Origin of the sequence: Akkermansia sp. N21169, from assembly GCF_029854675.1 — a bacterium.
Classification (GTDB): Bacteria; Verrucomicrobiota; Verrucomicrobiia; order Verrucomicrobiales; family Akkermansiaceae; genus Akkermansia.
The window spans coordinates 1-57,671 of sequence record NZ_JARWNC010000033.1 but is presented as its reverse complement, the minus strand read 5'-3'; the positions used below and the strand labels follow the sequence as shown (position 1 = coordinate 57,671).

General features: G+C 54.9%; 46 protein-coding genes. 16 read left to right on the top strand and 30 right to left on the bottom strand.

Features of this window, described 5'->3' with window-relative positions; genetic code table 11:
• Positions 1–292: 292 nt before the first annotated feature.
• On the bottom strand, positions 293–415 hold the full coding sequence (locus tag QET40_RS04205; RefSeq protein WP_280125920.1) for a hypothetical protein: 123 nt from the start codon (positions 413–415) through the stop codon (positions 293–295).
• A gap of 105 nt (positions 416–520) precedes the next feature.
• Between QET40_RS04205 and QET40_RS04200 the strand changes: the two genes are divergently transcribed.
• From QET40_RS04200 to QET40_RS04190, 3 genes are all read left to right on the top strand, one after another.
• A complete protein-coding gene (locus QET40_RS04200) occupies positions 521–2,806 on the top strand; it encodes an ankyrin repeat domain-containing protein (protein WP_280125919.1) in 2,286 nt (761 codons plus the stop codon).
• A gap of 6 nt (positions 2,807–2,812) precedes the next feature.
• Entirely contained in the window at positions 2,813–3,922 is a 1,110-nt protein-coding gene (locus tag QET40_RS04195) for a macro domain-containing protein (protein WP_280125918.1), read from the top strand.
• A 237-nt stretch (positions 3,923–4,159) separates the two neighbouring features.
• Positions 4,160–5,941 carry a hypothetical protein gene (locus tag QET40_RS04190; RefSeq protein ID WP_280125917.1) on the top strand — a complete coding sequence of 594 codons (1,782 nt, stop codon included), beginning with the start codon at positions 4,160–4,162 and terminating at the stop codon, positions 5,939–5,941.
• Positions 5,942–6,068: 127 nt separating this feature from the next.
• Here QET40_RS04190 and QET40_RS04185 read toward each other — a convergent pair whose 3' ends face one another.
• From QET40_RS04185 to QET40_RS04075, 23 genes are all read right to left on the bottom strand, one after another.
• Positions 6,069–6,872, bottom strand: coding sequence for a hypothetical protein (locus tag QET40_RS04185; protein ID WP_280125916.1), 804 nt, complete (start codon positions 6,870–6,872; stop codon positions 6,069–6,071).
• Positions 6,873–6,909: 37 nt separating this feature from the next.
• Complete coding sequence (locus QET40_RS04180; protein ID WP_280125915.1) at positions 6,910–7,485, bottom strand: DNA N-6-adenine-methyltransferase; 576 nt, start codon at positions 7,483–7,485, stop codon at positions 6,910–6,912.
• On the bottom strand, positions 7,472–7,771 hold the full coding sequence (locus QET40_RS04175) for a hypothetical protein (protein ID WP_280125914.1): 300 nt from the start codon (positions 7,769–7,771) through the stop codon (positions 7,472–7,474). Before QET40_RS04175 ends, QET40_RS04180 begins: the two co-directional genes overlap by 14 nt.
• 35 nt (positions 7,772–7,806) lie before the next feature.
• Positions 7,807–9,474 carry a portal protein gene (locus QET40_RS04170; protein ID WP_280125913.1) on the bottom strand — a complete coding sequence of 556 codons (1,668 nt, stop codon included), beginning with the start codon at positions 9,472–9,474 and terminating at the stop codon, positions 7,807–7,809.
• Positions 9,475–9,502: 28 nt separating this feature from the next.
• A complete protein-coding gene (locus QET40_RS04165) occupies positions 9,503–9,679 on the bottom strand; it encodes a hypothetical protein (protein WP_280125912.1) in 177 nt (58 codons plus the stop codon).
• A 136-nt stretch (positions 9,680–9,815) separates the two neighbouring features.
• Positions 9,816–10,400, bottom strand: coding sequence for a putative peptidoglycan-binding domain-containing protein (locus QET40_RS04160; RefSeq protein WP_280125911.1), 585 nt, complete (start codon positions 10,398–10,400; stop codon positions 9,816–9,818).
• 2 nt (positions 10,401–10,402) lie between these two features.
• Positions 10,403–10,636, bottom strand: coding sequence for a hypothetical protein (locus QET40_RS04155; protein WP_102727209.1), 234 nt, complete (start codon positions 10,634–10,636; stop codon positions 10,403–10,405).
• Between the two features lie 30 nt (positions 10,637–10,666).
• Entirely contained in the window at positions 10,667–11,137 is a 471-nt protein-coding gene (locus QET40_RS04150) for a hypothetical protein (protein ID WP_102729304.1), read from the bottom strand.
• 48 nt (positions 11,138–11,185) lie between these two features.
• The gene (locus QET40_RS04145) at positions 11,186–11,638 is read right to left on the bottom strand and encodes a hypothetical protein (protein ID WP_102727207.1); all 453 of its coding nucleotides are present in this window, start codon (positions 11,636–11,638) and stop codon (positions 11,186–11,188) included.
• A 24-nt stretch (positions 11,639–11,662) separates the two neighbouring features.
• The gene (locus tag QET40_RS04140; RefSeq protein WP_280125910.1) at positions 11,663–12,445 is read right to left on the bottom strand and encodes a hypothetical protein; all 783 of its coding nucleotides are present in this window, start codon (positions 12,443–12,445) and stop codon (positions 11,663–11,665) included.
• On the bottom strand, positions 12,442–13,449 hold the full coding sequence (locus QET40_RS04135) for a hypothetical protein (RefSeq protein ID WP_280125909.1): 1,008 nt from the start codon (positions 13,447–13,449) through the stop codon (positions 12,442–12,444). Before QET40_RS04135 ends, QET40_RS04140 begins: the two co-directional genes overlap by 4 nt.
• A gap of 23 nt (positions 13,450–13,472) precedes the next feature.
• Positions 13,473–14,102 carry a hypothetical protein gene (locus tag QET40_RS04130; RefSeq protein WP_280125908.1) on the bottom strand — a complete coding sequence of 210 codons (630 nt, stop codon included), beginning with the start codon at positions 14,100–14,102 and terminating at the stop codon, positions 13,473–13,475.
• A 25-nt stretch (positions 14,103–14,127) separates the two neighbouring features.
• Entirely contained in the window at positions 14,128–14,973 is an 846-nt protein-coding gene (locus tag QET40_RS04125) for a hypothetical protein (protein WP_280125907.1), read from the bottom strand.
• A gap of 54 nt (positions 14,974–15,027) precedes the next feature.
• Positions 15,028–15,801 (bottom strand): hypothetical protein, encoded by a 774-nt coding sequence (locus QET40_RS04120; protein ID WP_280125906.1) that lies wholly within the window; start codon positions 15,799–15,801, stop codon positions 15,028–15,030.
• 6 nt (positions 15,802–15,807) lie between these two features.
• Positions 15,808–17,907 carry a hypothetical protein gene (locus QET40_RS04115; RefSeq protein WP_280125905.1) on the bottom strand — a complete coding sequence of 700 codons (2,100 nt, stop codon included), beginning with the start codon at positions 17,905–17,907 and terminating at the stop codon, positions 15,808–15,810.
• 160 nt (positions 17,908–18,067) lie between these two features.
• Positions 18,068–18,631 (bottom strand): hypothetical protein, encoded by a 564-nt coding sequence (locus QET40_RS04110; RefSeq protein WP_280125904.1) that lies wholly within the window; start codon positions 18,629–18,631, stop codon positions 18,068–18,070.
• Positions 18,632–18,820: 189 nt separating this feature from the next.
• Positions 18,821–19,384, bottom strand: a complete 564-nt coding sequence (locus QET40_RS04105) for a hypothetical protein (protein ID WP_102727199.1) — start codon at positions 19,382–19,384, stop codon at positions 18,821–18,823.
• A gap of 88 nt (positions 19,385–19,472) precedes the next feature.
• Entirely contained in the window at positions 19,473–20,444 is a 972-nt protein-coding gene (locus QET40_RS04100) for a PA14 domain-containing protein (RefSeq protein WP_280125903.1), read from the bottom strand.
• 225 nt (positions 20,445–20,669) lie between these two features.
• The gene (locus tag QET40_RS04095; protein ID WP_280125902.1) at positions 20,670–21,371 is read right to left on the bottom strand and encodes an HD domain-containing protein; all 702 of its coding nucleotides are present in this window, start codon (positions 21,369–21,371) and stop codon (positions 20,670–20,672) included.
• 140 nt (positions 21,372–21,511) lie between these two features.
• Positions 21,512–22,231, bottom strand: a complete 720-nt coding sequence (locus QET40_RS04090; RefSeq protein ID WP_280125901.1) for an N-6 DNA methylase — start codon at positions 22,229–22,231, stop codon at positions 21,512–21,514.
• The gene (locus QET40_RS04085) at positions 22,228–23,013 is read right to left on the bottom strand and encodes a hypothetical protein (RefSeq protein WP_102729290.1); all 786 of its coding nucleotides are present in this window, start codon (positions 23,011–23,013) and stop codon (positions 22,228–22,230) included. Before QET40_RS04085 ends, QET40_RS04090 begins: the two co-directional genes overlap by 4 nt.
• Positions 23,014–23,026: 13 nt before the next feature.
• On the bottom strand, positions 23,027–23,689 hold the full coding sequence (locus tag QET40_RS04080) for a hypothetical protein (RefSeq protein WP_280125900.1): 663 nt from the start codon (positions 23,687–23,689) through the stop codon (positions 23,027–23,029).
• Between the two features lie 269 nt (positions 23,690–23,958).
• Positions 23,959–24,216: a terminase small subunit gene (locus QET40_RS04075; protein ID WP_280125899.1), complete on the bottom strand. Its 258-nt coding sequence runs from the start codon at positions 24,214–24,216 to the stop codon at positions 23,959–23,961.
• A 294-nt stretch (positions 24,217–24,510) separates the two neighbouring features.
• Between QET40_RS04075 and QET40_RS04070 the strand changes: the two genes are divergently transcribed.
• Entirely contained in the window at positions 24,511–25,380 is an 870-nt protein-coding gene (locus tag QET40_RS04070) for a hypothetical protein (protein WP_280125898.1), read from the top strand.
• 217 nt (positions 25,381–25,597) lie between these two features.
• Here the strand turns inward: QET40_RS04070 and QET40_RS04065 are convergent, their stop codons facing one another.
• Genes QET40_RS04065 through QET40_RS04045 form a run of 5 tightly spaced genes read right to left on the bottom strand, consistent with a single transcriptional unit; the run spans position 25,598 to position 28,504 of the window.
• Entirely contained in the window at positions 25,598–26,086 is a 489-nt protein-coding gene (locus QET40_RS04065) for a terminase small subunit (protein WP_280125897.1), read from the bottom strand.
• A 7-nt stretch (positions 26,087–26,093) separates the two neighbouring features.
• Positions 26,094–26,495, bottom strand: coding sequence for a helix-turn-helix domain-containing protein (locus tag QET40_RS04060; RefSeq protein ID WP_102729283.1), 402 nt, complete (start codon positions 26,493–26,495; stop codon positions 26,094–26,096).
• On the bottom strand, positions 26,492–27,574 hold the full coding sequence (locus tag QET40_RS04055) for a hypothetical protein (RefSeq protein ID WP_102729282.1): 1,083 nt from the start codon (positions 27,572–27,574) through the stop codon (positions 26,492–26,494). Before QET40_RS04055 ends, QET40_RS04060 begins: the two co-directional genes overlap by 4 nt.
• Positions 27,575–27,594: 20 nt before the next feature.
• Complete coding sequence (locus tag QET40_RS04050) at positions 27,595–28,050, bottom strand: hypothetical protein (RefSeq protein ID WP_102729281.1); 456 nt, start codon at positions 28,048–28,050, stop codon at positions 27,595–27,597.
• Entirely contained in the window at positions 28,043–28,504 is a 462-nt protein-coding gene (locus QET40_RS04045) for a hypothetical protein (protein ID WP_280125896.1), read from the bottom strand. Before QET40_RS04045 ends, QET40_RS04050 begins: the two co-directional genes overlap by 8 nt.
• A 114-nt stretch (positions 28,505–28,618) precedes the next feature.
• Between QET40_RS04045 and QET40_RS04040 the strand changes: the two genes are divergently transcribed.
• From QET40_RS04040 to hxsC, 12 genes are all read left to right on the top strand, one after another.
• Positions 28,619–29,005, top strand: coding sequence for a hypothetical protein (locus QET40_RS04040; RefSeq protein ID WP_280125895.1), 387 nt, complete (start codon positions 28,619–28,621; stop codon positions 29,003–29,005).
• Positions 29,006–29,073: 68 nt separating this feature from the next.
• Positions 29,074–29,634, top strand: a complete 561-nt coding sequence (locus QET40_RS04035) for a hypothetical protein (protein ID WP_102729279.1) — start codon at positions 29,074–29,076, stop codon at positions 29,632–29,634.
• 20 nt (positions 29,635–29,654) lie between these two features.
• Complete coding sequence (locus QET40_RS04030) at positions 29,655–30,458, top strand: hypothetical protein (RefSeq protein ID WP_280125894.1); 804 nt, start codon at positions 29,655–29,657, stop codon at positions 30,456–30,458.
• Complete coding sequence (locus QET40_RS04025; RefSeq protein ID WP_102727183.1) at positions 30,455–30,793, top strand: hypothetical protein; 339 nt, start codon at positions 30,455–30,457, stop codon at positions 30,791–30,793. Before QET40_RS04030 ends, QET40_RS04025 begins: the two co-directional genes overlap by 4 nt.
• Before the next feature lie 32 nt (positions 30,794–30,825).
• On the top strand, positions 30,826–32,880 hold the full coding sequence (locus QET40_RS04020; RefSeq protein WP_280125893.1) for a hypothetical protein: 2,055 nt from the start codon (positions 30,826–30,828) through the stop codon (positions 32,878–32,880).
• Between the two features lie 19 nt (positions 32,881–32,899).
• Positions 32,900–42,085, top strand: coding sequence for a hypothetical protein (locus QET40_RS04015; protein ID WP_280125892.1), 9,186 nt, complete (start codon positions 32,900–32,902; stop codon positions 42,083–42,085).
• Positions 42,019–49,797, top strand: coding sequence for a hypothetical protein (locus tag QET40_RS04010; RefSeq protein ID WP_280125981.1), 7,779 nt, complete (start codon positions 42,019–42,021; stop codon positions 49,795–49,797). Before QET40_RS04015 ends, QET40_RS04010 begins: the two co-directional genes overlap by 67 nt.
• 130 nt (positions 49,798–49,927) lie before the next feature.
• Positions 49,928–50,992 (top strand): hypothetical protein, encoded by a 1,065-nt coding sequence (locus QET40_RS04005; protein ID WP_102727180.1) that lies wholly within the window; start codon positions 49,928–49,930, stop codon positions 50,990–50,992.
• Positions 50,993–51,009: 17 nt separating this feature from the next.
• On the top strand, positions 51,010–51,861 hold the full coding sequence (locus tag QET40_RS04000) for a hypothetical protein (RefSeq protein WP_280125891.1): 852 nt from the start codon (positions 51,010–51,012) through the stop codon (positions 51,859–51,861).
• A 1,647-nt stretch (positions 51,862–53,508) separates the two neighbouring features.
• The gene (locus tag QET40_RS03995) at positions 53,509–53,826 is read left to right on the top strand and encodes a hypothetical protein (protein ID WP_280125890.1); all 318 of its coding nucleotides are present in this window, start codon (positions 53,509–53,511) and stop codon (positions 53,824–53,826) included.
• The gene (hxsB, locus tag QET40_RS03990) at positions 53,826–55,238 is read left to right on the top strand and encodes a His-Xaa-Ser system radical SAM maturase HxsB (protein ID WP_102727176.1); all 1,413 of its coding nucleotides are present in this window, start codon (positions 53,826–53,828) and stop codon (positions 55,236–55,238) included. Before QET40_RS03995 ends, hxsB begins: the two co-directional genes overlap by 1 nt.
• A gap of 11 nt (positions 55,239–55,249) precedes the next feature.
• Positions 55,250–56,326, top strand: a complete 1,077-nt coding sequence (hxsC, locus tag QET40_RS03985; protein ID WP_102727175.1) for a His-Xaa-Ser system radical SAM maturase HxsC — start codon at positions 55,250–55,252, stop codon at positions 56,324–56,326.
• A 704-nt stretch (positions 56,327–57,030) separates the two neighbouring features.
• Here the strand turns inward: hxsC and QET40_RS03980 are convergent.
• The gene (locus QET40_RS03980) at positions 57,031–57,606 is read right to left on the bottom strand and encodes a hypothetical protein (protein WP_280125889.1); all 576 of its coding nucleotides are present in this window, start codon (positions 57,604–57,606) and stop codon (positions 57,031–57,033) included.
• Positions 57,607–57,671: the final 65 nt, after the last annotated feature.

Genomic DNA, 57,671 nt, shown 5'->3' with positions numbered 1-57,671 from the left:
CCGTTTCATGGAAGGTAAGTCTTTTGTCGGTCCGTTTCAGGAAAAAGATATCAAAATCCCTTCTCCAAGGTTACCGGAAAGGAAACAAGCAAGCGGGAATTTGCGTGTTTTTCTCTGGTTTATTGCGAGTAACCCACAAGGCGATTGTATTCTCGATTGGCTTACTGAAAGAGGGGATCGGACGGTTCCTGAATGACCCGGAAGTAGCGGTGAAACGGGACGGTAGCATGCGCTGGGCTTTCCTTTGCGGTCTTCCACTCGTGCTTCTTTTCCTGACACGAGGCATCTTCTCTCACAGATTGATCAGGGCGTGCAGGAGGTAGTAGCCTTTGGGCGACTGAAAAGGAGTCAGGTCTTCTGCCGTGAGACCAGATTTTTGCATGAGTTTGCCTGCACATTCCTTTACCCATTTCATATTGACTCTTGGGAATGAACGTTGCGTCAAAATAATTGTCAGGGGAATGGGAACAAACCCTTTTCTCCTTGTTTCTAACGAGAGGATGGGATAGTATTTAGTCATATGTGCGCACAAAGTCGGTTGTATGATTTCTTTATCTCGTACAGGCGTGAGGAGTATGCCAGGGAATCCCGGCTTCTCTATGAAACGTTATCTTCATTTGAGAAGAGCGTTTATCACGATGTTGAAAGGGCTCCCCTGGGAGAATTTAAAAAGAAGCTCAGACAGGCATACACGCATTCCAATACGATTCTTTTGCTGGTATCTCCGACTTTCTTTGACAGGTGTTCACAGGAGGATGATCTGATTCGAAAGGGGCTTGAGCATGTTTTGTTGCGCAATGAAAATAAATCCAGAGATTATCAGCTCATTATTCCCATTTGCTTTGCCCCGAACTTCGTCTGGCCCGAAAATATTCCGGTCAGTATCGCCAAAGTCAAGGATTACCAATGGATCGTGCTCGATTCTGAAAGAATGGAGGATGGCGTCCGTCAAATTCTGGAAAAGGAAAAAGAATTCTGGAAAGATTTGCGTCAGAGAAAGAGCGACGCCTTAACAATTGCCGAGTACTCCGCTTATTTAAACCGTCAACATAAATTCAGGCTGTCTATCACTATCCTTTTAATACTTCTTACAGCCTTTTTTACTTGGTTTTACTGGCCGGAACCGTTGGATATTAAGAAGCCTGTACACTCTTGGGAAGAGGCAAAAGAATTGGTTGTCCGTTCCGTGAACGAGAAACGTTTTCGTAAAGAAAGCAAGATACTCAATAACCTTATAAATAGATTGAGTTATCACGATAACTCATCTAACACGATATGTGACGCCATTTCTTACGGATTTAGTGGAATAGCTGCTTACCTCATCAAAGAACAACATGGTGATTTTTTTTCGATAGATGATTTAGGATATACTCCTCTAATGCTTGCCTGTGAAATCAATGATCTTGATCTTGTGAAATTGCTTGTCGAATGTTCAGAAAAAAAGAAAAACGAATATATAAATTACATATCTTTCAATAATCAGACCGCTTTGAGTAAAGCCTTGTTTTGGTCAAATATTGATGTTGCTAAATATATTATTGAGAGCGGAGCGGATATTTTTAAAACTGTAACCATTCCGGGAGGTGTAAGCAATTGGAGTATACTTATGGAGGCTGTCAGGTGTAACAAGCCTGATGCAGTTCAGTTTTTAATCAAGGCGGCGGGAGAGCGAAAATTGGAGTATATTAATATGTCGGCTTCAAATAATGCTAATGCGCTGGCATTGGCATTGGGGGTGGGAAATATGGAGATAGCCGAATTGCTCGTTCAAAATGGTGCGGACATTTTTAAAACTGTAACCATTCCGGGAGGTGTAAGCAATTGGAGTATACTTATGGAGGCTGTCAGCTGTAACAAGCCTGATGCAGTTCAGTTTTTAATCAAGGCGGCGGGAGAGCGAAAATTGGAGTATATTAATATGTCGGCTTCAAATAATGCTAATGCGCTGGTATTGGCATTGGGGGGGGGAAATATGGAAATAGCCGAATTCCTCGTACAAAATGGTGCGGACATTTTTAACAAGGAAAAATCAACCGGAAGAACTATACTTATGGAGTTTGCTCAGGCTGGAAATCTGAAGGCAGTACAATTTCTTGTCGAAGCAGCAGGGGAGAAAAAAACGGAGTATATTAATAGGTCAACTTTGAACGACGTAAATGCACTGGTTTTAGCTTTGGGCGCAAGGCATATGGATGTAGCGCAATATCTCGTGCTAAACGGAGCCAATATTTTCCAAAAACGAACTACTTCAAATGGCGATGCAAACTTTACTATATTAATGGAGGCGGCCAAAGGACTCCATCTAGATATTGTCCAATTTCTTGTCGAAGCAGCAGGGGAAAGAAAAGTAGAATACGTGAACATGTTGTCTGCCAACAATTGTTCCGCCTTAAGTCTATCTTTGAATAAAAAGGATAACAAGGTGGCAAAATACCTCATTCAAAATGGAGCAGATGTTTTCAAACACTATAAATTGGGGGAAAGTCTCTTTGATCTCATGCTCCTTTCAATTGTTGCAGGAGCGAATCAACCAGAGATAATCAAATTGTTACTGGATGCAGCGAATGATCGAAAGAAGGAGATGATTGATCATGTCGATTCTGATGGGTGCACAGCCCTTATGTATGCTGTTACTACCGGCGCGCTGGAGTCTATACAAACACTTATTGACGAAAGGGCGGAATTGAATCTGATGAATAAGGAAGGAAAGTCGGCATTGGACTTAGCTAAAAACGAACAGATCAGGAAAATACTTTTAAAGGCAGGGGCTAAAAGCGGTTTACAACTGAAGAAGGAAAAACATTAAAATAACATGAAAAAATTAAGAATACTCAAAGAAAAATTCGTGTACGGGATCCGTACAGGTTCGCCATTGCCGTGGGCCATGTTTTTTGTAGGGGTGTATTATACCCTTCTGGGGCTTCCTCAGCTTAATTTGTTTTCCGCGCTTCCGTTGCCTCTCGCTTATCTTGTTTTACCTGTAAGTATATTTCTGCTGCCCTGGGTGGCGGCACTTTGGCTAAGGTGGCTTCCGTCTTCCCTGGTTATCCCGATTCCCATGAGGGATGAGCATCCGCTTAACGGGAAAGTTATTTTCAGTACTTCGTCTATTTTCGACCAGCCGGGGGATCTTATTCTCTCCTACAACAGGAACAATATAGCAGGAGGTACTCTTACGATGGATGGGAGCAAGCACAAGAGGCCGAATCTGATGGGACAGTTCATGCATTGTTATTTTAAAGGAGGACCGGAAGAGAATCGAGATGATAAGAAAAGTTCTGAAGAAAAGTTGAGGAAGAATCCTCTTTATTTTGACTGGGATTTGTTCGTAGCCTGTTACCAGTCGGAGGAGACAAAGGTGTTTTGCCCTTCTGGACAGGGCGGAATAAAAGAAATCGACAAGAATTCTGTTCCACTCAAAAGCGCATACAGCCCACATTTTAAGGAGAGGCCAGAGCTAGCGCCTTCCCGGTATGATTCCTATGCCGACGGCGCTCTGTTCCCTGAAGGTACGGTCATCGCGCTGAGGCTGCCGGAAAAGTCGGGAGGCGAGGATGAGAGCAGGCGTTATGCGTTTTTGTTATGCAATACACTGTATCATCCTGAAGAATCTCCGAGTGCGGAATCTTCCTTGGAAATGCTGATCGAGTGTTTAAAGTCTGTCTGGCGTGTCATTGCCAAAACGCCAGAAACTAACGCCCAGCATGTTTGCATGCCTTTTTTGGGAAAAGGTTATTCGGGACTACGGGAACATGCTTACGGAGTTCTCTGGTCAATCGTTTTTTCCTATAGGAAAGCCTTTTCAGACAATGCAAACCCCAATTTTGGAATTAATATCTGTATTCCAGCTGAAGAGCTTGTTTCCCGGAAAATCAAATTGTGGGAAGCTGCACGATTTCTGACTTACGCGCTGCGGGGATAACTGATATTGGTAAAAAGCTACGAGAGAAAAGAAACGTTGCGTTTGTTTATTAAATATCGGAACTATATAGGGTAATCTTGTAAGGCCGTTTTTATCAGTCATCGAGGGAATTTGGATGGCAACAATGAAAGGCTGGCGCTGTTCATCAAGAATTCGGAAAAAGTAAAACAAAGAGAGCGATTTCCACAAGACTAAAGGAAATAATTCCGTTAAATATTATACTAATTGATTTTAATTATGATAAATATATTAAAAAATATTTTTTTGCTCTTTTTGAGTGTGACAATTCCGCTCTTATGTTATGCGGATGGAGAAAAGGAGCTCCGTGGGATGGATAATGAGCCGAACGAACTAGACCCGAATATTTATAAAAATGATAATAATTATAATCCTCCGAGAGCTTTATTTGTTGAGGGGCCAAAACTTGATATACGAATAATTGGTTCAGAGCTAGTAGTGACATTTTCTCCTTATCTGGGGAAAATTTTTGTCAGTAAAGAATATGGAAATAGTTACTATGAGACGATCAAGGACACTGAAAAAAAGAAGAAATTACTATCAACTGTCCGGCACGAGCAAGCTCATGCTGCATTCATGAAAAAATATCCTTTGTATACATTATATCGAGCACCTCGATTAAAGGCCTTTGTTGAGCAATACAACGTTACTCCTGAAGTGGAAAAAAATTTGCAGAAGATACTCGTAGAACTTAATATTATCAATGAGGGACTTGCTACCAAGGCTCAAGATGAATGGAGACAATATGATCGGTATCTATCCGGCCTAAAAGTAGAACAAGGATTGAGGGAAGGAATAACTTATACTCAGGCTTTGAGATATGCAAGGATTCATTCAGGAAGATTGGATGATATTTATAATGAGCTAAGCACGCTCGTTGCCCATATTATGAAATCTCGCAAGCCATTTGAGTATGAGGAAAGGAACATGGCACTTTCTAAATTTTTGAAAGACAACGATTTGACGGAAAATGCTTTTCAGGTTATTTCAAAAGAGGATTGTTTATCTTTACCCAATATTGAAGTTAATCCAACTTTATCTCCCAGTGACCAATCTGTTCTGGATAAAATCGCAATGAAATTAAGCCGTATTTCATTGGTAGATATGTCTGATTATAGGAGAGATAATAGCGCTTTTTCAAATGGTGTCGAGCAATTCGTTGCGATGATAAATAAAAAGAAAAACTGGGAAATTGCATGTGAAATCAATGCCTTGAGTGAATTACAAAAGAAAGAGTTTTTAGCTTTCTATATTGATAAGGCTTGGAATGCCCTCATCAAGAGTGACACGGATATTCAGGGAGTATTTTCCAAACGGCAGCAAGAGGAAATGCGTCGGTCATTACAGGTTTGCCTTTTTGGGACAGATAGTTTGGGTACTTTGAGCGAGGAGAATGAACAGAATGCTGCAAACATAATGGTTTTGGAAAAGGTGGTCGATAAAAACAAGAAAGATCTGTGGCTGTTGTCTATCAATTATGGATTTTTTGGAGACGGTATTCGAACGCACAATGAGAGAGTAGCAAAATTTGCTCACGAGCTTTTTGGACATGGAATCGTTTTACGTTATCTGAGTGATGTCCAGTATTTGGATTTATTGGATAAAAAATTGCGTTTGCGTGTAGCCAGCAATGCTCCAGTTAACATTAATACAGTGACGGATAGAAGAAAGGATGAGAAGGCGATTGCTTTACTGTTGAAAGAGGAAATCGATAAAGGTGATTTTCACCTCACTGAGGAAGAAGAAAGAATGCGTCTGCTAATCTTGGAGGCTATTGCAGTATCAGTTGAGAATGCAGTAGTTAACGCTCTCGATAATAATGGGAAGCGAGAGAAAACGATTGATTTCGTTCGGAGAATGTATTCAGGTAACAATTTACCCTTTTATGAAGAAGCGGTCAAATGGTCCATTAATAATTGTAACGTAGACGGTTTAGGTGGGGTGTATTGGTTTCAGCTTGTTGACCGAGTAAGAGTTTTCGGGAAAGAAGTGGTTAAATAATTCAATATATTATAATTCTTGCCGTTGGTATCTCCCTAGACGTTGGCTGTCATATACTGTTTTGCCGCTCCAAGATTTTCTAGATATAAGGGCAGTCAACGTCATGAAGAAATGATTTTTCCCTGTATCAGGAGGGGTAGCCGACAAGGCGGTTGTACTCCTGGTTGGCTTCCTTGAAGAGGGGGTCGGTGGGGTCCTGGATGGCTCGGAAGTAGCGGTGAGACGGATCGGTCAGCATTCGTTGTGCCTCCTTCTGCGGGTCTTCCGGCTGTGCTTCCTTTCCGGAAACGAAGGCGTCTTCCCCTACGGATTTCATCAAGGCGTAGAGAAGGCGGTAGCCCTTGGGCGACTGAAGGGGGGTCAGGTCCTCCGTGGTGAGGCCGGACTTTTGTTTGAGCTTGCCCGCAAATTCCTTCACCGATTTCATGTTGGCGTTGAAATTTTTGCCCCAGTTTTCCCGGAGTTCTTTGGTGGTGGCGGCAATGTTGGCCTGTTCCGCCTCCTGCATGGATTTGATGACGCCGGAAACGAATTTCCCCGCCGCCTTGCCTTCCAGACCGGAAGCCTTGGCGTGTTCCTTGAGGGTAGACTTGAAGTCGTCCGTTACGTCCAGATCATCTGGTAATTCGAGTTCATAGGGTTTTTCCGGCTCTTTGCTGTCCTCCGGATCGCCTGGTTCAGTTTCGTCCCCGGGTTGCTCTTTTCCGTCCGGAGGTGGAGCATCCAGGGAGAAGTCAACCTCGCCGGATTCCGTAGCGGCCTCCCCCGGATTGTCCGGATTGGGCGGAGCCTGTTCTTCTCCGGGAGCGGGCGGCTGGGCCGGAGGCGTGTCTTCCGGCTGCTGGGGGGCGGGAGGTCCGCCCCCCTTCGGCGTTTCTTCAGCGGCGGCGCGGCAGATGCGCATGAATGGATTGAATAATGTGGTGTTCATGTTTGTTGTTGTTATTTTTGTTGGTTGGAAGTGGTGGTCAGGCAGCCAAAGGCTGGTATTGGAACAAAGTATCGGTTGCCAGAGACATCAGGCAGGGACGGGCACGTTCTACAAGAATTCCTTTCCCCTCCTGCTGCAAGGCGGCCAGAAAGGGGCGTTCTTCCCTGCGGTAGGCAACCAGGCAGGAAGGGGCGTTGGCCGCGTCGGCCTCTTTCCCCTCCACCGTCCAGAAACGAAGCCTGCCGTGGAAGAAGAAGACGTATTCCGCACGGTTCCAGACGGAGCGGGCGAATCCGCTCGTCTCCGTCCGGGCAAAGACGAGTGCCATGCCGCCCCCGTCATGGGTGGCGAGCCTGTCCATCCAGCGGAAGGTTTCCCTGCCGTAGGGAGGATTCAGCCAGATGCGGCCCTTCCAGGGCCGGGAAAGGCCGTCGTCCAGAACGGTATAGTGGCGGGAGGCGGTGGGCCAGGGCCTGTTGACAGGCGCGCAGGGATCAAGATCGAAGGAACCGAGCCTGGAGAGAAGCCAGGGAGGGGTCAGCCATTCGTCTTTGTTGATGGTGTTGGTGTTGAAGTTCAGCATGGGATTGGAGTTGGATTCAGGCGTCTTCATCGTTTTGTTCCGCGGCTTGGAGGCCCAGGGCGATTTCACGCCGCAGCCAAAGGACGACTTCCCTCTGTCCGTCCCGGATGGCGGCGAGGATGGGATCGGGCTTGAGCGTTTGGCCGGTCATGGGATCGCGGGTCTGGTAGCATGGAAGTCCCGTTTGGAACTCCTCCTCCATGTAGGCGAGGGTTTCCGGCGTAATCTGGCAGGCCAGGTGGGAACGGCGGCGTTCTACATAGCGTTTGTAGGCCAGCTCCTGTTCGGTTGTTATGTGTTGTTCTATGGGTTGCATAAGAAAATGGAATGTCGCGCGCGTGTGCCGGGGCGTCAGGCGGGAGCCAGGTCTTTCTGGGCTCCGACAAGATTCCGAGCGCCCTCTGCGGCAGCCAGCTTGCGCTGCATCTCGGCGTCCCGCTCCTTCTGCTTGTCGAGCTCGAAAAGTTCCCGGGCGGTGCGGCGGCAACTGGTGGGAGCCCCGGTGCGCTCGTAGAGGAATTGCGCGAATTTTCTCGGATTGACGTATTCGATCATCGAGGTGTCTTTGGTAATCTGCGTGTAGTTCAAAGCCACCTGCATGAAGTATTCGAGTCCCTGCTGCTGGGCGTTGGCGATGGCTTGTGAGATGCGCCCGAGGTACTGGACGTTGGGGATTTCAATTTCATAGTTTTCACTCCCTCCCATGTCCGGCACGATGAGTTCCGCGGGCACGTCGTCCTTGGGGAATTTGCCCTGCCTGAACAGGATGGAGAAGATGCGGTGCATGAGAACATTGCAGTCGCTGATAAAGAGGGTCAGGGAGGGGGAAAAGGAGAGGACGCGTTCTTCCTGGCGGGCGTTAATCTCGGTTGCCGTCATCTGCCGATCCACGTTGGCTAGAGGCATCAGCATGTCCACAAAGAAGGCCTCCCGGATTTTTTCCTCCTTGTCGGCAATGCGGTCTTTGCCGACATCGTAACGGCCCGAAGTAGCCCATTCGCGGGGGAGTTTTTCACGGGCCGCCTGCGCCTTGACGGTGGTGACGCCCCCTGCCCGCAAGTCTACTTCCCCGACCTGTTCGGCCAGTTGAATAATCCGCGGGAAAGCGGCCACTTCCGCCAGTACGTCCATGACGCGTTCCAGCTTGAGGGTAGCAGTGATTTCTTCCATGACATCCAGGCCGGGAGCGTAGCCGTAGGGGCCGTCGCCATAGCGCAAAAAACGAGTAACAAGAAAAGGAAATTCGTTGTAGCCCTCCTCCCGGATGACTTGTTTTTCCGCTCCCCAGGCGAGGTAGACGGAGGCCCATTTCATGCGCTTGGCATTCACGAGATCATGCCCGAAGTCGCAGTTCTGCCGGGGGAAGACCAAGTGGAGGAATTCATGCCGCACGGTGAAACGCTTCCGGGGGTCGTCAAAGTCCTTGCGGACGCTTTCCGGGAGTTTTTTGTAGCCGAACTTTTCCGCCGCCTGGTGGGGCGTCAGCTTGAACTGGCGCACGAGCGTGTTGACCTGGCCGTTTTCCCCCTCCGCGATGGCATACGTACCGGAGGGTATATGCCGGAAGTTCAACCGGCCATCCGGCAAAGTATCACAGAAGAGGCACCCGGTTCCCGTCAGGCAGCGGTCTAAAAATGTTTCATGGATTTCCGTGTAGAAGTTGGAGCGTCCCAGCTCCGCAAACATGATTTCCGTGGATTCCGCAAACCATTCGTCCACGCGTGAGGATTTCTCCTTGTCGCGAAGCCCGCTCTGAAGGGAGAACCAGCGCTGGTTGGACGGGGTAATGTACATGATGTGCGCACCCGTCAGGATGCGCAGGGATTTGATAGCGACAGTGGAATGCAGCCGCTTGGCGGTGAGGGACGGTCGTTCCTCACGGTCCGCCCCGGCCTGGGTGCGGGGCATGATGTGCTTGCGCAGCCAGTCCCAGTCTCCGCTGTACCCCTTCATGTCGCCAAGGAGGGCTTCTGCTGTGTCGATGTAGCGGGTGGCAAGGCGTGTATTGGGACGGACCATGAGGGTGCAGGGAATGCTTGGTGGTATATCAGCCCAGCGTCTTGCGCCCTCCCATCAGGGAGGACGCGGCGGAGGGATTGACGGTGCGGTTTAGCGAGAAGCGGCGTTTAGCCGCCACGTTGACGGCCTGCTCGCTTTGTTCCCGGGTGTCCTGCGTTTGCTGGGCGGCTATGTCCGCAGCCTGGACGGTGGGTTGTTTTTCCATGGCCGAGGCCATGGCTTCCGCCGCCTGCTTTTGTTCCTTAGCCGCCTTTTTTGTTGGTAGAAAGACGAACCGATGGAGGCGAGAGTGCCAGCGATGAGAGCTCCGGTAGCCATGGCGGGTGTCGGTGGGAATATGGTTAGCGGAGAAGACCGGCAGCGAAGCTCGCGGCGGCGTCCAGGCGGTTGATCCAGCCTTTGCCGAAGGCGTCCCATTGCTTGCAGGAACGGTAGTGCTGTTCACGGAAACGATGGAGGAGCATCAGCATGACGGTTTCCCCATTGGCGGTGAGAGCCGCCTGGACCGCGGAGCGCGTGGCGGGGCCTGCGATGCCGTCTTCCTTTAATGAGCCGTTGCGGGCGTTGACGGCCCGCTGGACGGCAAGCGAGGCGGATTTGACCCCCGCATTGAAGAAGAAGTCGCGCAGGAAGAATTCCACGGCGGGGCAGTCCTGCGCCCCGAGCCAGGTGCGGACGGCCTGCGTATTATCCAGTACGTACTGGAGGGAGGCTTCCCAGGCTTCTTCCTTTTTCCCGGCGTCAAGCAAGGACTTGAGATGGCGGAATACGGCGGGTTCGATGCCGTCGCAGATGCCGCAGATCTCCCAGTCGCCGCCTTTGTCGGCAGCGGGGAGGCGGGTGACGCGCAGCGAGTCCGGCCCGGTGGCGCGGTTGTCCTCCAGATAGAGGATCTGGGCTGCGATTTTTTGTTCTGTCGAGGTCATGGTTATTTGGCTGCTTGTTTGAGTGAGGAGATTTCCGCCTTGAGTTCTGTGAGCACGCGGACGGTTTCCACCTGGGCGCGGGTTTGCTCGGTCATGTACTGGCGCATGTCGTGGTAGAGGACGCCCATGCTCACGAGCATCACGGCAATAAGAACAGCGAACACGCCGTCCTTGGTCGCAAAGACGACTTTGAGGGTGTTGACGAGGCGGATGATCCAATCGTAGGGCTGGCACATATCGCGGCGGTTATTTGGGTTCGGAGGTTATTATTTCTGCTGGCGGATGACGGCAGTTTCTTCCTCCCGGGGGGAAGCCTTTTCCGGCGCGGGCCTGAAGATGACGTGGCCGTCCTTGACGATCAGGCAGGTTCCGTCTTTGCAAATGGCGGCTCCTTCTTGGGAAATATCCACCGTGTGACCGCAGGAAGTAAGCCCGAGGGAGGCCAGCCAGCTCAAGGCGGCCAGGACGGCGGCGCTGACAAGGCCCCAGAGGATTTTTTTCCCTGTAGAGGAGGATTCTTTTATTTTCCTTTTGGCGTAAGCCAGAAGGTCGCCCAAGGCGTGCTGCCCGAGCGTGGGCAGGATGGTGCCCGCAACCTTGCGCCATGCCTGTTTTTCTTCTTCAGGCAAGGCGTCCCAGTCCGGCGGAATGCCGGGATTGAGTTCATTGTGGTGCTGGCTGTAAATCGCGTGGGCGATTTCTTCCGTGTGGTTGCATGTATTGGTTGCATTATTCATGGTTTTGTTTTTGGTTTGGGTTAATCAGGAGAAGGGGAAAGGGAGAGGTCAGGCCGTTTGCGTCTGGTCCGGGTTGAGGAGGGCCAGAAGGGCATCCTTGTTTGCGAGGAGCTGCTTGAGGGACGCGTGTTCTTCTGAATAGAGGTGGAGGTCCATGTTGTATTTATGGTCGGCGAAATTCTGTGAGCTGATCGTGTCGTCCCATTTGTTGCGGTCTCCCCGGTTGACGTGAATGTAGTTATCCTCAAAATGGGATTGCAGCATGCCCAGAGAGGCCTGGAGCAATCCCCCCGTGATGCCGGTGCGGCCCTTCATGGGAGTCACCAGAGTGTGATCCTCGTTGATGTCCAGCATGGTGGAAGGGGCCACCAGCACGTACTGGCCGGGAACGGTGATGGAGAGCAGCGGGATGAGGGAACCGTCCCCCGCTACGGCGGAAACCGTGCAGGGCCGGGAAGCGGTAATGGCGTAGGAGTGGCCGGTAAGCGTCGCAATTTTCATGGTCAAAGACAGGTGGAGATGGGATCAGGAACCGGAGAATTTGCCGGAGACGAGGCGCTCAACCAGCTTCCGTACATCCGCCATGGCGGTTTTGCCCTGGTGCATGCCGTTACAGACGTTGATGACTTGGAAGCCTGTATAGAGAGGGGCGATGTCCAGGCCGCGCGACCAGTTGTAGATGATGAGCTGGCCGTGGGGGCCGTTGTCGCCGGGAGTGTCCGGACTGTTGAGCCAGATGGGGATGGGCAGGAAGCTTCCGTCCCCGGAAAGGGATTGGGCAAGCCTGCGGGCGCGGTAGCCGAGGTAGATGTCTTCCTGAGACCGGTCCCCGACGGGGCAGCGAGTGAAGAGGTCGATGAGGGCGTCTATGAGGACGGCTTTCAGCCCATAGCACATGCCGTAAATGCACCCCCGGTCATCCGCGCCGGTGACGAGGGCGGAGCTGTCCTTCACGAATTGTTCCAGCCAGGTGGTGCCAAGGAGCAATGTGTCGCAGTCCATCTTGACGGCAATATCCTTTTTGCGGCGCATGGAGCGTTTGAATTCGGAAAGAATCCCCATGATGCAGTCCTGGCCGTTGAGGTTGCCTCTGCGTTTAAAGGTGGAGGTGCGGTAGGTTGCACCCATGGCCTTGAGTTCCGAGACGGCTGCTTCCGGACACGGATTGCTGGCATCGTCAACGACAACAATGGAAATATCCCTGCCAAGGACATAAGGGGAATGGGCAAGAGTTTCCAGGGTGGCACGGCACGTCCAGGTCAGCAGGTCGGCGTGGCCGCGGTACGTGAAATAATGCAGGTAAATCATGGCGCGTCAGTGGCTGGGTGAAGAAGATTATGGGAGAAGCCTTCCGGCATTTCCGAAGGCATTTCCGAGGGTACTTCCGAGGGTATTTCCGTAGGTATTTCGGTGGGGCCTTCCGTAGGAGGATCGGTAGGACCTTCCGTAGGCGGTTCCGTGGGAGGGTCGTCCGGAAGAAGGGTAGTGGCGTTGTGTACTTCCTCCGGTTTCTGGATTGAGGTGTAGCGCAGGGAGCCGTTTATCCATCCGGCCTTGCCCTCAACCAGGCCGGAGCCTATCCATGCCGCCTCACCCGGGATGTGCTCATACAAGAAGCTCATCTGAAGGACGCAGGCGAAGATGCCCTCTTGCGGGGAGCCCTGGTAGCCAAGCCAGGATGTCCCCGTCAGGGAAAGGTAAGGGATGGACTCGTTGTGCCACGCCATGCCCATCACGTTTTTGACGCGGCCCGTCTGGACGGCCTGCGAGTCAAGCAAGTCGAGAGTCGTGGCAGCCCTGGCAGCAAAAAGAACGAGTTCCACTTTGTACCATCCGGGAGGCAGGCTCTCCGACCTGTGCCAGTCCGTAAGCAGAAAAAGACTGTTCTGGTGAACGCTGGGCCCGGCAGAAGATGTGCTTCCGGAGGGTTGAAGATCCGTCCAGGCGGGACCGCTGGCGGTAAGGTGGAGAACCTGTTCGATTTGGCCGGTGGCCGGACGCGCGAGAGCAGCCGCGCTTGTGTAGCTCTCAATCTGGCGCTTGCTGGGCGCGGCGGCGGCAGGGATGGAAGACCACGGGATAGAGGAGTTGCCGTAAGTCAGCCAGTTTCCGTAGTTGATGCAGACAGGGGCGTCAAAGGTGGTGGCGTTGGAAACGGTGCCCCCATTCCATGTTCCGGTGCCGAGGGAGGAAAGCCTCCCCTCGACATAGGAAACAACCTGCTGGCCGGAGACGAGACCCGGCTCCGAAGCGGTGATGCCGGAGGCGAGTTGCAGCAGGGGGATGTCTCCCAGTTTGAGTTCACGGATCATGGAAGGGGGGAAAGGAAGTATCGTTAGTCGGTAATGGCGTAGAGGGTGTGAATGTCCTTTGCCGCCAGGGCGTTATAGGCGCTCTGAGTGATGGAGGTGATTTTGGCGTAGATGCCCTCGGCATGGGTGGCAGCCTCCGAAACGGCTTCCTCCTTCGCCGTGGCGATGGAGTCCGTCACGTCGGAAGATTTGGCGTAGGGTTCAAGCTGGCCCTTCACCCACGACTCGGTGGCGTAGCCGTCCAGGGAAACTCCTGTGTCCCCCACCTTGATCCACTCTCCGTTCAGGTAGACGTATTGCTCCCGGAGATGGGAGTCTCCCGCACCGGCAGGGGGAACCAGATAGATGACATCCGGTACGCCTTCGGCGGGAAGTGTTTCCACCGGCGTGATGCGGATATGGGATTTTGCCGCGATTTGTTGCGTTACCCAGTCCTGCGTGGCATAAGAGGCAAGGGTGGTTGTGAGGGTGCTTGACTGGACGTAGGAAGCCAGGGCCGAAGCGTCGAGCTTGGCGTTCCAGGAAGAACGCTCCCCGTCAGTCACATGGATGGAACCGTTGTTCGCGTGAGCCGTGAGGCTGCTTGCCAGGGCAAAGGCCGTCAGGTCCACGAGGAGGGTGGAGCCCAAATAGAGTTTTGTTGTTGAAGCCATGGTGTTATATGGTTTTGGTTAGCGGTTACGGGTAGTTGGAAGGGGATGAGGCCGCCTGGAGGACATAAAGTGTCTGGGGGCGTTTGCGGGTGGAGCCGAATACGGACTCATCAAGAACGGCCACCTGCGCGTAATCCGCCAGGTTGGCTTCCCTGGATAGGGTGATGGTTCCCGATGGAAGGTAGTTCCAGGCGACGCTGCCGGAATCATCCAGACAGCCGATACCTTCTGTGGCGGGGATGGCGCACACGCGGGCAAGAAGCTTGCCGTCCGTCCCGTCCACGGAAAACTCCCGGCTCTCCTTCCCCTCCTCCCGGTGGGTGGTGGCAACGAGGCGGTCTCCGGCACGGAGCGGCACTCCTTCTTCAAAGTCCCAGGTGTTGAGGGCGTCGTTTTGCTGGATGACGGAGTTAAGGGAAACGGCCAGCCACACCGGGACCGCCCCCGGAACGGCGCGCCAGAGCTTCATCCACACTGGATTTTTGTGGAATTCGTAGCCCGTGCGGCCTTCAATGGCGATGGAGCGGAGAATGCCTGCTTCTTCCACGGCGAACGCGAAGCCGCAGGAGTTGAGGTTGTCCCTGGGGTCGTCCGGAGCCAGGGAAAGTTCGATGGATTCCTGGCCGATGGCGCCCCCGGAGGGAACCTTGCGGGAAAACATCCCCACGGGGGCGGACTTAAAAGACCGGGTGACAAGGGCGGAATCGTCGTCGATGTACAGGGCTGTGGTGGGAGCCACAACGAGATACTGGCCGGGGTCCTCAATGGTAATCAAAAGAAGGGGAGAGGATTTGGGCATGACGGCACAGACCGTACAGGGAGAGGTGACCGTAACGGCATAGGTTTCTCCGGGGATGGTGGCTATTTGCATGGCAGAGGTCATCAAAAGTGAGGAGTTAATCGTAGATGGAGGGGGGAATAAGTTTCAGGCTTCCGGGACGATCTGGATGATGCGGGCAGTGAGGGAACAGGAAGCGGCAGGATAGATAAAGTACCCGCCCCAGCCTCCGCGCGGCTGGTGGGGGTAGACCTCCAGCCGGGCCTGCGTGTCCCCGGCGACGGAGCCGACCCAGCCGTAGTTCCAGTCATAGCTGCCCCGGCAGTGGCCGTTTTGCTGCTGATGGCGGTCCAGAAGGACTTGGCCGGAGGGGAGGCTCACGATCACGATGCGCACGCCCGTGGAAACGCGCTTCTGGCCCTTGCCGAAATACCCCCGGACTTCCGTGCCGGAAGGGCATGCCGGATAGACGCGGCTGACCGGCTGGTCGAACTCCTGCGTGCCGCCAATCGAAAAACTTTTCAGCGAAGGCAGTTTGATCTGGAGGGATGCGCTGTCCCCCAGACGGACGTTCTGGAGCAGAGGGCCTTCATTGTATGCGAATTCGAACAGTCCCGTTCCTCGGTAGGAGGCAAGCGGGTAGCTCCCCCATGTGCTGCCGACCATGTAGGTGCGGTCCGCCGTCATTTTAATGTAGCGGGAAGTAGAAGCGTAGACGGAGACGGCCTCGATGGCCTGTTCCCAGAAGGAGCCGTCCGGCGTGCCCGACCAGGCTGAGATGTCCAGCCTGATCTGGCTGATGCGTGCCGCGTTGTCCGGATAGATTTTCACGTCGCCTCGGTAGATGGCCTTTACCTTGTTCTCGCCCAGGCAGGCGTCATAGACCTGCCTGGCGGTGATGGAGTGATGGGAAATTTTCATGCGGGATCAGTAAATGATGTAAAGGGTTTTGGAACTCCGGGAAGGAAGGGCTTCAAATTGTTCCTGGGTAACGGGGAGGAGGTCATCTATGCCCATGCGGGACTGATAGCCGCCCAGCAGTTCCTTGACGCGGATTTCCGAAACAAAGCCCTTACCCTGCAAATCGGACTGGGAGACGAAGTTCTTCCCTCTGATCCAGGCGGCGGTGGCGGCGGAACTGGCCGGGCGGGGGCTGGCTTCGTGGAAGGTCTCCGTATCCAGTTGAATGTCGAGCGTGCCATCCTTGGCGATGGAGAGCGTCGTTCCTACCTTGATGCCTCCCAGCGTGCCGGGCGCAGCAGGAAGCAGGGAGAGGACACCTTTACCGGACATGGTGAAGGAGGAGCCGGGCTTGACGGAGCCGCCCTTGTCCGGGGTGGCGTAGGAGTCATGGAAAACGATGTCTCCGTACCGATGGACGGCCAGGCGGCAGCGGGTGTCCGTCACCCCCTCAATGGTGGAAGTGTATTCCTCCGATTCCAGGCCTGTGCCATAATCCAGCGACAGATAGCGGCCTGTAGAAAAGTCCAGTCCGTTTTCAGCATTGGCTCCAGAGGTATAACGTAGAAATCCCCTGCGGTGGAGGTTGATGGTGAGTGTGCCGTAGAGGGCGGCGGAATTGAGGCGCGTGTCATCCGAAGCAATGGGAAGGGAGACGATGTAGGGTCGTTCATGCGGGATGACGGGAAACTGGGTGCCCGTGGCGACGACTCCGTAAGAGCGGTTTCCCGCGATGGGGACCATGGCGAGATTGTTCTTGTTCGTCTGGACCTGGGCTCCGCGTTCGACCGATTTGGAGTTGTTGATCTTGATGGTTCCCGCCTGGTTGATTGTGGCCTCCGGCACGATGAGCTGGCCGCTGGCATTGACTCCCACCAGGCCGGGGGAGATCAGGGAAGGCTTGGAGGATGAGAGCTTGACTGTTCCGGGAACGTCCGTCCGGGCTTCACGCACCAGAAGCTGCCCGGCCTCATTGACGCCGACAATGCCGCCGTTCGTCAGGATGGTGCCCGTACTGAGACGGACCGTGCCGTGGGCGCGGACGGTAGCCTGCTGGAGGGTGGATTCACTGATGGGCGTCCAGGCGGAGTCCCCGTCCGGGAAGTCCACCCAGGCGTACACGTCGTAATTGCCGTCCGGGCTGGGGATGTAGTAGAAGACGCCGCGTTCTCCTTCCTCCGGCAGTTCCTCCGCGGAAGAAATATAAATGCGGCGGATGAAGTCGGCGTCCATGCCGTCCGTCCCTTCCGCCTGGACCTGCGTGTCTTGCTCGCCGATCCACCAGTGACCGTTGGCGCCGATATGCGGGGTGACGCCATCCCGGCCCTCCGCCCGGATGCCGGTGTCCTGGCCGGAAATCCACCAGTGGCCGTTTTCCCCGATGACGGGGGTGTCTCCCTTTTCCCCTTGCAGGATGCCGCTTTCAAGGATGTCCTGCGCTTTTTGGGCGGCCTGGTGGGCGCTTTCCACTTCAGCGTGGATGCCTTCCATGAGGCCGTCCACCTGGCCGAGCCGGTCCATGGCTTCCTGGGTGGTTTCCATGAGGCCGTCCAGTTTCCGGTCCGCTTCCTCCAGTTTGTCGGCGGTTTCCTTCGTCTTCTCCCAGGCATTCCAGGCGGAAGCGGCGGCAGTCTGGGCCAGCGAGGAGGAGAGCCATTCAAGCTTGAGAGCGCGGGCCGTGTCTCCTGGGAGGCGGACGGAGAGCGTCCGGTCCGCCGTGGGACGTGCATCCAGAACAGTTTTAGCCTCCAGCGAACCGATTACGCCGATACTGCCCGATAGCATGCGCTCCCGCAGCCCCTCGTCCGATACGCAGAAAACTTCATACGGCCAGCGGCCTTCCGGGAGGCCCGAACAGCCGACGACAAGGAGGTGGGACTCTTCACCCTTGGCGATGTCCAGCTCCAGTTCGCGCCCGTTTTCCCCCACGAAGATGCGCCCGGAGAAGGTAACGCCATCCAGCGGTATCGGTTCCCCGGTCCAGGCATCAAAAAACTTCCATGTCATCGAATACGGGATGTTTTCGATAACGGCGAAGTTCTCCGTGGTTCCCAAAAAGTTGAGCATGGCCACATGCTAAAACCATCCGGAAAAAACGGGGAGGGCTTGTGGAATGAAGGGGAAGTATCAGGTTATGAGCAGGGGGCGCAAAAGAAGAAGGGGCTGCCTCTTTTTCGTGAGACAGCCCCTGGTGAATCAAAAAGAAAGGAGAAGGAAGAAAACCAGGTTACTTGCCGAATTCCGGGTTAAAGCGGGCTGCTTCCGATTCGGCGGTGATTTTTGCTGGCTCAATATGCAGGAGCTTTTTCATGGCACGGCCAGGGTCACTCTCCGTCATCGGAAAATAGTCAACATGATCACCCAGGTCGTAAGCCCCCAGCAGAACCTGTGAGGAATATACGGTGGATGCAGGGGTGAAGTCTTCCGGATCTTTCCCCAGTTCTTTGACGTTCTTTGAAGGGGCCAGTACATACATGAACGAACTGCCGGACAACAATTTGGTTTCCGGTTTACCGCCCGCAGGCAGTTTACTATAGAGATTGAGCCATTTGACCAGGGCTTCCACCGGAATACCTCCCCTCAATGACTGGACGACACGGGCATAATGCACCGTTCCCTGGTCAGTTTTTACGGTTTTATAGGGAATAACCGCCAGGACAACGTCGTTCTGACGCAACTGCCGGGCTGTCCCACGCAGGAAGTTATCATGGTCATTGTCAATCTCCTCTTGCGTGGCTACACAGTGAGAAGAAGAAGAGGAGGAGGAAGGCTCTTGAGCATGCAGTGCCACGGCTAGCAGACCGGATAGAAAACAACAAAGGAGAGATATTTTTACCATAGAAATAATAGATAATCCATTTGTCCATCATGTTCAAAAAAACGGAACCCCTCCATGATGTCTGCTCCCACACCGCCGACGCCCTGCGCACCTTCAGCGAAGCACACGAAGAATGCCCCCCGGGAGAAAGGGAAATGGGAATCATTGCTCCCTCCGAACCGGAATATCAAGCATGGCTCGTAAATTATTATAAAAACTCTTATTTGCAATGGAAAACCTAATACAGTCGAGGAGTTCCGGAATGTCATTTTTTACCTTGGCGATGTCCTCTCCTTCCCCCTCACTTCCTTTCATGGGGTTAATGATATAAACAAGCTCGCCGTCCGGTGACTTCCAGCGGTCGATGATTTCCTGGGCAACAGAACCGGGAGATTCGATATAATTTACCCATTTCACTTTGGTTCCCACAGGAAAATCCTGATGTTCCGACCTGACAATGACCGCATACGTAGTCAGAATACCCTTGCCGGTTAGGGAAGCGGGCGGCTCCCATTCCGCCTTGTACGAGCAGGCCATGACCACCGTATTCCCGGAACCCAGATAGGATGAAAGGACTTCCATATGCCCCTGCTGGCAAGCTTTGATTTGCTCGCTGTCCATGAGCGGAGCATCCGGACTGTCCGCCATGGCGCCCCATGTGCCCGCTGCAATCAGGAATACCAGGATGAAGAAAATGTTTCGTTCAAAAACCCCATGCTTGTTCATGTTCCCTTTTATATCCTATTCTTCCAAAAAAACAAGGCGGATATAATCATATCCGCCTTGTGAATCATAAGAATGCTAAGGAAGAGTTTTAATCATCCAAAGTCGAACGATAGAGCAACCAAATCGGCTGACCTCCATAATTGCCGATCTTCTCCATATTATTTCCCGGAGCCATGCCGACGTGACCGGTTTGTCCAAAGATAACAATATCTCCCTCCTGGGGAGTACAGTACCCCGTCTTCGCGTCCTTGTCCGCATAGTCAGATTCCCCATAGGTGTTATGCAGGAACAAGCTCATGGCGGCGGCGCTGAAAACGACGTGCTTTTGGAGTGTAGAAGGATCTTCCTGTCCCGTCATTCCCGGATTGAGGGCTGAGAGATTGCCGGGAGGAGTGACCAGGGTAATATTGTTGGCAGCCGTTTTACCACTGGAATCTTTCACGCCAGATAGGGAAATACCCTTGCAGCAGAAAGCAATACTCAGACGAAGAGCACAACTGTCCTGGTAAATTCCAACACCGGCCAGATGCTGTTCATTGAACCACCCGCCAATATGATTCCACACTTGATCTTGGCTCATAGTAGCAAAGTCCACGACATTGTAGTAACCAAGCAGCTTCTGGGCATCCTCAGCCTTCATCAGATTTTTGGGTGCGTCAATTTCCCAGAGCTCCAGGTCTTTTCCGTCCATTTGAGGAACAAATTCCTCCGCATTGGGATAAGGAGCAATAGCCTCCGGGACTTCCAGGTTTTCATGATGCAGTTTCGCATAGTGAAAGCCCTTTTTAAGTTCCTTGCTTCCAGTTGCCTTCTTGGAAGAATTGCTTCCAGTCAGTTCCACTACCTTTTCACCGTTGATCTTCAGATAGCCGTTGTCGTCAATCTGAATCGTGAAATTGTAGGTTCCATCTTCCGGAATGCGGATATAGCCTTCCCAGTCGTGTGCCCCGGTTTCCTCCGTCTTATGCCAGTCAATTTTGGGAGCGTCTTTTTTCTTGACCTTGTAACGGCGGTTGTTTTCTGCGTCCAACGGGTGGAACGGTTTGGTCGATATAGCCATAATGTTATTTAATGTATATATGTTTTGGTGACGGGACGGCGGCTGGTTCTTCCCGGTCTCCGCACGGAGGGGGCCGCTGCCCTCCCATCGGCAGCAAGGTAACAGGAAGAACTCCGCCCATGGAGTGCTCATGGAATGAGGGGGGAGGAAGAACCGGGGCATCAAAAAACCCGGCAGGTGCAAGCTCTGCCGGGCATGGGAAAACAACGGGAAACTAACTACTCTTTAGAAAATCTTTTGCCGGTAGGTTTCCATGATCCTCTCCGCCAGGGCCTCATGCGTCCCGTTCCAGACGGAGGGTTTCTTTTCCCGCACCCTCCTTAAAATTTCCACATATGTTTCCGCCTGCCTTCGGGAACGCGTACCGTCCATGTTATTGAGCATGTCGCACAGTTTGATCGTCAGGGCGTCCGGTGGAAGGGCCGCAAGTTTTTTGCTCATGTAGCGGGCCTTGCCCAGCCTCTCCTTTTCCTCCTCGTCATTGGTCAGCAAATACACGAGCGTTGCCACATACGGGCCAAACTCGGCGGAAAGCTCCCCATAACTCACGCCGCAATCCTCCATCGTATCGTGTAGCCATGCGGCGGCCAGCAAGCGTTCGTCATCCGTGTACTCTAATAAAAGGCCAACGACCGCCTCCGGATGGTTCGCGTAGGGGTCGTTGGTGTACTTTCTCGTTTGTCCCTCGTGCTTGTGCCGGGCAAAATCCTCCGCCCGTTCCACCAGGCGGATGCGGTTTTCCCGTTTCAGGGCTTCCATGAGTAAAAGACTCGTCTTGCTGGGATTCACTTTTCCGGAGATCCATGTAAAAATATTCGTCCGGCTCACACCAAGGAGGGGCACCAGGAACGTGACCGTCTGCGTCTTGGGAAAGGGATCGCCAAAGGGCTTGTGCCGGGCCCATGCCAGAAATTCTTCAGGAGTCATGTCAGTCATCCAATCTCTGGACAATATAGGCTGTTTTTATCTTTTTGCGAATGGTTTTTTCCCGGTCTTCCCGCAGGAGGCATTCCCTGCCGGGTTCCTCCTGCGGGAGCACGCCCTCCCTCAAAGCTACGGAATCGGTTTCATTTCAGCGACATCATCATCTCTACCATGCGGCGCAGACGCCTCACCTCTTCCTCCCGGGCTTCCATCAAAACCAGGGCGGCGGTCTTCCACCCTCCCCAGCACTTCCGCGACAGGGAATCCGCATGGTAAACCACCGCAGGCACGCCCCACATGCTGAGATTGACGTAAGCAATCTTGCATGCGACCAAATCAATCTCTTCACAGGTGACGCGCAGCCCCATGCGGAGCTCTCCCAGCAACTCCGCCACAGCCAGCACCATCCGCGCCGCCCCGCAGGCGGGTTCGTACAGGGAAACCGTTTCCCCCCGCCTGATACGGGCCTTGACAAGTTCAATGTCCATTCCCATCCCGGCAGTCATCTTGCAGATGGCATCGGGCGTATAAACTGCGGAAAGAGCTCTTTTCCCCGCCGTTCCGGCAACATCCTGGTACACCCTGCCCAGCAAATCCCGGTACGGCTCCCGTTCCATCTCCTCCCCCAGCAGGAGCATGGCGCGCTGGAAGACTCCAATCTTCCGGTCACGGTCTTTCTGGAACATCGCGCGCCCCTTGTACTCCACCTTCCCAGCACTCAGAGTACAGAACATAATGTCCACAAACTCCTCGAACACCTGGGAGCAGGACTTCCCGTCCCAGTCCGCTGAGTTCAACTCCCGCCAGAAAGCCTCTCCTTTCCGTTCGTCAGGGGAGGGGAGGTTCTTTTTCCTGCTGCTCATGCTCCCTCCTTTCCATGGAAGGAAGCCCCCGTGCTCTCCTCAGAAGCAATCAAACCCATCAGCAACTTCTCCGTCTTCCGGATATAACGCCTGCTTCTGGCAAGCCCTTCCGGGGAAAAGCCCACACGCCCCCGTACGTCCGGAAGCAGCAACGGCTCCATTTCCGCTTCGGAAAGCCCCATGGCTCTCAATTCCTCTTCCCGCTTTCTCCAGTCGCCCTTCGCCCTGTTCAGCGCGGCGTTGACGTCGAGCATGTAATGGTGCATCCGCTTGAGTACGGCAAGCTTGTACTCAAGCTCCCTCCTCTCTTCCCCTCCGGAAGGCTCCAGCCACGCATAAGGCCTGTTATGGTACTTGTTGAAAACCTCGTCGTGCTTTCGCTCCATGTAATCCAGAATCTCCCTGCGTTTTGCTTCCGCAATCCGCAGCTTGCGGCTTTCCTTCTCGTGATCCGGTGAGTCGGAAATCACAAAATTCCCGCACCTGGCATTCGCATGGATGTAATCAAGATGCCTCTTTTTCAATCCCTGCCGGAAAACCTCCAGCTCGTACTGAATCCGGGAGGCGTTCTTCCCTACCATCCATTTCTTGATAGAGGCCAAGAAGAATTCCAGATCCTCCACATACGCCCTCCTCAGCCCTTCCCCGAACCGTTCGGGGTTGGAACTGTTGCGGACGAACGCGGAACGCGCCTCCTCCTGGCTGATGTCATCAAGGTACGGAGAATCCGGAGTCTTCCGCTCACCATCCCCGCACGGTTTTTCCAAAACAATATCCTGCATGGTTCATCCTCCGTTAATTGTTCACGTCCACATGGAAAATGTGGAAGCTGGCTCCCTGGATAAACATGAAATCCAGTCCCCCCTCTTCACCTTCCCGGCATCCCTCGTAGGCTGCCCCTTCCCCGAAGACTTCCGCCTTCTCCCGCATCCTCCGGTCAAGTTGTTCCTTCATTTCCTGAAAGGAGCCTTCCAACACCAGTTCTTCCCAGCCGAAAAGAACCGTCGCCCCGGCACGCGTCTTCCTTTCCGGCTCGCAGCTCTCCAGCCGTACCGTGGCTACGCAATAGAGATCCCACAGCTTCAACTCCCAGCGCATCGGTGCAGTCCGGGGAAGTTCATTCTTGAAGGTGGCATGGTCCGGCAAAATGGCAGCGATCCTCTTCTCCTCAAGGTCGAACTGGATAAAACATCCTTCGTAACCGGCAATCGGGCGTATGATTTCCGCCAGGCCTATGAGCAAAGCTTCAATCTCCCTTTTGGTTTCCAGAGTCGTGAGCGGATAGGAGACGTACAGGGCATTGGTTTCCCCCACCGTTTCCGAGGAGGGAAAGCCCGTGAAATTCCTCCGTTGCCAAATGCGCCGTTTGCGCATGCTCCCCACATCGGCAACCCCCGATGTTTTGACTCTCTCATCTAGTCTGGCGACAATCGCGCCATGAGGTGTTTTGTAATTCATATGCTTCTTATACTTAGTTTTTTTAATCAATCCTCACAAGGCGTCCAATCTTGTGTGAACAATTCCTTATTAGTAAAGATACTTTACTAATTCAAGAAAAATAAAAATACTCCCTCCACAATATGACACATTGCCTTTCTTCCAGTTGGGAATTTATCAGTTAAAGTACTGCCGCTTGTTATACTTAGTAATAAGCGTCCAGGAGCGCCGCGGGCGGGTTCCGGCCCGCCTGCGGTGTCTCTTGACTAAGCGGCCTTCCTTCCGAAAAATCAGGACCTCTTGAAAAAGGAACTCATCACGTCCCTGTCCTTCCTGCGCCTTTCCCCCCGTTGCTCTTCGGCCTGTTCAATGAGCCATTTCTCCAGCTCCTCCACAATAAACAGAGGGTGGCATCCCCTTCCGGGGCGGAGTTTTCTACCCGTATAAAAAACCGGGCATCCCTCCTGCATCCAGTAGGAAACCGTTCTTACTCCCACCCCGAATATGTCCGCAATCTCCTTGCGCGTCTTGTATCGTTCCTTGTTCATCGGATTCAATCGTCTTGTTTTTCTGCTCCGGGAGGCTTTCGGAAAACCTTTGCGGCCTTCCTGCCTTCCACGCAGTTCCATTGAAGCCGCTTTCCCCCCATCCGGGAACGGTTCGCGGAATGAGGGGGATATGAAGAGAAGCGTATTTTTAAAAAAATTGATAATCAATATTCTAACAAATTGACATATCAACTCTAAAAATCTATTCTTTTGAGTGATATATTTGGTTTTTATTAGAAACCGTAATTTCAATAATTAATATAAAATAACCACAATAATAAAGGAGATATAATTATGTTTTTTGATGATCTTTTTTATCCTGGCAACCCTAAAAAGAGAGCGGAAGTAGCACAATTAAGATATGATATTACTCAATCTTTTATACAGTATAAAAACGCATGGAACGATAATGCAAATCTTTTGAATCGTGCTTTCTTGGAATCAAAAGATGTAAAATATTCCAAAATCCAGTTACCTGTATTGAAAAAGGATATTAATGTAGATACGTCAGGTGATTGCATCAATGAAATCAATAATGCCATTAAAGATACAAATGTCAAATTAAATAAATTAATTAAAGATATTGGATTGGAAGAATTACTTCCTACAGATTGGGCAGAAAAAGGTATTGATATTAATACTATCGGGGAAAGCAAACTTCTCGAAATGGGGAAAATACTCTCCGCAGCCCTTAGCATAGGGATAGCAGGTTATATAGGTTACTATACTATAACAGGAATAACTGTTGCAACTGCTTTAGTGAGCATGGCGGCAGGCGTTGCAACAGGGTTGGCAGGAATCCTTGGAGGAGTATTCGTCGGAGCTGTCCTAGGGGGAGTAGCCTTTGTCATTACGGACATTATTTCCAGTGCAATTACAGGTGCGATTGAAAGGAAACAACTGCGGGAAGCCATTGATGCCTTGCGGGATGTGTATAAAAAAGTAGAACCTTTAAGAAATGCTACACCAAAATTAATTGCCGTAACCAACCAAATCAGAGATGGAAAATACAGCCTGGATGCCACCCATGATCTATGCCATGACGATGAGGGGTTTTATATAATAAATACAGGACGTCCGAAAAGAACAGGAGCAAACAAGATATGTCGTCTTCAGGTTCCCTCCTATGAACTGCCGGAAAGATTGCTCTTCATTCCTGCATGATGTAATTTTTCTTTCCAATTTCCAATAACTCACAAGCTGGCTGGTGCAGGAAAACAACTCCTCCACCAGCCAGAACTGTAATGATTCATTCTCCCCGCCAATAAAAAATCGAACTAGCCTGACCCTTTTTACAGGGCTTGGTTCATGCCAAGCCCAGCCTACCATCTCCCTTGCCGGGAAACAACAAAAACACGGTTTGCCGGGAGCCAATCCGTCTTCACCCTCTCCCTTCCTTCCCCTTGATCAGTCCGGTGCTCTTCAGCTCCTTGAGCAAACTGCTGAAACTCCATTCCGTTGTCACTTTCACCTCTTCCGGAGTGTACGCCCCGTCCATTTTGTTGAGCTCCTGCACGGCTCGGAGCTTGTCGGGCATCCGGCATTTTACGCCGAACTCGCTCGTCGTCATCTCCTGGCACAGGTCGGATTCCCCGTCCACCGCATTGGGAGCCGTCGTCACCACCCGGCTCAACCATTCCATCCGGGCGCGCTTGGTCAGCACGGCGTCGCTCTGCGCCTGCTGGCGCAATTCCTCCAGGTACTCCTGCACCTTAACATTTTTTAACAGCCTGCTTGCCTGCACGTCGCAGGAGGCATCCTTCAACTTCTTGTTGGGAAAAGCCTTGCGGTAGGCTTCCCGCTGGCTCATGCCGCTGAAGCAATACCTGGTGAACGCACGCTGTTTTTCCGTTAATCCTCGCTGGGCCATGCCGTTATCAAAGGAACTTGTAAAGTTGGGAAGAATCGTTCTCCTTCACGATGCGGAACCGGTTGATCTCCCCCCAGCCCAGGTGATGCACCAGCTTCTTCACCGTGCCCACCCCTTCCGGCGTAATGTAGAAATGTCGCCGGGTGGAAGGATAATCCGGCCTTGGCGGCTCTTCCCGTACAAAGGTCACGTCCCCCACCTCCGCCAGGTAATTGAGGATGCGCCCGGTGTTGGGCACGCTCAATCCGGTCATTCGGACGATAGGGCCGGAGGTAATCGCCGGGTTTTTGGCAATCGCCGTCAACACCGCCACCTGCGATGCCATCATCCGTTGCTGGGTGAAACAACAGGCCAACTGATGGATCATGCCCACCGGGTCCAGTTCTTCCATGTCTTCATTCTGGTTCATTGTGTGTAGTCTCCTTGTCTTATTTTTTCCAGTTCTTTGTCTGTCAATGGTTTTACGCCATGCGCCAGGCGCAGGGCGGTTAATTCCTCGATGAGTTCTTCCGGTCCGCTGCGGAACCTTTCCGCCCGTTGCCTGACGGAGCGTTCCTCCTCCTTCCACCGTCGTTCCGCGGCCTGTTTCCGGGCAAATTCCTTCTCGGCGGGCGTTTTACGTCCCGTACGGCGGAACCACGCCATCGCCTTCTGCACGACCTCCTGAAAAATCGTGAAAAACAACTCACGGTCAGGTGGATAGTCAAACTTGCTGCTCCGCTCGGGTTCGTGGCTCAAATACTCCTTCAGGGCGGTCTTTTCCGTATTGCTCACGGGCCTTCTCAACCCACCAAACGCCCTCAAGGCGGCCTGCCGCTCTCTGGCGGTGAGGCCTCCCACGTCCCAGCCGGGCCGCAGGCTCTGAACCCACCGGACAAATGCGTCAAAATCCGGAGGATCTTCTCTTGCCTCCCATTCCTGAACATCCGGGGGCGGGGGGGCAATCCCTCCCGGAGCCTCCTTCTCCCTAAACGGTGGAATTCTCCCCCCACCTCCTTTAGTCCTATTAAATTCTATTTCTCCCTCTGTTTGCGCTTTTCGTTGCGCTTTTAGCGCAACATTTTTCGCACAGCCGTTCCCCTTTTCCGTCACATCCGTTGCGTCCTGCGCCCCATTCCTGTTGCCGTTCTGTTGCTCTTTGTCCGCACGGGATTTTGCCATCCTCCTGGCGGACTCCGCCCTGGCCTTGGCCGTCTCTCCGTTATGGCGGGCAAAATTGAGGAATTGTAAAGCGCCATCCTCTCCCCCGAGCCATCCAACTGACATTAAAGCCTTTGCAAATCCCTTGCAGAAAGTGAGCCGGTCGATGTACGCGCAAGTAATCCCCACGCAATCGCCGCTTACAGTCTGCTGGTCCGCCCATGCCCACAGCCGGATCAACTTGCCCACCACCGTGTCCGGGTCCTTCATTTTGAGCAGGTGCGCCATCGTAACAACCTCCTGTTTATCGGGAAGAATCACCTCAATTTTGATCCACGGAACCGGCATGCTTTTTCCTCGCTTTCCATTCAGATTTCCTTCTCTTTTTCCTCACAATTCCGTGCCGGTTTTTCATGAAAAACCGTTCCGTCCCCTTCCTCGTACCAGAACACCAGTTCCAGCTCCTTCCATCGTTTCATATCCTTGACACGCTCCACTCCTCTCAAGCGCAGCACCACGTCATTGATGCCCATGGCACTGGCCGCCCCGTCCAGGTAGGCCTTGCATCGTGCCACGGCATTGTCATCGTCCGGTGGCTCGCCGTATTTGTAAAACCAGCGGATCAGGTAGCGGTTCGGGCGGAACTTGCGTCCTCCCAGGCATTGCAGGGTCAGGACCCAGGCCAGGGTCCGGGCCGTCCGCTTCGCCTTCTGTTTTTTCCGGGCGGCCACCTGGAGTCCTTTGGCCGTCTTAGGAACGGAAGCGTTAGCGGAAAGGACTTTCGGCCCATGGGGCAGAACTACGGTCAAATACTCGTTATTCATCGTCGTCCTGCTCCGCGTGAGAGTTCATGTATTCATCCAGGGACTTTTTTGAAATTCGGATAAACGGTCTCCTGCGCGTCGTCTCGGAACCGTTTTGAAAAGGTAGTCTGCTTACCTTGATCGGCTTTCCTTCGTCTTTGGCATTCTTCCGGATGCGCTCCAGGGTCTTGCGGGAAATGCCATACACGTCCTCTACATCCTTGGTTGAATACCACTCCCTGCGTTCTGTCGGCTGTAACCTTCTGCTCATCGTTTCATGCTGGTTGTCTTTCCTGGCGGGATGCGGGAATCCACGCATCCTCCGCCCCTCTTCAGAAATGATGTTTCTGGCGTATTTCAAACACGCTCCCTGAAAGATCTTCCGGATCAGGAAACGCGACATGATTCGGATGAAACGTCCGCTGAAAAAAGCGCAATCCTTGTATTTGTCAGGTGGAACAGGTGCCTGTTGCATACTTCTCGCATTATTTTTCCTTGAAGAAGAAACGGTCAATAAAAAATCCAAATTAACAATATAGACTCAAAAAACATTGAGAAATCATTTAGAAATTACTAAATTTCTTTTCCCGTGGATTCTCCAATAACACCCAACGATCTGAAAAACCTGCTCTCCTCCCTCGCCCTCTCCAGAGGGGAACTGTCCGATCTGCTCGGCGTCTCCAAAAGCACGGTGGACGGCTGGTGCTCCAACAAGTCAATCGGGAAAAAGCGCCAGCAGCAACTCCGCGTGCTCATTCTGGAACACCGCCTCGCGGCGGCCTCCGAACCATCAGATCCATCCCTGGAATTCTTTAACGGCTTCAAGCTCGGCCCCTCCTCCTTCACGCCCCGGCAGTGGGAAACCATCCGCCTGGCGGCCAGCATCCGCGACATGACGCCGGGTTCCTTTTTGAAATGGGCCGTGTACTCAGTTTGCAATGATATATGCAGCAACCTGGAAGAAGCGGAAAAATAATGTTTTCCACACCCTTCATTTCATAAGCACCTCTCGCATCCTCCTCTTCCTGCTACCGTGTCCCCCTGATGGACAAGGTAACACTCTTTGAACAATCCCTGCATATCCTCGGGGACCGGGAATACAAGCGGGAGAGTCCCACGGGCCGCGAATGCGACCTCTGGTTCCCCATCGTCCTGGCGGAAGCCCTCAACTTCGGCTCCTGGTCTTTCGCCACCCTGCGCCGCATCCTCCCTCCCGTCTCCCCCGGCGTCTACCGCCTGCCGGAGGACTGCCTGCGCCCCCTGAAAATCAACCACTCCTCCTTTGAGCTGATCGGGCGGGACATCCTCCTCCACACGACCTACCAGCCGGAGCCGGGCAACGGGCTGGAACTCACCTACATCACCAACGCCCTCGGCAAGGCTGAAATCCTGCCGGACTCCCAGCCCCTCTTCCTGCGCGGTTTGTCTCTTCTGCTGGCTGCCCGCATGGCCCCCAAAATCACCGGACAGCCCCAGCTCTCCTTCACGCTGGAGGAGGCGGCCAACTCCGCCCTGGCGGAAGCTCTCCACAAGGACGCCCTCGCCCAGCACTCCAATGACCAGCACCCCCTGGAGCGCATCCTCGGCCTCTCCATCGTCGGATAACCCTTTTCCTTCTTTTTCCCATGGGACAAATCATCGGTAACGCCCTTTCCTCCGGCAACTACAGGACCATGGCTTCCGTGGCCCGCTCCCAGGGCCGCGCCCAGCAAGCCGCTTACAATCTCAAGGCCAACAACCTGGAAGAAGAAGCCCGGGCTGACTCCCGCCTGGTCGCCCTCAACATGTCCCGCATGAGGGAAAACCAGGCTTCCAACCAGGCATCGGCCCGTGCCCGGCAAGCCTCCTCCGGCTTCGCGGCGGAAGGTTCCTCCATGCAGAACGAACTCGCCCTGGCGGATGTTTTTGAAAAATCCATTGCGGACATGGCCCTCTCCAACGCCCTCTCCGATTCCGGTAAACGCACCGCAGCCATGGCCTCCCGCCAGCAGGGACGCCTCTCCATGATGCAGGCGGACGCCCAGGCCGGGCAATACAACCGCCTGGCGAAATCCGCGCGGAACGCCGCATGGATTCAGGGGGCTTCCACCCTCCTTTCCGCCGCCGCCGGAGGCATCGCGGCCACTCCGGAGGAAACGGCAGCCCCCACCGCCACGGCGGGAACAAGCGGGAAGGCGACGGCTGGAGGCGGAGCTTCGTCAGGGGCGGCCACGGCTGGCACCACGCTCCCCTCCTGGCTCATAGGCGCCCTCTCCTCGGGCCAGTCCGCCTATGACCTTTCCGGGAACTTCCTCCAATGGTCTCCGGGCACCATCTCCTCCAGCAGGGCATCTTCCACCAACGCGGGCAGCGCCCTGAACGATCTTCTCGTGGCCCTCCTCGGCCAGTCCGCCTCTCCTTCCAGCACCACACCTCCCCGCCGCCAATGACCGACAACCGCACCACCCTGGCCTACGAGTACCTGGAGCAAATCGCCCCCGGTTCCTACGCCTCCCTCATCCGCTACACCCTGGAACACGACGGGATCATCCACGCCGCTCCGGACTGCTTCTGCCTGGCCGTTCCGGATGAGGAATCCCCCCGTACCGTCCACATCATCTTCCAGTGTTCCCGCCTCTCCGCCCTCTGGCGCCTGGCCCGCATGTACCGCCCTCAGTTCACCCACGTCCGCTTCCGCCGAGACTTCAAAAATAACTACGGGGAACACTGCTTTCCCATCGACCGCTTCCTTGCCAAATCCTCCCTCGCCCGGAGGCTTTCCTGACAGCCCCTTTCACTTTTCCCCCTCTCCCTCGCATGGACTCTCCCCTCTACCAGGGCGCGCGCGCCAACCTTTCCCAGCCCCAGCCCGTTCCCGTGCCCACCCTTGCCGGGGAGGCTTCCCGGCAGGCCATTCAGCGCGGAGCACAAGCTCTGGATGCAGCCATCGGCAAATTCGAGGCCATCCAGGACTTCGGGGAAGACCAGCGCATTGAGGGACTGATCCATCAGACAACCTCTGACTTCGATGAAGAATTCACCCGCCGCGCCTCCCTGGCGCCGGGAACGGAAGAAGCCCTGTACGATGAAAACGGCCGCCTCCACCGCGGCCACCTGGACTCCCTGGTAAAAGACTACTCCAACCAGCTCGCAGACATCCGTCCCGGCTACATCAGCCCGGACTCCCGCCTCCGGACGGAAGCCCTCCTGCAACACACCCGCCAGCAGCTCGGCATCCGCGCCTTCGGCAAGGCGGCGGAACATGAAATCCAGACCTCCCGCCAGGCCTACCAGAACAACCTCCAGACCGCCCTGGACCGCAAGGACTACGCCTCGGCCCGCGACATCACACGCCGCGCCCGCCAGAACCAGGTCATCTCCCAGAACCAGTACGAATATGAGGATTGGAAATACAACCAGCTTGACCGCATCGAGCAGTTCAAGTCCAACCTCCAGGAAAACCCTCTCGCCACCGCCGCCCAGTACGAGGACGGCCTCTACGACGACATCGCCCCGGACACCCGCCGCAAGCTGGAACGGGAACTGCAAACCGCCCTGCGCCAGCAAGTGCGCCAAATCCCCTTCACCGAAGAGGAAAGGAAACTTCTGGAAAAAGGCGTCTCCGTCCGTCCCAAATTCGACCGCCAGCCCGGAGACACCGAGCAAATGGTCGCCTGGCGCCAGGCAAAAAACCTCGGGATGCTCCACAAGTACAAGCCGGAAATCGACGCCGCCTGGCAGGAGGATGTCTACAACGCCCCCGTCCTTAAAACCGCCGCGCAGTATAACGCATGGAAGAACAACCTCATCCATACATGGTGCGATGAAAAGACGGGCTTTGACGTCAATCCGGAGCTCCTGTCCCTGGCCGCGGAAGAGAGGATTGCCAGCATGCTCTCCCTTTCCTCCGCTCAGGACAACCTCAACGCCTCCGAATTCTTTCAGGCTGTCGATCCCAAAGACATCGCCCCCGTCTACTACCAGCGTTGGCGAGACAAGGCTGAGACCTGGTACTGGACGGACAAGGGACGCCAGGAAAAAGAAGGCTCCGCCGCCCAGGAATACCTTGCCAGGGCCGGACAAATCCGCCATGACGCCTACATGGCCTACCTTTTCTGGCGCCAGAGCCACCCGAAGAGTACCTACTATGAGCAATATCGCCAGGCATGCGCCCTGATCGCTTCCAGCGCCTCCCGCCTGGACGATGAAAACGCCGTCTCCCGGGACGATCTCATGTTCAAGTACATGGAACACACCTACGGGGACGGAACGCGGGAAAAAGCCAACAAGGCGCTCCAACTCCAGGCGGAACGCAACAAAACCCACCGCGAAAACCTCGCTCAGTCCATCTCTGCCGCCCAGCAGGCAAAAACAGAGACAGTCTCTCCCACTCTCCCCGCCGTCATGGCAACGGACATCCGCCCCATCCCGGAAGAGCAGCCGGGAGCCTACCTCTCCAGGGCGGACTATGAAAAAGTCATCGAATACTACGGAGACAAGCCGGAACTCATCGGCGTCCTTCCCGGCACCGGCTCCCGTCGCGCCTGCTGCCGCGTACCTGTCCTGGGCTGGCACGATGGGGAAGGGGTTCTTCTCACGCGCGGCGCGCGCCACGGCCAGCTTGGCGTCGTAGGGCGCGTTGACGGGCTTGAGGTGCGCTTCCGCCGCCCTGAAGAGAGCAAGATACTTACCGCCCAAGAACGCGGAAAGTACGTGGAAGGAAAGAAGAGGAAAAAAGAAGCTCCCTCCCTGCCGCCGCCGTTCAACGCTTCCTCCCCTTCACCGGACGACGGCCTCCTCCCCCTGGAAGGGGAAGAAGAGCCGGAAACCGCCACTCCCGCTAGTGAAGCGGGTCTTCTGCCTCCTCTCTAATGTTCGCCACCTTTCATTCATGTCCCTGAACCTCACAGAAGCCTGGAAAGACGTTCCACCACCCTCTCCCTCCGGAACACAAGACTCCGCGGAGGCCGCCTCCGGGCCGCCCCCTGCACCGGACTCCCGTGCCTCGTTCCTCCTCTCTCCCGGAGCGGAAGCCAAGCAAACGGCCCCCCTCCTCGGAGCCTTCGGGAACGTCCAGGACGCGACGGACGCAAAAGACCGGGAAAACTCCCTCCTCTCCGCGTTTCCCCGTCAGGCGGCCACGCCTCTTTCCCCCGCGCATCCCCGTTCCCTGTTCGATTCCCCCCTGACGCGTCCTCTCCTCCCCGCGTCCGCTCCGTCCGTTTCGGCCTACAAGCCCGACCCGCAGCGGATTGAAGAACTCCACGCCCTCATCCTCCACAACAAACAGGACCCGGAGCTTGCCGCCCTGCTGGAGCGCAATCCCGCGTTCCGCGCCCAGGCCGCTCTGGATGACGGCTCCATGCCCGCACGCGCCCTGCTCGGCCAGCAGATCCTCCGGGAAATAGCGGGGGAGAAATATGCCGGGGAACCCGGGTTCTACTTCCTGGCCCTAAAGGAAAAACTTCCGGAGGCCGCCACCCGGCAGGAGGCCTATGCCGCCGTGTACGACCACTATTCCAAGGTGGTGGACAACCAGTATGAGGAGAACAGGAAGAGGCGCGCCGCCTACCAGAACAACAGGGCGCAAGTTGAGGAAGCCGTGGCGCATGTGATGAGTGGACTCTGGTCTCCTTCCGACCTGACCGCCCGCCTGACGCCGGAACAGCTCGGCGTCTACCAAAAGGAATTTGACACTACCGCTATCGAAAAAGCCCACGCCGCCTTCTCCTTCTTGAAACAGGCCTTCTCAGACACTCCGGACGCGGGCCTGCGCCGCATGGTCTCGGAACGCACCGCCATGAAGATCACCTCCGCCCTCTCGGATGACGACGGTTCCGGGAAGCTCATGATCAACGAGACGGCCTTCCAGCTTTTTGAGGGTTCCCTTAAAAACCTCATGGGACAAGTCAAGGAAGAAACGGGAGACAAGTTCCAATTCCTCCACAATCTCAAGATTGCGCTATTCAATCCCGCGATCAAGAGGGACGCCACCCTGGGAACCGCCCTCCAGCTCTCCGGCCAGCAGGACCTCCTCGTCCCTTTTGCCAGGGAACACAATAAGCAGGTGTTCGGCCTCATGGCCCAAACCGTCCGGGACTACGAAACCTACGTCAAAAACGACAAAGAAAACGCCCGCGTGCTGGGCCTCCTCTCCACCGGGCAGGACCTGGGCAACCAGGCCAGCGACCGGGCCTCTTTCGCCGCCCGCACGGTCAACTGCCTGGGCAGCGTCACCGGGCAGACTCTCCCCTTCTTTATTCCGTATGCGGGCTGGGGAGTCGCCTTGGCCGAGGCTTTTGATGACAAGCGCAACCGCGCCTACTACGCAGGGCTGGCCCCCGGCACGGCAGAATGGTCCGCCTTCATAGACGCCGCCGCCTCCACCGCCGTGGAAAAAATCTCCTACGGGGGAATAGGGCGCCTCTCCGGCGCGGGCTGGCTCATGGGCAAGCTCCCCTTCATGAACAAAACCCGGCAGGCCCTCACGGATTCGCTCTGGAAGCACGTCCTTTTTGAGACCGGGGCCGGGATCGCGGAGGAAACCGTCGCGGAGCCCACCGCCGAGGCCATTATCCAGTGGGTTGTCCGCAACAACCTGGCCCCCCTCGTCAATCTCAATGTCGGCGGGAACTACGACTGGAACAACTACTGGCAGGAACTCCAGGGCATGCTCTCGCCCGACCAGTTTGCCGCAACCGCCCTCTTCGTCGGCGGCCTGGCCGGAATGCAGGCCCCCTCCCTCCACCGCTCCCTCATCACCTACTCCAAAAACGAGGAAATGCTCATGACCCAGGGCATCCCGAAGGAGGAAGCCCGGCGCATCGCCGCCATCGAAAACGACAAGGAGCGCATCGCCGCCGCCCGGCAGGCGCGGGGCAAAGCCTGGGAAAACCATGACCAGGCTCTCAAAAATGCCAAGGCGGGCATGGCCGCCTTCCGCCATCTGGGCGAAGTCCAGGCCACCATCGAATCCGAGGCCTATAAATACTTCCAGCAATCCATGCACCTCCCCCTCGTGGAAGAAAAGCTGGACAAGCCCGGCACCTATGCCGTTACCGTTTACGACCGCGATTCCGGTAAGAAAAAATTCACCCAGGACATGACGGGCGACCAGCTCGTCGCACTCTTCGGCCAGTACTTCAGCCGGGCGGAACAGATGGAAGTCCGGCGCACCCAATCCGAATTCGCCGCCAACGCCTTTCTTCGGGCGGCGGAAGCCACCGGTGAGATCCAGGCCCAGGACATGCTCCAGTGGGGACAGGATAACAACAAAGACGGGCGGAAGCCGGAAGCAGAAAACGCCTCCACTCCCCGGCAGCCACAAACGGAAGCCCCCGTCCAGGACACTCCCTCACCCACACAGCAGGAAAAACCGGCCCCCTCCTCCTCGGACACGCAGGAGACTGCCGCCGCAGACTCCGCCCCGGCGCAAAAAACGGAAACAGAAACGGCAGCCTCCCTGACCACACTTGGCGGATTTGTACGCGCCATCGGGGCCATGTCCCAAACGGCGTTTACCCACCTCACCCGCATCGCAACCCAGGAATACAGGCGCCGCACGGACTCGGGCATGTCGGCGCAGGAGGCCGCCGCCACCCCGTTTGCGGCCCTGTCCCCCTACGTCCCGCTCAGTTCCATCATGGCCCTCGACCAGGAATTCGGACAGCGGCTCCGCATTGGGGCCAAAACCACGGGAGAGGAAAATTTTAAATATACGCGCCTCTTCAAAATGCGTACCGCTCCCGGCACCACCCCGGCGGACACCCTGTTTCTTCTGGCTCGCGGCAACATCGGCAGCCGTGAGCTGCTGGAAGACCTCTTTGAGTGGAAGCTCGGCAAGATCACGCTCAAAGACCCGGTCCGCCTTCAGGCCATCGCCTCCCTGCTGCACGACACCCAGGCCTCCATGCGGCAGCTCGGCTTCAAGGGGCAGTTCGTGGAGCCGAAGGGGGAACTCTCGGACATGCAGATCGTCGAGGCCATGTCCAAGCTCGCCCTCTCGGACATGCTTTCCAATGCGGACTCCCTGCCGCTGCCACAGTGGCAGAAAGACCTCCTCCAGTACCACGTCAACACCCTGGGGGACGCCGCCTACCTTCTGCACATCGGCCAGGCCTACAACGCCGGGCGCAAGGCCGGGACCATCACGCAGGACATGGCCGACATCCTGCGCGACCTCGGTCATGAGGTCCATACCGTCTTTGACTCGGCCAAAATCGAACAGGCGGACATCCAGGCCATCATGGACGCCCGCGCCATTATTGATGGACGCGCCCCGTCCGGCACGCCCACCGCCTCACAAATCCGGGAACGGCAGCAAAAAGACGCAGAGGAGGAAAAAGCGCACATCACCACCGGGGACAAAGGCAAGGAGCGTTCCGTGCCCAAGGAGGCCTACCGTCATCCCGAAACAATCTCCCTGCCGGAGGCCCCCTCCTTCATGCAGGGCGTCTTCGCCAACGGCGCCGCATGGAATCCCGACGCCGGAACCTGGCTTGGCATGGTCCCCGTGGACAAGCTGCACCTCTCCGCGGAAGTCCCACAGGTCAAAGTCAACTCCGGCAAAAAAGGCGTGGTCAATCCCCTGGTCGGAGACTACCGCGCGGACGCTCCCCCCATCTACGTCTGGAAGCGGAAAAACGGCAGGCTGGAAGTCGTCTCCGGGCGCCACCGCCTCGACCTCGCCCAGCGCACCGGCACAAAAAACATCCCCGCCTACGTGTACGAAGAAGACGCCGCCCATGACGCCAAGTGGGCGCGCCTCTTGGACTACGAGCAAAACATGCAGGATGATCAAGCCGATGAGCTGACGGCGGCCATTTACGTTCGCGAGACCAACCTCACGGACGCCGAACTCACCCGCCGCGGCCTTACCCGCTCCGGCACCAAATCCCGCCGCGGACTCCTCATCGGGCGGGAAGCCCGGGAAGACCTCTGGACGCGCTTCAAGTCCGGCGCCATCCGGGCGCAGGACGCGGAAGCCATCTGCCTGCTGACGCAGCACATCCAGGACAAGGCTCGCATCGACGCCATGCAGACGGCGGCGGCCAACGACCTCGCCAGGGGGAAATCCCTGGAATTCGTCGCTGCAAAAATCCAGCTCATGGCCCATGCCTCGGCGGACGGCCAGATGGTTCAGGGCCTCATCTCCTTCGGGGAATCCTTTGAGGCGGACATGGAAAAGGCGGCGGAATACGTCTCCCTCTGCATCACGACCATCAACGAACACATCAACGCCATCAAAGGCGTGCGCACCATCTCCAAAAAAGGCAGTGTCCTCGCCACGGAAGGCATCACCGCAGGCCTCTCCGCCGACCCTGCCGAACGTCTGAAAGAGCTGGAACTCCTCAAGGCCATGTATGAAAAAATCGGCCTGTACGAAAACCTCCGCGTCCGCGCCCTCACCTGGGACGGCCACACCCCGCCTGACCCCATAGGGGACCACCGCCTGGACATGCAGGCGGAGCGCGCCCGCGCGGAAGAGGAAGCCGCCGCCCTGGAGAATGAGGAAAACCGCAAAGCCTCGGAAGCCCTCACCCCCGAACTCACCTTCTCTCTAACCCCCTCCCGTGACCTGGAAACAACCTTCCCCGCCCTCTGGGGCCAGGCGGCCAGGGAACTCAACGCCAGGGGGCAAGTCAGCTTTTCCCTGAACGGTTCCCATGTCGCCATCCACACCCTGTCGGAAGAAAAAATGCGCCATGTCCTGGAACTCGGCGGCATGCCCAACCCCGCCATCCAGATTGCGGACCTCGACTCCGGCCCCACCTATTATGCGGAAATAGCCTGCATCCTGCACCCGGACCGCATCGACCCTGCCAAAACCCCCGGCGCACGCATCTGGCGCGGCGACGCCTGGACGCGCCAGATGCCGGAAAAAATCTCCGAAGACGGCGACCCATGGGAAGGGTACGAACACGGTCCGGAAGAAATCCCCTGGTTCTATGACGAACACGGAGACCTTCGGGAATGGAACCGGGAAAACCTGGACGCCTACATGAAAGCCAAGCACCTGGGGTCCTTCCTGCCTCATAACATGACCCCGGACGAAGTACTCGACAACTACGGCACGGACGGCGCAGCCCTTCCCATCATCATGGCCTCCCAGGCCTACGCCGCCGAATTCCCCAGCCTGAAGGAAGCCCTGCGCACGGACAACCTCTCCTTCCAGCTTGACCGCCATGAAGCGGAAACCGCCACCCGGCAACTGGAAGACCAGTTCAAAACCCTGCTCGGCTCCTGCTACTTCGAGCCCCGCTCCCTCCAACATTTTCTGATAGGATATTGGTGGCAGGATATTTCTCATGAAAACGTCCGGAATGCCCTGATCGGCGAAGGCCTCCTCGATGACCCGGAAACGGTTTACGACGAGGAGGAAAAACCGGAAGAATACAATGACCTGCAATCCTCCAACGACTACATCGCCGAAGAAGTCCGGGCCTTTCTCGACGCCTGCCGAACCTCCGCCAAAATCTACTACGAGGCCGCCCCCGGAGGCTGGCTCTTTCCCTCGGACTTCTCCGGCTTCATCCTTCCTTCCAGTTTGGGACCATCCCTCCGCTCGGAGCTGGAAAAATATAACGTTCCCATCCACACCTATGACCTGACGGAGCAAGAAGCCCTCACCCTGGGCAACCCGTGGACACTTGCCAAAGCCTCCTGGCTCCGGGAAGAGGTGGACGAGCTCCGCAACGAAGCCATCCGCAGCTTCCTGGAGGTCCATGACATCTCCTTCTCCCTCTCCGGTGCGGAAGAACGGGACGATCCCTCAGCCTTCCTGCCGCACTCCTCTCCCTCGCCGGACTTTCCCCTCGCCCTGAGCCCCGTGCGTCTCTCCTCCTCCTTCCACGCCGTTGAACAGGCTTCCCCCGTCACGCTCGCCATTCCGGCTTCCGCACGGGAAGACAAAACCCAGGGCTTCTCCAAGCTTGCCCGCCAGGCCTTCACGGCCCTGCGGGAGAAAACGCGCCAGCGCACCCTTTTTGCCAATGGCAGGGAAAAAACCTCGGAACAGCTCAAGCCCCCTCTCCTCATGCCGGATGGCCGCCGCATCTACCTGAGCAACCGGGGCTGGAAGCACATCATGGCAACCTCTCCCGAGACCCGTACCCTGGCGGCCATCGGCGCTCTGGAACCGCTCCTGGCCTCGGCCCGCTACATGTACTCCGTCCCGGAGTTCGACAACGCCTCGCCGGATCAGACAAAATCCTGGCACTACTACCTCGCCAAAATCAGGGACAGCCTCCATGGCCCCGGCTACGTCCTCTTCACATTCCGGGAAGATACGCGCGGCTGCTACCTGGAAGGAGTGGAAACGGCGGCAGAGGCGGCTCTCGACAAAACAGGGAGCGCATCCTCCCAGGTGGACTTCGGTGCAACCCGTCGGGCAACTGGGCGATCGCTCCCTGTCCGTACGCTACTCTCCCTCAAGCAATTTGTCAACTTCATTGACAAGGGCGGCGCGGAAGCCTTCCGCGCTCCCAACGGCCAGCCCTCCCGCCTCGCGCCGGACCAGTGGCATCTTGTCCGCACGGCGCCTTTCATGCGCTACTTCGGAGACTGGCTTCGTGATCCGTCCGCTTCCTCCGTCGTGCTGGATGACAACGGGGAGCCACGCGTCTGCTACCGGGGCCTCAAGCAGTCGTACAACCCCGGCGTGCGCCGAAACTACACCTGGATTTCTTCCAGCCGGGAACTGAGCGAGCAGTACGCCGCGGGCGGCACCGTGCTGGACCTCTTCGTTGCCACCCGCCGTCCGTTCCATTTTCCCGACAGCCTCACCCGCCAGAGTCCGGAACATTTCCGGGAAAACATCCGGCGGCAACTGGAGCAGGACAGGGCACTTGGCTTTTTTGCGGAGGAACAACTTCAGGAAGCTACCCGGAATCTGGAAACCCTCCTCCAAGGTACGGAAGAAACCGAGGCTTTTAAGATTTGGGAGCGTCACCGGGAACTCAAGGACATTCTCTCCAGCCTCGGGTACGACTCCGTGATGACGGAGGAGAGCGGCGTCATGACCTACGGCCTCTTCCGCCCGGGACAAGCCAAGTCCGCCGTCGGCAACTGCGGCTCCTATGACATCACGCTGTCGGACATCACCTTCGCCCTCACTCCGCGGGAACAGCGCACCGCCGCCCAGGCCCTGGTGGAAGACACCTTCCTGCGAGCCCCGGACGGCACGCCCACCGCCTTGACGGAACGCCAGTGGCTGCAAGTCAACTCCGCCGCCTTCAAAAAATGGTTCGGCCAATCCAAGGTTGTCAACGCCCACGGAGAACCAGTCATCGTCTACCACGGCACAGCCCGCAAGGATAGGGTGGGCACCGTCTTTCGCCCGGAGCGCGCCACCTCCGGCCCCATGGCCTTCTTTACGGATTCTCCGGAAATCGCCTCCAACTATTCAAGGAACAAGACCGATACCAGCATTGACTATGAGGAGGAGGACTACCATGACTACCACCGGCAGTTCCGCGTCACCCTTCCTTCCGGGAGAGACATCCCCCTGGAACGGTACTGGAACTACCTCTCCCCGGAGGAGCGCCAGCGCATCGCCCGCACCGCGGGCCACATCCGTACCGACTGGGAGGGGGACGACTCCATCATCCTGGACCCGTCCACCGACGAGGCCAACGGCGGCTTCCGTTTCCATCTTCAGGAGGCCCGCGGCAATGCGTTGCGCGCTCTCGTCTACCACTGGCTGGATAGTGCCACCCTCTTCGGACAGGAAGCCCGCTTCCTGGACGTACTGGCAAAACTGGATCTTCCCATCGCTCCCTGGTACCGGGACCCGGACTACACGGAACCGGGCGTCTACGCCTGTTACCTGCACATGGAACACCCCTTCCGTACGAACGGCATCACAGGAAAAATCCTCACCTCGCTTAAAGCCGCCTCCCGGAAAGCCGGGAACCCTGCGCAAAAGGGAGGCCTCCTCTCCTGGAGCAAGAACGACCTCGCCCCGGAGACATGGATCGACATCCTGGAAGAAGACGTCAAAAACGGCACGACCTACGCCTGGACCACCATCCCGGACTGGGTAACCGCCTGCCTCAAGCGCCTCGGCTATGACGGAATCATCGACCAGGGCGGCAAATTCCACTCGGACATCCACACCGTCTACATCCCCTTCAGTCCCTACCAGCTTAAATCCGCCACGGACAATAACGGCTCCTTCGACTCCGGCAACCCGGACATCACCTTCGCCCTTTCTCCGGAGGAACGATTGATCACGGAACAAGCAAAAGCGGACGGTACTTGGCTCCAGGCCCCCAACGGACAACCCTCCCTCTTGGAACCCAAACTCTGGGCCACCGTCCGCACCCGCGCCTTCCGGGACTGGTTCGGAGACTGGCTCCACGCCCCGGAGCAATCCTCCCGCGTCGTGGATGTCAATGGAGAGCCCCTTCCTGTCTACCACGGTTCCCACCGGGCGGGATTCACCATTTTTGACACGGCCCTGGGTGAAAATCCAAGCCAGTTTGGCACGCCTGACGACTGCTACTTCTTTTCAGACAGCCGCCAGGTAGCCATCACCTACTGCAAGCTGGAAGATCCCGCCTCCGCACGGGAAGCGGAGCTGCCCGCCCTCTCCGCGCTTGCCGGGCAGCGTGCTCTTTTCCCTGCCGTTTACACTTGTTTTATCAACATCCGCCTCCCCCTTGAAGCCGATTTCCAGGGGAACTACTGGGACGGCAGGAACGCGGAGGATACATCCGGGGAGGGAGACGTACCGACGACCAACACCATCGCTCTGGAAGCCCGGGAACAAGGGTACGATGCGGCCATCATCCGTAATGTCATCGACATGGGAGACGACGCTCCTTACCACCTTCCCTCTACAGTTTACAGCGTCTTTGATCCGTCCCAAATCAAGTCCGCCTACGCGAACCGCGGCTCCTTCGACTCCGGCAACCCGGACATCACCTTCTCCCTGTGGGACGATGCGGAAGATTCCTATACCGTCATGGAGCGTTCCGCCTCCCCCCTGACGGCGCGGAGGAGCAATCCATTCTCGCCCGCGCCAGGGACGCGGGGAACGACCTCCTGGCCCCCAACGGCCAGCCCACCCGTCTGACGGAGAAGCAATGGGCGCAGGCCAGGACCAAAGCCTTCCTCGCCTGGTTCGGGGACTGGCTCCACGATCCGGCCAACGCCTCCAAAACCCTGGATGAAAACGGGGAACCCATCGTCCTGTACCATGGCGGTTCCTTCGACATCCGCCGCTCCCCCTCCGTCTTTGACGGCGTTCCCCATGTAGACGGCATCTTCTTTTCCGATTCCACCGAGCTGGCGAAAAGCTATCAAGCTTACCAGGGAGGCGGCATCACCACCGCCTGGCTCAACCTCAAAAATCCCTTCCTCGCCCAGGATGAGGCCAGCGCCCGCCTCCCATGGGTAGACAGGTACATTGACTACTGGCAGGAAGAGGAAGGCTGGACGGACCGCTACTCCGGAGAATCCATGGACAGGGAATCCGTCCGCGACATGATCCGGGAAGGCAGCCTCTACGAATACGACATGGGGCAACGCTGGAGCGACTTCCTCGGCTGGGTCCGTGAGCACCATGACGGCTACCTCGGCCATGACCCCACGGACATGGGGGCCCTCATTGCCGTCGCTTTCAAGTCAACCCAGGTCAAATCCTCGGAGTACAACTCCGGCGCGTTCAGCGCGTCCGAGCCGGACATCACCTTCTCCCTGTCCAACCTCGCCGCCATCCACAGCCTGGATGAAGAAAAATTTCTGGCGGTGGACAAACTGGGCGGCCTGCCGCTGCCTTCCATCGCCGTCACCCGTCTGGACCGGCCCTACACCTGGGGCGGGGAAGGGAACATCTACCTCGTCGGCTCCCCAGCCCTGGCGGACCCGGCCCGCGGCGTGGAAATCCATGACCGCGACGCGTGGAGCGGGTACTTCCCGAAACTCCGCTGGAGCAGGCAGGAGGAAAAGGAACGGGAGGACTTCTACAATCGGGCGCAGGAAGCCGCCCTCCGCTACTACGGAGGCACGGACATTTCCACCCTCCGCTTCCTGAAAAACGCCCTGGACGGAGACCACCGCGGCGAGCTGGAAAACAAGCTGCGCCATAACGACTTCTCGCTGGCCGTTTTCGCCGCAGAGCGCGGCTACTCCCCGCGGCCCGTCACGGCAAAAATTCCTGGCCGCCTCAACACCGGAGACAAGATCTTCTATGCGGAAATCCGCAAAATGCTCCCGTGGAAAGATGCCAACACCCTCTCTCCCGACCGCCAGGATGACTTCTGTAAGGCTATGGAAAGGGCTATCGAGCGCTACCGCAGCCAATTCTCCCAGGATTCCCGGGACGCTCAATTGACCGTCCCGCAGACCCTGACCCGAAAAAGCAACCTGCGGGCGATGGAAAAGGAACTGAGGGAAGCCCGGGGAGACGGTTTCCAGTCCATTTCCTACCTGGCCCTCCAGGATGCCCGCCAAGCCGGGAAGAAGGCCCTGGACAGCCACGCCAACTACAAACGCTTTGAAAAGTACGCGGCCCAGCACAAGAAAGCCTTCAACGCCTGGGTAGAGGACAAGCTGGCTCGCTGGCTCAATCCCGTTCCCCGCATCAGGGAGACGGGGCTTCCGGCCACGCTCGAAAACATCACCCGGCACATGCTGGAGAGCAAGGGCATGGGCGCGGAACGCGGCCTCGTCTTTTCCACGGGACTTCTCCGTGCCAGGCAAGCCAGGCGTTTCAACAGCCTGGAAGAAATCAAGGCCAGCCGGAACAATCTTGTCACCACAGAAGAGGAAAAGGCCTCCCAGCAGAAAGCCCAGGACCTGATCCATCAATTCCAAATGGCCCTCAGCCGGATTGACGGGAGTTTTTCCGCCTTCGACAATGCCGTCAAAGCCCTCTCCCTGGTCAGGGGCGCCCCCACGCCCCAAAAAGTTCTTGCCGCTCTTTGCCGCCTCTACCGGGGGACATCCTTCCAGGGCAGCATCGCCAGAGACAGTCACCTCCCCGGACTGGGTTCGGCAGCCCTCTCCGCCCTTCACGAAGAACTGCGGGACTACTATGAAGCCGTCCCCCGGCGCTCCGTCCAGCTCCGGGAATTCTCCCACGCCGTCCTTCCCGCCGCCCTGCGGAAGAACAAGCAGGTCAGGGACGTTCTCAAGCGTCACCAAATCCGTCCTCTTTACCATGACGGAACCAGGGAAGGGCGTTTTCAGGCTCTTGCGTCCCTCATCGGCTCTTCCGCGTCCTTCTCCCTCGCTCCGGGGCCTTCCTGGCTCCGTTTGCCGGATTCGGACTACATGGCTTCCCTGTCGGAGGAGGAGCGGGCCATCACGGAAACGGCCCTCGCCTCCGGTACCTGGCTCAAGGCTCCCAATGGAGAACCCTCCCGCCTCACGCCCCGCCAGTGGGCGCAGGTGCGCACGGCGGCCTTCCATGACTGGTTCGGGGACTGGCAGCACGACCCCGCCCATGCCTCCCGCGTCGTGGATGAGAACGGGGAGCCACGCGTCGTTTACCACGGCACGCATCGCGCAAGCTTTACTGTTTTTGACAGCCGGAAGGGGAATCCATCCTCCGGAATCCCGGCAGGAAGTTCCTTCTTTACCGCAGATCCGGAAGTCGCCGCCTCGTACTACGGAACCCGGGAAAAGGCGGACCTTCGTTCCCCCCTTGCAAACACGGGAGCGCCAGGCATCTACTCCTGTTTCCTTAATTTTCGCTCCCCGCTGGAAGAAGATTTCGGGGGATTATGGTGGTATGAAAAAGGAGAACCCTGGTTTGATTTGTACGATAAGCAGTCCGGCAGTTACATCTCCCCGCCGGACGGCGGGGAATACTGGACATCGGAGCAGGCGGCCATCGACTACATATCCTCCCACGGCCTCACCGACTACATGCTCATCAGGATATTCAGCAGCCGCACGATCCACACCGTTGTTGAAGAGGCGAAGCTCCTGCACAGGGATGGCGCTGTCATCCATAACGTCATCGACCCTGGAGACGACACCGGCAACAAGGTAACGGACACTTATGTCGCCCTCCATCCCTCCCAGATCAAATCCGCCACGGACAACATCGGCACGTTCGACCCCTCCTCCCCGGACATCACCTTCTCCGTCATCGGCCCCCATGCCGCCACTTGGGAACAGTACAAAAAAAACACCTTCCGGGGCCGTGACGACGGCATGTACCGGGCGGAGATAGACGCCTTCCAGGCTACCCTGAAAGACCGTGCCGCCCCGTACCTGCCCACCCTGCGCCGGGAGCTCTCCGCCCTGCGCCAGACCCTTTCTGCGGAAACGAAAAAGCGGATTGCCCGCTACCTCTCCCTCCACCGTCAATTCTACAGAAATAAACGGACGCTTCGTCCGGAAAACAACATCTCCAAATGGCGGGAATACCTCACCCTGGACCACGACCGGGAAAGCTGGGGGCGCCTCCTGTCCACTGCCGTCCTGCGTACCGGCTTGTACAGTACCAGCCCCCTTGCCGCCTCCAGCCTGGCGGAACAGGTCTCCTCGCTGGAACTCCTTCTGCGGGAAGACGACGGGCTGCTCCAATCCCTCGCAACCCTGGCAGCGGCCAATACCGCCCTGCCTCTGGACGCGTGGCTGGACTATCCGGAGCTGTTTGCGGCCTACCCGGCACTGCGCTCCATGCCTGTCATCCTCCAACACCTCAGCGGCTACCTCGGCATGTACTCCCCGGCGGAACGGGCCATTTACATCCACCGTAACCTGGACGCTCCGCAGCAACTCCGCTCCATCCTCCTCCACGAGGTCCAGCACGCCATCCAGCATATCGAAGGCTTTGCCTGGGGCGGCACGAGAGAATCCGCCAAACTCTTCTATGAATCCATGAGGGAAGCGGCTTATGAAGCCTACGATCAGGCCAGCCGGTTCATGTCCTGGCTCAATGCAAGGGACGGAATGATCTCCACTCTGGAATACATGCTCTCCCTGGCGCGCAATCCGCGCCGCGTCCTGCGGACTTCCTACCGCTATTCCTATGACGGCATCTCCCACAGGCTGACGGGGGAGGAACGCATCCTGGACATGGCCCGCTACGCCCTCAAGGACCTCTCCGGCCTGCTGGAACAATTCTATGACAAAAGCTGGAGCACGGACTCGCAATTTGAGCTCCCATGGCCCGGCAACTATGCGCTCAATACCCCTGCCGGTATCAAGGAATGCCTGGCGGCGGCCAAGGCCACTCCCAGCCGCCGCCTCGCCTACCGCCGCACTCCCAAGCCGGACATGGCCGCCCTGCACCGGGACTTTCTCAAATACGAACGCCTTTCATCCCTTTCCCCCTATGAACTCTACCGCCGCCTCGCCGGTGAAATAGAGGCCTGCGCCGTGGAACGCCGCAGCGAACTCTCCGCCGGGGAACGTGCCGAATCGCCTTTCAATGACGCTTTGGAATACCCCGGGGACGCTCTGGTCTCCTTCTCTCTCACCTCCCTGGAGGAAATCGTTTCCGGCCTTGCCGCCCCGTCCATGCAGGCCACCCGCGCTTCCGAACTCGTAAAAGACTTCGGCAAGGCGGCGGAAAACTGGCGGCGGGTCATGTCCGGCAAGGAGGAAAAACCCTCCGCCCGCGTCGGGGCGGAACTCTTCGGCATGATCAACGCCCTTCTTTCCTCGGCACGCTACGTCCTGCCCCAAGGCTACCGTTCCAATGTGGACTTGCAGATGCAATGGGCTTCCGTCTACGCGGCCATGGCGGAATCCGGGGAAATCCCCCCCAAGTGCACCCTCCGTTCGGGGGACTCCTTCTATAAAAAATTTGAGACAAGCATGATCAATGCCACCACTTCCGCCGCCACGCCGGAGGAAGTCCGGCAGATCCTGGCCTCCATCGGCAGCCAGCGCCTGGATCACGTCATGTCCAAGGTTCTGGACCGCGTGCGCACCCAGCTCGTCTATTTCGCCAAGGACGAGCTGTACCAAAAGACGATGCGGCGGGTGGAAGCCGTCTACCCGAAAAAGGAACCCGGCAAAAAATCTCCACGGGGCCGTCTGGAGGCGGCAGCCTACCGCACCCTCGCCCGCTACCGTCAGATGCTGGACGCTCAATCCCAGGCCAAAGCGGAGGCCATGACCACGCTGGAAGCCTTGTACAACCAGGAGGAAGACGAAGAAAAGCGGCAGGAGCACGAAAGGGATATTCTCGCTTGGAAGACATACGGGGATTACGCCGGGATGAGCCTCCCCCAAGCCCGGGAAGCCATGGAAAAACTCCTCGAATTCATCCTCTCCGGACGCAACTCGTGGGAAAGAAAACTGACCCGGGAAGCGGGCCGCATCAAATACGCCGCCCGTCAAATCCAGAAGAATCTGCCTGCCGTGAATTCGGGTTCCAGCCGGGCCGGAGCAAAAATCAGCCACCGCACCAAACTGCGCAAGCTGCTCTCCACCCTCCCGTACAGCTTCATGAGCTACGCCCAGCTCATGCTGGCTCTGGAGCCCGTCCTCGGCCAGCGCTTCTCCCGTGCCCGCATCAAGGAAATCACGGAAGCCAACGCCTCCCTGCTCAACGCCTCCAACGACCGCTCCGCGTGGCTGTCCGACACCATCCGCCGCATTGCCGGAGTAAAGTCTGAAAGCGCGGCGGAACAATGGCTCGTCCAATTCAACACGCCACAAGCAACGGGCATTCCCATCGCCCCGGTCCTCACCGTGAAGGTCTCCCTCTCCATTGAGGACGCGCAGGAATGGCTCTCCCTCTCCAGTCAAGAGCGGGAGGCTCGCAGGCAGGCCATCCGGGAGGAAGACCGGCGCACGGAAACCCTCACGGAAAACGTCCCGGGGGAAGAAGACATCCCTCTCCTCCGCCAGGCCCTGGACGAATACGAGTCCCGCACCCCGGAGCAGCGGCAATACCAGCACAACGTCACCTCGAAGCGGGAAGTCCCCAACACGGAAGCCGCCAGCCAGCTCATCTGCTCGCGCGACTGCGCCCTCTACGCCATCCTGCTCCACGAGCAGCCGGACTACGCCGACGTGTACGACAGCGAGGGCAACCTCATCCGCAAGGGATTCCTGCGCCGGGAGGGACTGGACGACAAAGGTATCGGAGACCTCTATGATTACGTCGGCCCGGACGGCCTGGAATACGGGTACGCCCTCCGCCGGAAACTCAATGAAACCGGCCTCACCCTCGCCCAGGTCTATGAAGAGCGCATGGGCGTTCCCTTCACGCTCAAGCCCGACTACTTCCGCGCCACTTTCGACCGGAACTCCACCAGGGAGAAGGACGCCCTCACCGAGCCCAAAACGGGCTCCATCGGCGGGGGCAAGTACGGCCTCCTCATTGACCGCGTTGTGCATTCCGAGAACCTGGACTTCTCCAAATCCGGCACCCTTGTCTTCCTGGCCGCCGCCGCGGAACAGGATAACTACATCTACACCTCCCACATTACCACCGCCTGGCGCGCCCTGCTGAAAAACAAACCGCTGGAGCAAAAGCTCAAGCAGCACCTCGGCGAAGACATGATGGGCAAGCTCTCCTCCTGGATGGACCTCATTGACGGCGCCAACTTGGAAAACAACCGCGCCTTCCTGAACCTTTCCCGCATGCAGGGCATGCTTCAAAAAGCCTTTGCCATTTCCGTGCTGGCGGGCAACGGCTACGTCTTGCTCAAGCAGGCCACCGCCATCCTCCATGGTTTCTTCGCGGGCTGGGTGCCCTCCGCCATCCTCGAAAAAGCGGACGGAACCCGCAAACTCGCCCACAAGCACATCTCGTTTTCCTCCTTCCTCTTCCACCTCGCCGCCTCCAAGCTCGGCCTGGGGGACATCGCCATGAAGGAGGTTGCCGCCACGCCGTACTTCACCGCCCGCATGCGGGGGGAGGGAGCCATGCTCGCCCAGATCGGCAACCAGATGCCCGGCCAGCGTTACTCCCGGATGGAAAAACTTCCGGAGAAATCCATGGACCTGATCGAAGCCGTGGATGTCAAAGCCAATCTGCTTGCCATGCACGCCCTCGCCAACGCCTACTATGCCCGCTCAAGGAGCCTCAACCGGGAAAACGGCTCCCCCTTTACGGACGAAGAACTGCGCCAGGCCGCCCTGGAACAGGTCGGCATGTCATTGGAACTCGGCGCCCAGCCCCTGACCAAGACGCAAAAAAGCATGAGCCAGGCCGCGGGCGGAATTTTATCCAAGCTCGCCTTTGTGATGAAGTCCGAGCAACTGAACAAAATCGGCCTCATGGCGGCGGAGTGGAAAACCGGCTCCGCGCGCAACCGCGTCTGCGCCGCGCAGTCCTGGCTGGCCCTGGGCGTCACCTCGTCCCTGCTCGCCTGGTTCATCGCGTGGATCAAAGGCATGGAAGACGATGACGACGACAAGGAAAAGAAATGGAAAAAATACGCCGCCAGCGCCCTTCTGGGCGACCTCACCACCATCCCCCTGGCCGGGGAAGGCGTCAACTACCTGTCCAGCCTCTTCACTGGAGAGCCCGTATTCGCGGACTCCTACTCACGTACCCTCATCGACGTGCAGGGCGCCGCCCGCACCGTCAAAAAAGAATACGAGCACCTGGCGGACAAAAAGGAAATGGACTGGGACCAGCACTTCAACAACCTCACCTCCCTGGCCCGCGCGGCAGGCGTAGGCGGCGCCTTCTCCCGCTCCCCCTCCGCCGTCCTCTCCAGCTACGGCGCACTTTCCCTCTCCGCCGCCACCGGCGCCAACATCTCCCGCACCGCCAAAGACCTCCTCACCCGCCTCTTCGGCTCGCCGGAAGAAGACCTCAAGAAGAAGCGTAAACGTAAGAAAAAGACTTCTTCTGAAAAATAATTTCCTCCTTGAACGATATTCGGTAGTTCATCAATATCACATTAAAAATCAAAAAAGTTTCTTTTTAATAAGAAGTTTCCTGAATTTGAAACTTGACCTTAAAAGGAAACTTCACTAATTTTCTAACATCATGATGACGGAATGGACAATCCTGAATAATCTGCGGGAGAGAAACACCCTGATGGAAGGAATCCTCCGTTGGAAAGGGCTGCTCGACGAAGAGCTAATGACCTTTCACACGCAGGGGGGAGACTTCCTCGCTATCCCTGAAATAAAAAAAGCGCTGCCTCCCATCATCCTAGACCGATTTGTCAGCGAAGAGCGCGAACGAAAAAAACAGGGCAAGCCCCCGCGCCTGTTGCTTATTCCTTTTTTGTCTGAGGCAATTCTAAAACGTCTTGATGAGGAGGAACAGATCATGGCGGCGGACTTGTCCGGGAATGGTCTGATTAAGCAGCTCCCCATTTACCTTCGTTCTTCGGGCAGGCCCAATGCCTATCCCGACACCCGCAGGACATCGCGCCCCTACGACAAAATTGCCGCTCAGGCGGCCATGATTTTGCTGGAACAAAAAATGTGGCCTGGACAGAAACCCGTCTTGGACCGTATCGCACTGCGGGGAGGTTCGATGACCAAAGGGCAGTTGTCCAAACTGATTCCCTGTTACGAGGAGGACGGTATCCTGAGCAGGCCGGGAAGGTTTGAACTGATTGTTTACAATCCCTGTAAATTGCTGGACAGGCTTCGGGAACAGTGGCGTCCCCCCGTCACGGAAAAAGGGCAGGATTATATCGTTACTCCGGGGCTGGACAAGCGCAGAATTCTTCAAAAAGCCACGGAATGCGGAATTAAGTGGTGCCTTGCCCCACAATCTTCCCTGGGACGTTATGCGACCCTTGGGGAGAGCGGCCCTCTTTATCTATGGACGGAGGATCCCTCCTTTTTCCTGAAAGAAGGACAATTGGAAAAAACGGCCTCACCCGCTTTTTCCCAGTTGAATTTGACCATGGTAAAATCCCCTCTCGCGTATTTCCAAACGGAAAGGGACAAAAACGGACTGATCTGGTCCGGCCCGGTCATGACCTGGATTGAGGCGGCACGGGGCGACGCTCGCCAGCAGGAGACAGCCCATGCCCTGGCCCAAGCCCTTACCAGTTTCCACTATTCCACCTTGACTACATTCTCCCGCTTATGAAAACCTCTTCCTTTGGCATGAATCAATCCCTTCAAGAAATTTGGCCCCAGCTGCAACAGCTCGATCCGAATGTTCAGATAATCGGAGGATATGGCCTCTATCTGAAACAGACATGGCTGCGCGACTCTTTGGGAGCCGTCACTCATTTCATTCCAATGACTCAGTGGACAGGCGAAAGCATACCACGCACGACGAAAGATATGGATGTGGGAGTCAGTCCCTCATTGATTGCAAATCCCGGCAAGCAGGGAGAACTGGCTGAGGTCTTGCAAAACGCAGGTTTCCAGTATGTCGAATGGAAGAAACAGTGGGGTCTGTTCAAACAAGGAGAAGAAGGTGAGATTATTGAATTAGAATTCCACGCTCCGCTCCCTGATAACGAATACAGCAAAAACCTGCGAACCGATAGCCACCGGATCAAACCGCGTCCCTCCCTCCACTATGGCATCCATGGACGCACAAACCCGGAACTGATCGGACTGGCTCACCCCTTTTTCTTCGATCTGGACAGATTGCATCTGGCCATTCCCAACATCCTGACGGCGGCAACCATGAAACTTATGGCTTTTCAAGCCAGGTGGGAATCCTCACAGAATGTTGCAGGCAAATCCTCTGATCTTGACGAGGCGCAAAAGCATGCCAGAGACGTCTTTCGTATCGTGGCAATGGAAACGGAAGAAGAAAGGCGTAACCTCCAGGAACTTCGCCAACACTTGGAGCAACAGGAGCTCTACCACAAATGCCAAATCATAGTGGACGATTACTTTTCCGCCCCGGGACGGCAAGGCTTCGATTTCACTTCCCGTTACTGGCACAGAGAGTCACAAATGGCTATTGCACAGGAATTGAGACTCTGGTTTGCCCTTTGAGAAATAGATAAGCAAATGTTTCCTTTCAGGACAAAGTTTCTCAAAAGAGAAACTTATTCCCAAAAAGAAACTTTGTTGTACATCAACAATTAACACTGTGATTTGTATTGACCTTTTGAAGCTCGCATGAAGGAAAAGAAAGTCTTCGGCTGCCATTTGAAGGAATACAACGTAGAGCTCAAAGGACGTAAATTATTGCAGAAGGAAACATTCAAGCGAGCAGACAATTATACGGAAGAACTCCTTCTGGATAAACGGCAAAAACATGTTCGTCGTTTTCTAACGGCGGTCTTGGGAAAAAGGCCCCTACAAGAAAAGATTTTTACGCCTATGGTCAGGCTAGGCTCCTCTTCGTGCGAAGAGCGTTGGAGATCTTGTGTAAACATGAAGTAAAACTTTTTGCAGCAGCCATACCTAGAGGCATTCAAAAGCCCAAAGGGTGTGCCTCGGAAGACTATCTGCGAAAAGACTTGGTATTCCTGTTTGAGCGCTACGCTAAATTCCTTGAAAGACAACACACAAATGGATTACTCCTTCTGGACAGTGAGGAAGAAGTATTCGACAGCAAATTTACAAAACAGGTTCACAACTATTTCCTCCGGACGGATAAAGCCGACATATTGTCCCGGAACCTCGTTTTGTGGATTCCGTAAACAGTTACTTTATCGAGCTGGCGGACCTGTGCATCTACCTGCTGAACTGGGGGTACAGGAAAAACTGTTTCGAGAATATCCAGAATGACGAACGGAGAGAAGAACTCGTAACCCGCTTTGCCCCCCTTTTAGACGGAATGGTTTACTACTCCGATCCTCTCAACAAACGAAAAAGAATCTGTAGCCTGGTGCTGACAGATTCTCCATATGAGGGTAAAAAAGAGGTAATGCAATCGGAGCCACCAGGGGCCGCTCCTCAGCCGAACCTCTGCAAGGATTCAACCATACGCGGAGATAATTATCAAATTTTCTTTTGTCATCCTTTATTCGTGTCCATCCCTCCCTCTAGGAAAGACTGGCAATGGACGCCGAGGAACCGGCCAGACGGAGACGTTCGAGGACATTCTCCTCGGTGCCCATCAGTAGTTTTCCTACCCGCCCTCCATCTCAAACGTTCATCAATTCCTGCTGGGTAGCAGTCATCCTCCCGTTGAGGAGAAGGGAAGCCTGGCCCGCAAAGGAGAGATGGGGGTGGAGTATCGCATAGGTAGAAACAAAAAGACCTCCCCGTGTGCGCATCACTATCGAGTCAACGGACTAATAGGCTAGGCGGGGAAGGTTTGTTGCCCATAATGTTTCATATGCCTTGCCTATTGCCAATCATTTTGTGCCATTTTCGTATGTCATAAGGATCATTTCTGCTATGTTTCGATTCTGAGATTGCACTCTCCTTCTCCAAGGAATATTTTACAGAAATGTCGGATCAAAGTAACTTCCCCAATAATACGCATATTGAAAGCTTTTTGGATTACTATCCTGCATTGTCTACACCTCACTATGTCGTCTTGCTCACAGGAAAATGAGAAATTTATCAAAAACATCTAACACGATGAACGATGAGATAGGATTTGTTCTTGCTAATCTTACCCAAAAAAAAGAAGATTGACAAATTTTACGAAGAAATTATATTTTTTGAAATATTCCCAGACTTCTCATGCAAGAAACATTCCGTATCATCGTTGATAGTAAGATATACAAAAAAGAGGCTGTATTTGCAGCCAGTCGTGAGCTTACCCCTTTCGCTCAAGTTATCATCAATTCATTACAAGAATCTGATTTTGCAATTGATATTACTCCCCTCGATTCGTGTCCTCATAATATTCAATTTTTAGAACAAAAATTAAATATTATGCTTATTGATAGTCAAATTCGTATTGATCTCAATAATCAATTTGGAACCATTCGGGATCTGATTGTGAAGCAGGCATTCTCACCAATTGCCGATCTTAAACAGGAATTAAAAAAATCTTAATGAACTACCAACTTCTACCTTTTGAATACCGCCGTATTGATAATCGCATTCTTTTAGTAAATGAATGCGGAGATTATATTTGGGTTTCTCTCAACCATTTTGATAACATACGAAACAATATTTGGAATTCTTTGCCCGATGAATTACTACATCAACTGGAAAGTCGGCATTTCATAACACAACCAGAGCATTTGGCTACAGCTATTGAATTAAGTGCGGCCAAATACCGAACAAGAAAAGCTTTTTTGCGCGACTTTACTGTCCTGCATATGATGGTTATTACTTTAAAGTGTAATCATAAATGTGAATATTGCCAGGTATCCAGTGAAAAGGAGGATGCGTATAAATACGATATGTCTCCTGAAGTTGCCAGGAAGGTAATTGACAATATTTTCATGGCACCCAGCAAGCATCTCAAAATAGAATTTCAAGGAGGTGAGCCCTTGCTCAATTGGGAAACCTTGACCGCCGCTGTTCTTTATGCCAAGCAACTCAATAGGACCGCTGAAAAAAAACTATCCTTCGTTGTTTGCTCTAACATTTTTTCTTTAAATGATGAACATTTAAAATTTTTCAAAGAACACGATATTTATATTTCCACTTCTTTAGACGGACCAAAGGATTTGCATGATAGTCATCGCATTATGCGTACCAGTACTAGCAGTTATGATAAATTTGTCAAAAATTTGCAGCATGCACGAGAAATTTTGGGACACGACAAAGTTGCTGCCTTAATGACAGCTAGCAGTGATTCACTCAATAGAATTGAAGAAATCATAGACGAATACATAAAACTGGAATTCAATGGTATTTTCTTCCGCTGTCTCAATCCATACGGAGATGCTTATAAAAATAAACTCTACTATACTGCTGATCGATTTCTTGAAATGTATAAGAAAGGTATTGAGTATATAATAAAAATTAATAAACAAGGAAGAAAATTTGTCGAGTTCTATACTGAACTCCTGGCAAGACGGATTCTTACCCCATTTTCTACAGGTTTTGTAGATCTACAGTCTCCTTCTGGAGCAGGTATTAGCGGAGTTATTTATGATTTCAATGGAGATGTCTATCCTGCTGACGAAGGACGCATGTTAGCGCGTATGGGTAACACTCATTTTTGTATGGGAAATGTTTTTACTAACACATATCATGAAATTTTTGAGAGTGATATACTCAAAGAAATTGTTTCTTCAAGTTGTATTGAATGCATGCCTGGATGCTCGGAATGTGCATTTCGAACATATTGTGGTGTAGATGTGTTTAGAAATTATCTTGAAACAGGCAGCATCGCTAATGCCAGACCCGATAGCTTTTTCTGCAAAAAACAGAAAGGCATTTTTGAATATATTTTTTCAAAACTAGAAGATCAGGATTTTTTGAATATTATTCATTCTTGGATTGTTAAATAGAATAGAAAATTATGAGAGAATTTCAATTGCAACTATCTTATTCACAATTAGATGATACTGGAAAAACATTGCGTATTTCAAAACATAAAACATTTCGCGATAGAAAGAAAACTCTTTTACTTTCAAATGATGTTTCAAAAGCTTTTGGCTATCCTGCTATTGCCAAAGATACCGATCAATTGCAAGAAGGAGATATCGTCACTGTAAAATCAGATGGATCCTGTTATTTGGTATGGAAACAAGGCTCTATTCATAATTCTCTTTTTACAACGGATGCGTGTAACGTTCGGTGTATCATGTGCCCTCAACCTCCTAAAAAAGACGATCCCACAGTTCATGAAAGAAATTTAACCATTTTGTATCTCCTAAAAGAAGATCCAAAAGTTATCTGTATTTCTGGAGGAGAACCCACTTTGTTTCCAGACCGTATTATTGAATACTTCCGTATCATCAACAAAAAATTCCCTGCATGCCAAGTTGATATTTTGACCAATGCAGTAGCTCTTGCAGACTTTAATAAAGCCAAGCGTTTGGCATTGGCATCCCCATTAAATACAACATTTTGCGTATCACTTCATTCAGATGTCGCTTCATGCCAAGAATCTATAAATGGTCTTAAAGGAGGGTTCTCTAAAACGGTCAAGGGTATCACCAATCTAGCCAAGCTAAGACAACAAATTGAAATTAGGCCAGTTATAACAAAGAAAAATCACATTTATCTTCCAGACTTCGCAACATTTGTTTACAGAAATTTTCCATTTGTTGACCATGTGGCCTTCATGGGACAAGAAATAATTGGACATGCCCGAGATCACTATGATCAGATTTGGGTAGATCCTATAAATTATATCACCGGTTTATGCCAAGCTGTAAAAATTCTTGATAGAATGGGTATGAATGTTTCGATTTACAACATTCCCCTTTGCATTTTGCCTGAAGAATATCGACGTTTTGCGACACGATCGATTTCTGACTGGAAACAAGGGTATGTACCCGAATGCGCTTCTTGTTCTCAAAAAAACGAATGTTGTGGAATATTCTTGACGAGTGATTCTTACTTGACGAAAGGCATCAGTCCTATAGTATAGATCTCAGAAAGGAAGACAAAACCATGAAATGTAAATTTATCATAACATCAGTTTTAGGACTCTTGTCTCTGGCTGGAGGGGCTAAAGCTGATTCTCATGAGAACATTCAAACTGAACTGGAAATGCGCAATTCTCAGATCACTAACACCCAGGAAACCACTCCTTTGTATTTTGATCAGGCTATCACCGATAAGGATTTGCCGCGTGAAATGGGTCATTCTTCTCACAGTTCTCACAGCTCGCATAGTTCTCACAGTTCACACCGTTCAAGTTACTAAATCCAACACACCTTAAATAATAGGGCTGTCTCACTCAAGGCAAGTGAGACAGCTTTTTTTGTCAACTTATGATGCATTGAATCAGTTTTTCAGAAAAATACGGGAAAACTCACCACATATGTTTGAGGACTCAATCCCCTCCCCTTTTCAGGATGCCGCTTTTCCCGTTATTCCCGGCGTGACGGACCAGTTCTACACCCGCCTGGAGACCCTGCGCGGCAGGGTTCAGTAAATCAGGGCGGCTTGCCCATTTTCCCTCTCCTCTTCATGCCGGGGGAGTCCTGTTTTTCCCTTCGCCTTTTCCGGGGAAATCGTGGCATCTGTTTCCCTCTTCCTTCCTAATCTTTTCTTGATTGGAAAATTATTTATTTTGAATCTTGACACAAGGGATTTGAAGATTGATTGTGTAGAGTGACAGGAAGGTTTTTATTCCTGCTTTTCTGTCCTGTGTGTGCTCAAACCATTCATTTTGCGTCCTGTCATGAATACGCCTGTTTCAGATTCCGCCTCTCCGGCCTCCAATCCGGAAAACGCCACCCCCGCCTCCCGTCTGCCCGGGGCGGTCCCCTCGCTCTCCAGCAGCGCTGCTCCGGTTTCCAGTTCCTCTGCTCTCCCCTCGTCTTCGGCAAGCTCCAGCGCCCCCTCCTCGTCGGCTAGCTCAAGTTCTCTGTCCTCGTCGGCTAGTTCCAGTTCTCCCTCATCTTCGTCAAGCCCTCCCACGTCCTCATCGTCAAGTTCCAGCGTACCATCCTCCTCATCGAGCAGTAGCGTACCATCCTCCTCATCGAGCAGTAGCGTACCATCCTCTTCGTCGAGTTCCAGCGTGCCGTCTTCCTCGTCAAGCAGCAGTTCTTCTCCATCTTCTTCGAGTAGCAGTTCCTCTTCGGAGCCTTCTTCCAGTTCGTCCTCCGAGTCATCCTCCAGCTCCAGCAGCGCTTCACCCACCCAGGAAGACACTCCATGCCAGCCCTGCAACGATCCATGCAATGAAAGCTGCGCCAACGGGGACGGGGACTATGCCGGGCGCATCGGCTTTGGCGGCACGCCGGATGGCGGCATGTGCGAAG

What these genes read in the sequence shown, in the direction of transcription:
- QET40_RS04135 (WP_280125909.1), bottom strand. Translation starts at nt 13,449, where the DNA reads ATGATCCGTGAACTCAAACTGGGAGACATCCCCCTGCTGCAACTCGCC.
- QET40_RS04030 (WP_280125894.1), top strand. Translation starts at nt 29,655, where the DNA reads ATGGGACAAATCATCGGTAACGCCCTTTCCTCCGGCAACTACAGGACC.
- QET40_RS04070 (WP_280125898.1), top strand. Translation starts at nt 24,511, where the DNA reads ATGTTTTTTGATGATCTTTTTTATCCTGGCAACCCTAAAAAGAGAGCG.
- hxsB (WP_102727176.1), top strand. Translation starts at nt 53,826, where the DNA reads ATGAACTACCAACTTCTACCTTTTGAATACCGCCGTATTGATAATCGC.
- QET40_RS03995 (WP_280125890.1), top strand. Translation starts at nt 53,509, where the DNA reads ATGCAAGAAACATTCCGTATCATCGTTGATAGTAAGATATACAAAAAA.
- QET40_RS04185 (WP_280125916.1), bottom strand. Translation starts at nt 6,872, where the DNA reads ATGAACACCACATTATTCAATCCATTCATGCGCATCTGCCGCGCCGCC.
- QET40_RS04090 (WP_280125901.1), bottom strand. Translation starts at nt 22,231, where the DNA reads ATGAGCAGCAGGAAAAAGAACCTCCCCTCCCCTGACGAACGGAAAGGA.
- QET40_RS04125 (WP_280125907.1), bottom strand. Translation starts at nt 14,973, where the DNA reads ATGCAAATAGCCACCATCCCCGGAGAAACCTATGCCGTTACGGTCACC.
- QET40_RS04160 (WP_280125911.1), bottom strand. Translation starts at nt 10,400, where the DNA reads ATGACCTCGACAGAACAAAAAATCGCAGCCCAGATCCTCTATCTGGAG.
- QET40_RS04170 (WP_280125913.1), bottom strand. Translation starts at nt 9,474, where the DNA reads ATGGTCCGTCCCAATACACGCCTTGCCACCCGCTACATCGACACAGCA.
- QET40_RS04050 (WP_102729281.1), bottom strand. Translation starts at nt 28,050, where the DNA reads ATGAATAACGAGTATTTGACCGTAGTTCTGCCCCATGGGCCGAAAGTC.
- QET40_RS04130 (WP_280125908.1), bottom strand. Translation starts at nt 14,102, where the DNA reads ATGGCTTCAACAACAAAACTCTATTTGGGCTCCACCCTCCTCGTGGAC.
- QET40_RS04080 (WP_280125900.1), bottom strand. Translation starts at nt 23,689, where the DNA reads ATGAATTACAAAACACCTCATGGCGCGATTGTCGCCAGACTAGATGAG.
- QET40_RS04020 (WP_280125893.1), top strand. Translation starts at nt 30,826, where the DNA reads ATGGACTCTCCCCTCTACCAGGGCGCGCGCGCCAACCTTTCCCAGCCC.
- QET40_RS04085 (WP_102729290.1), bottom strand. Translation starts at nt 23,013, where the DNA reads ATGCAGGATATTGTTTTGGAAAAACCGTGCGGGGATGGTGAGCGGAAG.
- QET40_RS04000 (WP_280125891.1), top strand. Translation starts at nt 51,010, where the DNA reads ATGAATCAATCCCTTCAAGAAATTTGGCCCCAGCTGCAACAGCTCGAT.
- QET40_RS04145 (WP_102727207.1), bottom strand. Translation starts at nt 11,638, where the DNA reads ATGAAAATTGCGACGCTTACCGGCCACTCCTACGCCATTACCGCTTCC.
- QET40_RS04060 (WP_102729283.1), bottom strand. Translation starts at nt 26,495, where the DNA reads ATGAACCAGAATGAAGACATGGAAGAACTGGACCCGGTGGGCATGATC.
- QET40_RS04015 (WP_280125892.1), top strand. Translation starts at nt 32,900, where the DNA reads ATGTCCCTGAACCTCACAGAAGCCTGGAAAGACGTTCCACCACCCTCT.
- QET40_RS04140 (WP_280125910.1), bottom strand. Translation starts at nt 12,445, where the DNA reads ATGATTTACCTGCATTATTTCACGTACCGCGGCCACGCCGACCTGCTG.
- QET40_RS04180 (WP_280125915.1), bottom strand. Translation starts at nt 7,485, where the DNA reads ATGAAGACGCCTGAATCCAACTCCAATCCCATGCTGAACTTCAACACC.
- QET40_RS04095 (WP_280125902.1), bottom strand. Translation starts at nt 21,371, where the DNA reads ATGACTCCTGAAGAATTTCTGGCATGGGCCCGGCACAAGCCCTTTGGC.
- QET40_RS04005 (WP_102727180.1), top strand. Translation starts at nt 49,928, where the DNA reads ATGATGACGGAATGGACAATCCTGAATAATCTGCGGGAGAGAAACACC.
- QET40_RS04200 (WP_280125919.1), top strand. Translation starts at nt 521, where the DNA reads ATGTGCGCACAAAGTCGGTTGTATGATTTCTTTATCTCGTACAGGCGT.
- QET40_RS04045 (WP_280125896.1), bottom strand. Translation starts at nt 28,504, where the DNA reads ATGCAACAGGCACCTGTTCCACCTGACAAATACAAGGATTGCGCTTTT.
- QET40_RS04195 (WP_280125918.1), top strand. Translation starts at nt 2,813, where the DNA reads ATGAAAAAATTAAGAATACTCAAAGAAAAATTCGTGTACGGGATCCGT.
- QET40_RS04155 (WP_102727209.1), bottom strand. Translation starts at nt 10,636, where the DNA reads ATGTGCCAGCCCTACGATTGGATCATCCGCCTCGTCAACACCCTCAAA.
- QET40_RS04115 (WP_280125905.1), bottom strand. Translation starts at nt 17,907, where the DNA reads ATGCTCAACTTTTTGGGAACCACGGAGAACTTCGCCGTTATCGAAAAC.
- QET40_RS04205 (WP_280125920.1), bottom strand. Translation starts at nt 415, where the DNA reads ATGAAATGGGTAAAGGAATGTGCAGGCAAACTCATGCAAAAATCTGGT.
- QET40_RS04105 (WP_102727199.1), bottom strand. Translation starts at nt 19,384, where the DNA reads ATGAACAAGCATGGGGTTTTTGAACGAAACATTTTCTTCATCCTGGTA.
- QET40_RS04175 (WP_280125914.1), bottom strand. Translation starts at nt 7,771, where the DNA reads ATGCAACCCATAGAACAACACATAACAACCGAACAGGAGCTGGCCTAC.
- QET40_RS04120 (WP_280125906.1), bottom strand. Translation starts at nt 15,801, where the DNA reads ATGAAAATTTCCCATCACTCCATCACCGCCAGGCAGGTCTATGACGCC.
- QET40_RS04100 (WP_280125903.1), bottom strand. Translation starts at nt 20,444, where the DNA reads ATGGCTATATCGACCAAACCGTTCCACCCGTTGGACGCAGAAAACAAC.
- QET40_RS04035 (WP_102729279.1), top strand. Translation starts at nt 29,074, where the DNA reads ATGGACAAGGTAACACTCTTTGAACAATCCCTGCATATCCTCGGGGAC.
- QET40_RS04075 (WP_280125899.1), bottom strand. Translation starts at nt 24,216, where the DNA reads ATGAACAAGGAACGATACAAGACGCGCAAGGAGATTGCGGACATATTC.
- QET40_RS04165 (WP_280125912.1), bottom strand. Translation starts at nt 9,679, where the DNA reads ATGGAAAAACAACCCACCGTCCAGGCTGCGGACATAGCCGCCCAGCAA.
- QET40_RS04150 (WP_102729304.1), bottom strand. Translation starts at nt 11,137, where the DNA reads ATGAATAATGCAACCAATACATGCAACCACACGGAAGAAATCGCCCAC.
- QET40_RS04055 (WP_102729282.1), bottom strand. Translation starts at nt 27,574, where the DNA reads ATGCCGGTTCCGTGGATCAAAATTGAGGTGATTCTTCCCGATAAACAG.
- QET40_RS04190 (WP_280125917.1), top strand. Translation starts at nt 4,160, where the DNA reads ATGATAAATATATTAAAAAATATTTTTTTGCTCTTTTTGAGTGTGACA.
- QET40_RS04025 (WP_102727183.1), top strand. Translation starts at nt 30,455, where the DNA reads ATGACCGACAACCGCACCACCCTGGCCTACGAGTACCTGGAGCAAATC.
- hxsC (WP_102727175.1), top strand. Translation starts at nt 55,250, where the DNA reads ATGAGAGAATTTCAATTGCAACTATCTTATTCACAATTAGATGATACT.
- QET40_RS04065 (WP_280125897.1), bottom strand. Translation starts at nt 26,086, where the DNA reads ATGGCCCAGCGAGGATTAACGGAAAAACAGCGTGCGTTCACCAGGTAT.